Origin of the sequence: Shewanella sp. SM68 (genome assembly GCF_025653925.1) — a bacterium.
In the GTDB taxonomy this organism is placed as follows: Bacteria; Pseudomonadota; Gammaproteobacteria; order Enterobacterales; family Shewanellaceae; genus Shewanella; species Shewanella oncorhynchi.
In genome coordinates this window covers 169,288-226,958 of record NZ_JAKKRU010000009.1, presented here as the reverse complement: position 1 = coordinate 226,958, position 57,671 = coordinate 169,288, and the positions used below count along the sequence as shown (strand labels likewise).

43 protein-coding genes and 1 pseudogene (2 of these 44 only partly in view) are annotated in these 57,671 nt (G+C 46.0%); 21 read left to right on the top strand and 23 right to left on the bottom strand.

Features of this window, described 5'->3' with window-relative positions:
• The 4 genes from L5M40_RS15750 to L5M40_RS15735 all read left to right on the top strand — a co-directional run.
• On the top strand, nt 1-124 hold the 3' portion of the coding sequence (locus tag L5M40_RS15750; RefSeq protein ID WP_028761071.1) for a DUF2007 domain-containing protein. It extends 194 nt beyond the left edge of the window; only the last 124 of its 318 coding nucleotides appear in the window; the start codon falls outside the window, past its left edge; it ends in the stop codon at nt 122-124.
• 128 nt (nt 125-252) lie between these two features.
• Nucleotides 253-612, top strand: coding sequence for a rhodanese-like domain-containing protein (locus L5M40_RS15745; RefSeq protein ID WP_131523169.1), 360 nt, complete (start codon nt 253-255; stop codon nt 610-612).
• A 19-nt stretch (nt 613-631) separates the two neighbouring features.
• On the top strand, nt 632-1,543 hold the full coding sequence (locus tag L5M40_RS15740; RefSeq protein ID WP_168824282.1) for a bifunctional precorrin-2 dehydrogenase/sirohydrochlorin ferrochelatase: 912 nt from the start codon (nt 632-634) through the stop codon (nt 1,541-1,543).
• Nucleotides 1,544-1,719: 176 nt separating this feature from the next.
• A complete protein-coding gene (locus L5M40_RS15735; protein ID WP_028761068.1) occupies nt 1,720-2,265 on the top strand; it encodes a YaeQ family protein in 546 nt (181 codons plus the stop codon).
• An 83-nt stretch (nt 2,266-2,348) separates the two neighbouring features.
• Here the strand turns inward: L5M40_RS15735 and L5M40_RS15730 are convergent, their stop codons facing one another.
• Both L5M40_RS15730 and L5M40_RS22625 read right to left on the bottom strand, forming a co-directional pair.
• The gene (locus L5M40_RS15730) at nt 2,349-4,805 is read right to left on the bottom strand and encodes a S8 family serine peptidase (RefSeq protein ID WP_263177477.1); all 2,457 of its coding nucleotides are present in this window, start codon (nt 4,803-4,805) and stop codon (nt 2,349-2,351) included.
• A gap of 841 nt (nt 4,806-5,646) precedes the next feature.
• On the bottom strand, nt 5,647-5,751 hold the full coding sequence (locus L5M40_RS22625) for a hypothetical protein (protein ID WP_411569018.1): 105 nt from the start codon (nt 5,749-5,751) through the stop codon (nt 5,647-5,649).
• 360 nt (nt 5,752-6,111) lie between these two features.
• Here L5M40_RS22625 and L5M40_RS15725 point away from each other — a divergent pair, with 360 nt between their 5' ends.
• Nucleotides 6,112-8,274, top strand: coding sequence for an alkyl/aryl-sulfatase (locus tag L5M40_RS15725; RefSeq protein WP_263213997.1), 2,163 nt, complete (start codon nt 6,112-6,114; stop codon nt 8,272-8,274).
• Nucleotides 8,275-8,657: 383 nt separating this feature from the next.
• On the opposite strand, the gene L5M40_RS15720 is transcribed toward L5M40_RS15725, so the two are convergent.
• From L5M40_RS15720 to L5M40_RS15645, 16 genes are all read right to left on the bottom strand, one after another.
• Nucleotides 8,658-9,074, bottom strand: coding sequence for a rhodanese-like domain-containing protein (locus tag L5M40_RS15720; RefSeq protein WP_263175628.1), 417 nt, complete (start codon nt 9,072-9,074; stop codon nt 8,658-8,660).
• A 108-nt stretch (nt 9,075-9,182) separates the two neighbouring features.
• Nucleotides 9,183-9,395 (bottom strand): DUF2892 domain-containing protein, encoded by a 213-nt coding sequence (locus tag L5M40_RS15715; RefSeq protein WP_263175627.1) that lies wholly within the window; start codon nt 9,393-9,395, stop codon nt 9,183-9,185.
• Between the two features lie 43 nt (nt 9,396-9,438).
• Complete coding sequence (locus tag L5M40_RS15710; protein ID WP_263175626.1) at nt 9,439-12,693, bottom strand: efflux RND transporter permease subunit; 3,255 nt, start codon at nt 12,691-12,693, stop codon at nt 9,439-9,441.
• Between the two features lie 36 nt (nt 12,694-12,729).
• Nucleotides 12,730-13,743, bottom strand: a complete 1,014-nt coding sequence (locus tag L5M40_RS15705; RefSeq protein ID WP_173244009.1) for an efflux RND transporter periplasmic adaptor subunit — start codon at nt 13,741-13,743, stop codon at nt 12,730-12,732.
• A 176-nt stretch (nt 13,744-13,919) separates the two neighbouring features.
• A complete protein-coding gene (locus tag L5M40_RS15700; protein WP_028761062.1) occupies nt 13,920-14,636 on the bottom strand; it encodes an SIMPL domain-containing protein in 717 nt (238 codons plus the stop codon).
• A gap of 143 nt (nt 14,637-14,779) precedes the next feature.
• Nucleotides 14,780-15,166 carry a VOC family protein gene (locus L5M40_RS15695; RefSeq protein WP_173244012.1) on the bottom strand — a complete coding sequence of 129 codons (387 nt, stop codon included), beginning with the start codon at nt 15,164-15,166 and terminating at the stop codon, nt 14,780-14,782.
• A gap of 102 nt (nt 15,167-15,268) precedes the next feature.
• Nucleotides 15,269-16,564, bottom strand: coding sequence for an OmpP1/FadL family transporter (locus L5M40_RS15690; RefSeq protein ID WP_173244015.1), 1,296 nt, complete (start codon nt 16,562-16,564; stop codon nt 15,269-15,271).
• A 353-nt stretch (nt 16,565-16,917) separates the two neighbouring features.
• The gene (gene putP, locus L5M40_RS15685; protein WP_105253092.1) at nt 16,918-18,369 is read right to left on the bottom strand and encodes a sodium/proline symporter PutP; all 1,452 of its coding nucleotides are present in this window, start codon (nt 18,367-18,369) and stop codon (nt 16,918-16,920) included.
• 157 nt (nt 18,370-18,526) lie between these two features.
• Nucleotides 18,527-19,231 (bottom strand): DUF3379 domain-containing protein, encoded by a 705-nt coding sequence (locus L5M40_RS15680; protein ID WP_105252078.1) that lies wholly within the window; start codon nt 19,229-19,231, stop codon nt 18,527-18,529.
• Nucleotides 19,224-19,787 carry a sigma-70 family RNA polymerase sigma factor gene (locus tag L5M40_RS15675; protein ID WP_173244017.1) on the bottom strand — a complete coding sequence of 188 codons (564 nt, stop codon included), beginning with the start codon at nt 19,785-19,787 and terminating at the stop codon, nt 19,224-19,226. The genes L5M40_RS15680 and L5M40_RS15675 overlap by 8 nt, the downstream gene beginning before the upstream one ends.
• 72 nt (nt 19,788-19,859) lie before the next feature.
• Complete coding sequence (locus L5M40_RS15670) at nt 19,860-21,581, bottom strand: BatD family protein (RefSeq protein ID WP_263256924.1); 1,722 nt, start codon at nt 21,579-21,581, stop codon at nt 19,860-19,862.
• Entirely contained in the window at nt 21,575-23,578 is a 2,004-nt protein-coding gene (locus L5M40_RS15665; RefSeq protein ID WP_173244021.1) for a VWA domain-containing protein, read from the bottom strand. Before L5M40_RS15665 ends, L5M40_RS15670 begins: the two co-directional genes overlap by 7 nt.
• Nucleotides 23,578-24,597 (bottom strand): vWA domain-containing protein, encoded by a 1,020-nt coding sequence (locus tag L5M40_RS15660; protein ID WP_131525283.1) that lies wholly within the window; start codon nt 24,595-24,597, stop codon nt 23,578-23,580. The genes L5M40_RS15665 and L5M40_RS15660 overlap by 1 nt, the downstream gene beginning before the upstream one ends.
• Nucleotides 24,591-25,235: a DUF4381 domain-containing protein gene (locus L5M40_RS15655; protein ID WP_173244023.1), complete on the bottom strand. Its 645-nt coding sequence runs from the start codon at nt 25,233-25,235 to the stop codon at nt 24,591-24,593. The genes L5M40_RS15660 and L5M40_RS15655 overlap by 7 nt, the downstream gene beginning before the upstream one ends.
• 2 nt (nt 25,236-25,237) lie before the next feature.
• Complete coding sequence (locus L5M40_RS15650; RefSeq protein ID WP_173244025.1) at nt 25,238-26,191, bottom strand: DUF58 domain-containing protein; 954 nt, start codon at nt 26,189-26,191, stop codon at nt 25,238-25,240.
• Between the two features lie 24 nt (nt 26,192-26,215).
• Entirely contained in the window at nt 26,216-27,172 is a 957-nt protein-coding gene (locus L5M40_RS15645; RefSeq protein WP_028761051.1) for an AAA family ATPase, read from the bottom strand.
• 262 nt (nt 27,173-27,434) lie between these two features.
• Between L5M40_RS15645 and fadI the strand changes: the two genes are divergently transcribed.
• From fadI to L5M40_RS15630, 3 genes and pseudogenes are all read left to right on the top strand, one after another.
• Nucleotides 27,435-28,745, top strand: a complete 1,311-nt coding sequence (fadI, locus tag L5M40_RS15640; protein ID WP_014610833.1) for an acetyl-CoA C-acyltransferase FadI — start codon at nt 27,435-27,437, stop codon at nt 28,743-28,745.
• Between the two features lie 5 nt (nt 28,746-28,750).
• Nucleotides 28,751-30,877, top strand: a complete 2,127-nt coding sequence (fadJ, locus tag L5M40_RS15635; protein WP_263175623.1) for a fatty acid oxidation complex subunit alpha FadJ — start codon at nt 28,751-28,753, stop codon at nt 30,875-30,877.
• Between the two features lie 379 nt (nt 30,878-31,256).
• Nucleotides 31,257-31,444, top strand: a pseudogene (locus tag L5M40_RS15630) (hypothetical protein).
• Between the two features lie 310 nt (nt 31,445-31,754).
• Here the strand turns inward: L5M40_RS15630 and L5M40_RS15625 are convergent.
• The 3 genes from L5M40_RS15625 to L5M40_RS15615 all read right to left on the bottom strand — a co-directional run bounded on the left by L5M40_RS15625 (nt 31,755) and on the right by L5M40_RS15615 (nt 39,581).
• The gene (locus L5M40_RS15625) at nt 31,755-32,147 is read right to left on the bottom strand and encodes a hypothetical protein (RefSeq protein WP_263146195.1); all 393 of its coding nucleotides are present in this window, start codon (nt 32,145-32,147) and stop codon (nt 31,755-31,757) included.
• Between the two features lie 109 nt (nt 32,148-32,256).
• Nucleotides 32,257-36,507: an EAL domain-containing protein gene (locus L5M40_RS15620; RefSeq protein WP_263175622.1), complete on the bottom strand. Its 4,251-nt coding sequence runs from the start codon at nt 36,505-36,507 to the stop codon at nt 32,257-32,259.
• 284 nt (nt 36,508-36,791) lie between these two features.
• Nucleotides 36,792-39,581: an insulinase family protein gene (locus L5M40_RS15615; RefSeq protein WP_263175621.1), complete on the bottom strand. Its 2,790-nt coding sequence runs from the start codon at nt 39,579-39,581 to the stop codon at nt 36,792-36,794.
• Between the two features lie 169 nt (nt 39,582-39,750).
• On the opposite strand from L5M40_RS15615, the gene sixA reads away from it, so the two are divergent.
• On the top strand, nt 39,751-40,221 hold the full coding sequence (sixA, locus tag L5M40_RS15610) for a phosphohistidine phosphatase SixA (protein WP_028761045.1): 471 nt from the start codon (nt 39,751-39,753) through the stop codon (nt 40,219-40,221).
• Between the two features lie 99 nt (nt 40,222-40,320).
• Here sixA and smrB read toward each other — a convergent pair whose 3' ends face one another.
• On the bottom strand, nt 40,321-40,851 hold the full coding sequence (smrB, locus tag L5M40_RS15605; protein ID WP_173244038.1) for an endonuclease SmrB: 531 nt from the start codon (nt 40,849-40,851) through the stop codon (nt 40,321-40,323).
• 80 nt (nt 40,852-40,931) lie between these two features.
• Between smrB and prmB the strand changes: the two genes are divergently transcribed.
• The 6 genes from prmB (at nt 40,932) to L5M40_RS15575 (ending at nt 46,627) form a co-directional block, all read left to right on the top strand.
• The gene (prmB, locus tag L5M40_RS15600; RefSeq protein WP_011788895.1) at nt 40,932-41,876 is read left to right on the top strand and encodes a 50S ribosomal protein L3 N(5)-glutamine methyltransferase; all 945 of its coding nucleotides are present in this window, start codon (nt 40,932-40,934) and stop codon (nt 41,874-41,876) included.
• Between the two features lie 124 nt (nt 41,877-42,000).
• Nucleotides 42,001-43,095, top strand: a complete 1,095-nt coding sequence (gene aroC, locus L5M40_RS15595; protein WP_028761043.1) for a chorismate synthase — start codon at nt 42,001-42,003, stop codon at nt 43,093-43,095.
• A gap of 65 nt (nt 43,096-43,160) precedes the next feature.
• Complete coding sequence (locus tag L5M40_RS15590) at nt 43,161-44,336, top strand: MFS transporter (RefSeq protein ID WP_263256923.1); 1,176 nt, start codon at nt 43,161-43,163, stop codon at nt 44,334-44,336.
• A gap of 60 nt (nt 44,337-44,396) precedes the next feature.
• Nucleotides 44,397-45,575: an ATP-NAD kinase family protein gene (locus tag L5M40_RS15585; RefSeq protein ID WP_198572775.1), complete on the top strand. Its 1,179-nt coding sequence runs from the start codon at nt 44,397-44,399 to the stop codon at nt 45,573-45,575.
• A gap of 4 nt (nt 45,576-45,579) precedes the next feature.
• On the top strand, nt 45,580-45,864 hold the full coding sequence (locus L5M40_RS15580) for a YfcL family protein (RefSeq protein WP_263175620.1): 285 nt from the start codon (nt 45,580-45,582) through the stop codon (nt 45,862-45,864).
• Nucleotides 45,854-46,627: an RNA methyltransferase gene (locus L5M40_RS15575; protein ID WP_168824242.1), complete on the top strand. Its 774-nt coding sequence runs from the start codon at nt 45,854-45,856 to the stop codon at nt 46,625-46,627. The genes L5M40_RS15580 and L5M40_RS15575 overlap by 11 nt, the downstream gene beginning before the upstream one ends.
• A gap of 96 nt (nt 46,628-46,723) precedes the next feature.
• On the opposite strand, the gene mnmC is transcribed toward L5M40_RS15575, so the two are convergent.
• Complete coding sequence (gene mnmC, locus L5M40_RS15570) at nt 46,724-48,766, bottom strand: FAD-dependent 5-carboxymethylaminomethyl-2-thiouridine(34) oxidoreductase MnmC (RefSeq protein WP_263256921.1); 2,043 nt, start codon at nt 48,764-48,766, stop codon at nt 46,724-46,726.
• Between the two features lie 138 nt (nt 48,767-48,904).
• On the opposite strand from mnmC, the gene fabB reads away from it, so the two are divergent.
• From fabB to folC, 6 genes are all read left to right on the top strand, one after another.
• The gene (gene fabB / locus L5M40_RS15565; RefSeq protein WP_041408164.1) at nt 48,905-50,116 is read left to right on the top strand and encodes a beta-ketoacyl-ACP synthase I; all 1,212 of its coding nucleotides are present in this window, start codon (nt 48,905-48,907) and stop codon (nt 50,114-50,116) included.
• 159 nt (nt 50,117-50,275) lie between these two features.
• Entirely contained in the window at nt 50,276-51,406 is a 1,131-nt protein-coding gene (locus L5M40_RS15560; RefSeq protein WP_263163400.1) for a 4-phosphoerythronate dehydrogenase, read from the top strand.
• 2 nt (nt 51,407-51,408) lie between these two features.
• Nucleotides 51,409-52,425, top strand: coding sequence for an aspartate-semialdehyde dehydrogenase (locus tag L5M40_RS15555; RefSeq protein WP_131523510.1), 1,017 nt, complete (start codon nt 51,409-51,411; stop codon nt 52,423-52,425).
• Nucleotides 52,426-52,602: 177 nt separating this feature from the next.
• Nucleotides 52,603-56,034 (top strand): FimV/HubP family polar landmark protein, encoded by a 3,432-nt coding sequence (locus L5M40_RS15550; protein WP_263175617.1) that lies wholly within the window; start codon nt 52,603-52,605, stop codon nt 56,032-56,034.
• 102 nt (nt 56,035-56,136) lie between these two features.
• Nucleotides 56,137-56,922, top strand: coding sequence for a tRNA pseudouridine(38-40) synthase TruA (gene truA / locus L5M40_RS15545; protein WP_028761033.1), 786 nt, complete (start codon nt 56,137-56,139; stop codon nt 56,920-56,922).
• A 44-nt stretch (nt 56,923-56,966) separates the two neighbouring features.
• Nucleotides 56,967-57,671, top strand: partial view of a bifunctional tetrahydrofolate synthase/dihydrofolate synthase gene (folC, locus tag L5M40_RS15540; RefSeq protein WP_263175616.1) — the 5' portion only. It continues 567 nt past the right edge of the window; the window shows 705 of its 1,272 coding nt (coding positions 1-705); the start codon lies at nt 56,967-56,969; its stop codon lies off the right edge, out of view.

Sequence of the window (57,671 nt, the reverse complement as noted above, 5' to 3'; positions counted from 1 at the left end):
TCAATTGAATGCGTTGGATGTTGAAAGTCCGCAATGGCAGTGTGTGCAATGCCATGAGACTAATGAAGGCAGTTTTGAGCTTTGCTGGCAATGTAGCTCAGAGCGCAGCGAAAGCCACAACTAACCTTTCACTGGCAACCTTCTCAGCTTTGCGGTGAGGCTGAAAGATTGCGTCTGCAGGATGAGAAGATTACACTTTGCTGATAAGCTGACATTCATTATGTCATTCAATATCTTATCTAGGAGTTAGTGATGCAGCATCCCAATGCATTTTCCGCCCTTGTTGACGCTATTCTGCCTAATATCACTGAAGTGACAATCGAAGCTTATCAGGCCGATGACCGCTGGCACCTTGTTGATGTGCGTGAGGATCGTGAGTGGCTGCAAGATCATTTACCCCAAGCGAAACATTTAAGCCGGGGTATTTTAGAGCGTGATATCGAAGCGCGTTTCCCCGATAAAAATACACCCATATTACTCTACTGCGCGGGTGGTGCGCGTTCCGCCTTGGCTGCCCATAATCTGCAACTTATGGGTTACACCCACGTTGCCTCTATGATTGGTGGCTATAAGGGCTGGGTACAGCGTCAACTGCCAGTGGTGCAGGACTAAGCGTTCAGGATCTCATCTAATGCAATATTTTCCCTTGTTTGTCGATACGGTTAATTTGAATGTTCTACTGGTGGGCGCGGGCGATGTGGCTAGCCGTAAGTTAGCACTGCTGACACGTACCGAAGCCAATATCCACGTGGTAGCGCCAGAGGTGAACCCAGAAGTGCAACGTTATGCAGATGCTGGCCGTATTTTGTTATCCCAGCGTGAAGTCGTCCATGCCGACATTCAAAATTATGATTTGGTGTATTTAGCTACGGCAAACGACAGTCTTAATGCCGAGTTAGCGACCTTAGCTACTGCGCGTGGTATCTGGGTTAATGCTGTTGATAATCCCGCCTTTTGCCGCTTTATCACTCCTTCTATTGTGGATCGAGGTCGTTTAGTGGTCGCGATCAGCACTGCGGGCGCAGCACCAGTATTTGCACGCACGATTCGCTCGCGTTTAGAATCTAGTCTACCGCAGTCACTCAAACCGTTATTCGATTTTGTCGCCGATAGACGCGTCGAAGTACAAGATAAACTCGATTCAACCTCGAAACGCCGCTTATTTTGGGAGCGTTTTTTTGATACCAATGGTGACCGTTTCGATAGTCGTACCACTGAGCATTACCATAATGCGTTTAATAACTTAGTCAGCCGCGGCGAAATCCTTTTGTTGGATGATGCAACGTCTGTGGACTTATTGCCGCTCGCCGCCATGCCGCTATTGCAGCGCCTCGATTGGATATACAGCCAAGGCGATTTGAGTGTCGAACTCGCTGAACTTGTTCGCCGCGACGCAGATCGCGGTTTTTTACCCGCTTTCAGTGAATTGAGTCAACAGTATGAGCTGGGTACGCGCATGCTACTGGTAGCGGATACGCAAAAAATCAGCTTGTTGAAAGCCCATTTTCCCATGGCTAAACATCTGCGACCCGGAGCGATTTAATTTCTTACCGATTCAGCCTTGGGTTCGATTTAACCTTCTGTTCAATTGCACTTTATGTTCGATTTCATGGGCGTATTCTATTGTTCGTTTGAGCTAATGCCGAGTCTCAGGTAGACTCGGCAGCCTTATTTTAGGATTTCGCTGTTTCAGGATTTCACTCTGCATTTAGGATGACTATGGCCCTCAAGGCGACCGTGTTTAAAGTCAATTTACAGATAGCCGATATGGATCGGAATTATTACCAAGACCATCAATTGACGCTTGCACAGCATCCTTCCGAAACCGATGGCCGCATGATGGTGCGTTTACTCGCGTTTATTGTGAATGCCAGCGAAACCTTAAGTTTTAGTAAAGGTCTGTGCGTCGATGACGAGCCAGAGCTATGGGACAAAACCCTATCCGGTGAAATTGAGTTGTGGGTTGAGTTTGGTCAGGCCGATGAAAAATGGCTGCGAAAGGCCAGCGGCCGTGCCAAAGTCGTGCAGCTCTTTACCTATGGTGGTCGCAGTGTACCGATTTGGTGGAAACAGAATCAGCAAGCGTTAGAGCGTTATCAGAATTTAAAAGTGTGGAATATTGCCGAAGAGTCCGTCACGGCGATGGAGGCCTTTGTTGGGCGTAATATGGCATTGCAAGTTTCGATTAGTGAAGGCCAAATTTGGTTATCGGATAATGAAACCAGCGTGTTGATTGAGCCTGAAATCCTCAAAGATATTGAATAACATGTTTTGTAAAAAAAGAGCCTGCAATTGCAGGCTCTTTCCGTTTATCACTTTTAAATATCAGTAAGAGTATCGATTTTGATTTATTTGAAGCTCAGTTCCCAGCTATCGATATAACCAACATCACCACGGCCACTGTCTACGGCTTTTAACTTCCATACGCCGTTCGAATTAGCACCTGTCATATCTGCGGTATAGCTCTTATTGATATTGTCTGCACCAAGACCTGTGTTGTTATGCAGGGTAACCGTTTTTCCTGAAGGGCTGATCAGCTGCACTTTTAAGTCACCAATGTAAGGGTGGACTATGTTCACGACTGCAGTCACAGTACTTGAATCACCTGTGCGAGTAACCGTGATTGGGCTAGTGATCCCCGCCGCTTTGTTATCAGGAATATTATAGTTATCAGTATTGCTATAGCTCGTTGGCGTACCGCCGCCATTAGACGCTGTGTAGTTCGCCGTTAACGACACACCAGTGAAAGCCGAATCGCCTTTCACCATGGCATAGTAAGTGCCTGATTGTACGTTGGTGATTGGACAAGACTCACTATTGCCACTTTTATACGGACGGCAATCGTAATTAGTGGTGGTTGGCGCCGCGCCATATTGCACATACAAGTCCGCATCACCTGTGCCACCGTTCATCACAAAGCCTAGGTTAGTTGCACCTGCAGGAACCTCAAATGAAAAATGTAATTCTTCACCTGTTGCGCCTGCTAAACCTGTTTTCGCCACACCGTTCACCAGAACACTATCGCCCGGTTCGGTTGGATCGACAGGACCCGTTGGACCAGTACAAGATGCATCTAGGAAGGCTTTTGCTGCAACTGCATTAACTAAACCATAGCCATAGTAGTTGTCACGACCCGCAGTACCAAGATCTTCGGCGGTCATTTTCAATGCGTTACGGACTTGCGCCGCACTACATTCTGGGTGGTAGCTCCACACTAAGGTCGCAACACCTGACACATGCGGTGTCGCCATTGATGTACCGTTGTAGTACTCGTAATCTTTATTGCCTTGGTTGCTGACAGTGACTGTGGCGCCCAGTTGATTGCGCAATGCTAAACCTGTTGCACGATCAACAGATACAGAAACCATATTGATTTCGTTGTTAGCATCGACAAGGAAGGGGTTTTGTAAGCCGGGTAATGCCGCGTTACTGTAAACAATCGTCGCACTGGCCCCCGCATTCTTACAGGCTTTAGCTGCGTTAATTTCAGGGTAGCTAGTGCCTTGATTACCAACACGTTCCACTAAACAAATCTTATTGGTCATGTTGCCGCAGTTGAAGCTTGTGCCGCTAACGGTACATTCTGCCAAAGTTGCAGTGCTGGTACCGTTAAATGGTGCGGGGACATAGCTGCCACCAGAGGATATCAGGCGATTGTGCGGCACGACACCTGAGTCAAAGTAAGACTGACTGCCGATAGTGATATCGGCTAAACGGCCTTCGCCACGGGTAACAGTCGATAGAACGGCTTCACCAGGGCCTGATATTTCCACTTGGTTAGTGTATTGGGAGAATGCTGAGTGGTCTTTATGGTTATCCACAGAGGCGACGGACATGACGCCATCGTAGGATGCTGGGTAGCTGTGAGTGCTATTCCCATCGTTACCCGCAGCAGCAATCAGGAGAACACCATTATTATAGTGGGCAGCCAGAGCGTTACGCTCAGTGGTGCTAGAACCTGAACCACCTAAACTCATAGTGACAACATTGGCGCCGTTGGTGACACAAGTGTCTACGGCAGCGACTAAGGATGAAGAGTAGCCCCAGCCAGATTCATTAAACACTTTGATCACATGAATATTGGCATTTTGATTTGGCATAACGCCGATCACGCCATCATTGTTGGCAATCGCCGCAATCGTCCCCGCAACGTGCGTACCGTGGGCGTTATTATTGCCCGGCTCAAACCAGTTACCCGTGCCTGAGTTATTGGTCCCTGTGACATTGTTGCCACCTAAGTCGCTGTGACTACGGTCGTAGCCTGAGTCGATAATACAAATAGTGCGGTTGCCCGCTTGGCTGTCGCTTAGCTGGGTTGCTCCTACAAAAGTTTGGCCCCAAGGCGTACTTTCACTTAGAAAGCGGCGTGGCATATCTTCTTCGACATATTCCACATCAGCACGGGTTTTTAAGGCATTGATCCCTTTGGCATCGAGTTTCACCGAGTAGCTGTTACTGCGGCCGATACGCTTCATTTCCTTCGCTTGTACTTTATTTAATGCGGTATGTTGGGCACTGATTTCAGCCATTTGTGGCTGATAATTCATTGTGGTTGGTAGCGTATCTGTTGTCGCGTCATTGAGTGACTGCAGATTACTCGTAGATTGCACACTATTGGTTGACATGATGGCCGCGGCATCAGTGTTTTTAAACTTCACAATGTAACGCTTTGGCAGTGGGGAGGTTTGTGCTTGTAATGCTGCGGCAAAACCTGGGGCTTGTGGTGCTGCTTGTACACCGGCTGAGATCGCAATAGCTAAGCTTGAAAGGCTTAACGCTATTTTAGTGGTTCTGTTGATTGTCATGTTCTTCTTCCATGGTCAATTTAGTGTTAATCATTATTATTTTATGTTTCATAAGAATAACTACGACTCAGATGCTACTCGGTTAGTGAATTTATCTGCGACCACAGTGTTTGTAAATAATTTGTTAACGGTATGGCGGTTGGTAAGTGTTTAGATTTAATAGGCATTTATAGTGCATATAAATTCAACTTGTAACGAGTTGTAACCAAATTTTATTAAAATATTTGTTTTTTTATGTGATAAACGTGAATAAGTGAATACGAATTTACGACTCCATATACGGGTTTTTGATTGATTTTGCTGTTAGCAATTCATTGAAATTTATATATATATTTTTTTGTGATTAAAAATAACAAAAACAAACTTTAAGTTTTCATCATCATGATGATATTTCATCAAGTGATTGATTATGCGAAATTGTTGCAAAAGGCTGTCAATAGGGTGGCAGTTGCCAATTGATTGACGACGGCTAATATCTCGGTCAGTTTGAAATAACTGGATTGCAACGTTGTACTTTAAAGTACGTAGGTAACACGTTTAGCTATTTGGGCTTATGTACCGTGTTACCAAGTATTTTTGAATATCAATATTTTGCATAGGTAATCTTAGGTATTTTGAGATCCACAATCTTCCGTTATAGCACTGCTCCATTATCTGTTTGTCATGGCTAACAAGTTCATTTAACCGTTATAAGACTTCTGAAAGTGATAAAAAGGTGAATAAATATCGCTGCTTAGTGGCATAGCAAAAAAATTAAATTTCCAAGCTTATGATACAGATGATTCCGTAACAAATAGATTAATGTGTTGAGCACAACTTTTTGCGTATTGAGAGCCATATTTTATTTATGGATAAGGAAGGTTAAGTATTGTGTGACCACTTCAGTTTCCATCGTTTCAGGATGATACTCGTGGTGAACGTTAATAATTTTTTTGATCCAATGCAGGTAGTTTTTTCAGTTCTAATCTCTAATCCTGCATACGCATTTATTCTTGAATTAGGTGTAGAAACGGGGTTTTTATATTCATGATATCCGATTTTTATACTGTTTATTTGCACTAAATTAATGACTTTGATCAAGTTTCAAAGGAAAAAATAAAAATATTTGTGCACCTGTGCCATCCTTACATTCGATTAACATTTTTGACATGACTTATGTTTTACAGCTCGACATAATAGGTTTGGAACCCGCACATGCGCGTTTTGTCGAATGTTATATTTTAGGAAGCTGATAACTAATATGTAGTTAAAAATACGCATTTTTACTGGCCTTAAAGACTGTATAGGTCTTATGAGATAAACGCGTATGAGTACTTTACAAGATGTCTGCTTGCTATTTTACTTTTCAAACTTGAAAGGAAATCATATGCGACATAAAAATGTGTTTAGCCTGTTTTTGGTCGGAACGCTCTTGATCTGCGGTGACACTTTAGCAGCAGGTGGCGGTGGCGTGCTGGTAGACCCTGGTGCCATGGAAGGTAAGCATTTCGATCCCAAAGGTAAAATGCCGTCGACGTTTACGGTCGAACTGCAGAATGGCCTGCGCAAGAGCCTGCCTTTTGAAGATAAGCGTGATTTCGAGGAAGCCAAGAAGGGCTTCATTGTCGCGCCATCCTATAAGCAAATTATGGCCGAGGCTGGCAACGTGGCTTGGGATATGGGTAGTTACGAATACCTACTGCAGGGCAAGGATTTTGATAGCATCCACCCTTCGTTGCAACGCCAGGCCATCTTGAACATGGCTTATGGCCTTTATGAGGTGGTTCCGGGCAAGATTTATCAGGTCCGTGGTTTCGATCTTGCCAACATCAGTTTTATCAAGGGCGACACGGGTTGGATCGTGTTTGATCCGCTGACAGCGAAGGAAACTGCCGCAGCAGCGTTGAAGTTAATCAACGAAAAACTCGGTCCTCGGCCAGTAGTCGCGGTGATCTATTCGCACTCACATCTGGACCATTACGGTGGTGTACGCGGTGTAATTGACGAGGCTGATGTCAAGAGTGGCAAGGTGCAAGTCATCGCGCCGAGTGGCTTTATGGAACATGCTGTTTCCGAGAACGTTTACGCAGGCAATGCAATGATCCGCCGTTCATTCTTTCAATACGGCGTGCTACTTCCACGTAGCCCGTTTGGTCATGTTGATCAATCAATTGGGAAAAATACCGCTTCGGGTAATACAGGTCTAATTCAACCGTCACGCTATATAGAAAAAGACTTCGAGACGCTGACCGTCGATGGGGTCATTATGGAGTTCCAAAGTACTCCTGGCACCGAAGCGCCTGCTGAAATGAATACTTGGTTCCCGCAGCTAAAAGCGTTTTGGGCTGCAGAGAACATCACCGGTACCATACACAATATTTACACCCTGCGTGGTGCATTAGTGCGTGATGCACTGGCTTGGTCCAAGCACATCAATGTGGCACTGTATCGTTACGGTATTGAGGCCGAATACATGTTCGCTGCACATAGTTGGCCACGTTGGGGTAACGGACGCATACAGGAAATAATGCGCACCCAGCGTGATGCTTATGGTCACCTTAACAACAACGTACTGCACCATGCGAACAAAGGTGTGACGATAAACGAAATCCACAACGTCTATAAACAACCTAAGAGCCTGCAAGTACAGTGGGCGGCCCATAGCTACCACGGTTCTATCGAGCATAACAGCCGTGCTGTGATGAACAGGTACCTTGGTTACTGGGATGCAAACCCCGCGACTCTGATGCCGCTTTCACCCAGAGAATCAGCACCGCTTTATGTTGAGATGATGGGTGGCGCTAAGAAGATAATGACTAAGGGTAAGCAACTGCAGGATCAGGGCAAGTATTTCGAAGCTGTTGAGATCCTCAATAAATTAGTCTATGCCGAACCTGAGAATGTTTCTGCCAAAGACTTGTTGGCAGATGTCTATGAGCAGATAGGCTATCAGAAGGAAAGCCCGAGCGTGCGTAACAGCTTCCTGGCTGCAGCCTATGAACTGCGCCATGGTCTGCCAAGTGGTGTACCACCCAAATCTAGCGGTCCGGATACCATTCGCGGTATGACCACCGAGCTTTGGTTGAATTTTATGGGTATCAGCATGGATAGCACCAAAGTGGAGGGAGTCAAGGCAGTCATTAATCTGATCACGCCTGATAATGGTGAGATGTTTATCGTTGAGCTAAGCAATTCAACACTGACGAACATCAAGGGACAGTTGGCTAAGAATCCGGATCTGACTATTAGAGTCAACCGTGTAGATCTAGAAACCGTTATGGGGGGGAAAGCAACATTTGACCAGTTGATTAAGGAAGGTAAAGCTAAGCTTGAAGGTGACCGCAAGCCGTTTGATTTGCTGCGGAGTTCTTTGGTTAGATTTACTCCTAGTTTTGAACTATTGCCTGGTACCAAGGCCGTTAAACCTCATCAAGATCTTGTTAAAGACCCGTTTGAAGTTCAAGAGCCCGGTAATACTTCGGGGGGCTAATGCGTCTTTTCTCTCATCCTTTTGCAAGAATGTAGAGCGTTGAGGTTCACTTCCCCTGCTTACAATAGGTTGCAGCGGTGTCAATACGCCAGTGCTGCAACCTTAAGGTGATTTATTTTTGTGCCAACTGCAGGTTAACGACATCTTTTTGTGTTTTTAAATCTGCCACTCATTTTTAGGATGGATTATGTGTCTCTTCAAAAATGATTGTGGGTAGGTGCTTACTTATTTACCTCTGCTTAATTTCGATATTCTATTTAGACAATAAAAAAGCGCCCTAGGGCGCTTTTAGCCGTAAAACCTTGAATGACTAGAGCGAGGTGAGAGCACTAAAGTGATTTATCCTTACTTCCCCACACTAGAGCCAATTCGATGGTAGTAAATTACTTAGCGGGTGTTTTTTGCGCCTCAACTAAGGTGGAGTAACCGCCACCATTATAGGTTTGGGTGTATCCGGCAGCGACTAAGGCTTCGGTCGCAATACTGCTACGACGACCGCTGCGGCAATACAAGACGACGGGAGCATCTTTGGCGATGCCACGCTTAGCAAACTCCTCTGTCACTTGCTCAAAGGGAATATTGACCGCATTCGCTAAATGACCTTCGGCAAATTCTTCAGGCGTTCTAACATCGAGCACCATAGCGCCTGCGGCAATTTTATCCCATGTGATTGCAGGATCTTGGTCGGCGGCGTTGGCTATCATGGGCATTAGCAGCAGTGGCATGAGTACCAGTGATTGCAAGCTTAATAGGGCTAAGCGCATTAGACTTTGGCCACTGGTTACGAGGTTGTGGGTCACTTTATCTCTCCTTGACGGCTTTTCGGCACGCTTGTATTAGCCAAGCGTGTACTTGCTCACCTAACTCTTATCTCTTATCTTAACTCTTAAGTAGTGACTTTATGTGGCTTAGCTTTGTTTAGCAATTTCAGCCTCTGATTTTACACCCAATTTTCGTAAAAGCATGGCGGCAGGGCAAAAACCAGTAAAAGCACTTTGGAATAGGTTAGCGCCAACAAATGCGGTTAACCACAGAAAGTTGTGGTGCACATAGGCGGTTAACACCAGTGACAGTAACACCATAAATCCGGCAAAAGCCATAATACTGCGTTCTAATGACATACCTTACTCCTTGAAGCCATCTTGGTGATGGCCTTTGTTGTGGTTAGTTTTGTGTTTGTGTTTGAGTCTGTATCTGAACAGTATTCATACGGTTTTTCATGGCCGTGTAGTACAGCACTGGGATGACAACTAACGTCAGTATGGTCGAGATAAAAATACCAAAGATCAGACTGATCGCTAAGCCATTGAAAATCGGATCATCAAGAATAAACAATGCCCCTATCATGGCTGCAAATGCAGTCAGCATGATAGGTTTAGCTCGCACGGCGCCAGAGTGGATCACTGCCCGCTCAAAGGGCACGCCGGATGCGGTTTCTTGATTAATAAAATCGACCAATAATATCGAGTTACGCACAATAATCCCCGCCAGCGCTATCATGCCTATCATGGACGTTGCCGTGAATTGCGCTCCGAGCAGGGCATGTCCAGGCATTACGCCAATCACAGTCAGTGGAATTGGCGCCATGATGATAAGCGGCACCAGATACGATCTAAACTGCGCGACCACCAATAAATAAATCGCAATCATACCGACCGCATAGGCGATACCCATGTCTCTAAAGGTTTCGTAGGTGATCTTCCATTCGCCATCCCAGAGCACGGCGACTGAGTCTAACCCTGTGGGTTGGTGAATATAATGCTGATCAAACCCTAAGCCATCGGCGCCATCGATTTTGCCCGCCATATCGAACATGCCGTAGAGCGGGCTGTCCAGTGGTCCCGACATATCGGCGACGACCATGATCATAGGGATCATATTCTTATGGATAATCGGTGCATCGATTTTGCCACGTTTGATGGTTACCAGCTCAGAGACAGGCACAGATTGCCCCGTTTGGCTCAGTAACTTCATATTCAGTACTTGCTCTAAATCGACTTTCGCGCCTTCGTTTAATTGCAGGCGGATCGGTATCGGTTGTTTTTGCTGGGCTTGATGTAAATAGCTCACATCTTTGCCGCCAACTGAGGTGGCAATCAAGTCGACAATATTGCTGTAGGGCACGGCCATCAGGCTGGCTTTACTGCGGTCGATCATTACTTGCCATTTTTGCTGGGCGGCGGGCAAGAAAATATCGATATCGACCACATCTTTGGTTTCATGGAACAGCGCCTGCATCTCATATGCGGCTTGCTCGCGAATAGCGGGACTTGGGCCATACACTTCTGCAACCAGCGGCGACCACACTGGTGGTCCAGGTGGCACTTCAACCACTTTGATATTGGCTTGATATTGCTCGCCAATTTGCTGCAGTTCGTCTCGCACCGATACCGCTATGCTGTGGCTGTCGCGCTTGCGGTGTTTCTTATCCACTAGGTTCACTTGGATGTCGCCAAGCTCTTGGCTGTGACGCAGGAAATAGTGGCGCACTAAGCCGTTAAAGTTCATTGGCGCGTTAGTGCCCGCATACAATTGCAGATGCTCGACCTCAGGGACGGTTGTTAGGTAGCGACTCAAATCCTGCAATACTCTTTGTGTTTGCTCTACGGGAGTGCCTTCTGGCATGTCCACCATTACTTGAAACTCGGACTTATTATCGAAGGGCAGCATTTTAAGCACCACGAGCTGACCCACGGGGAGCGCGACGGCGATGCCGATTAACACAAATACGCCGGCAGCTAGTCCCATTCTTGCCTTACGGGCATTTTTACCCAGCAGGAAAGGACCAATTAAGTGAGTAAAGAGGCGCACCATCTTAGTTTCAGCTTCATCCTCGTGCGAGGCTTGGGCAGTATCGTGTTGGTCATTATGTTTCAGCAGTTTACGACTGAGCCAAGGAGTGACCACAAATGCCACAACGAGGGAAATTAACATGCCCATACTGGCGTTGATGGGGATCGGGCTCATGTAAGGCCCCATTAAGCCCGATACAAAAGCCATCGGCAGCAAGGCTGCGATAACAGTAAATGTCGCCAGAATCGTTGGGCCACCGACTTCATCGACCGCCACAGGGATAAGCTCACTAAAAGACTTTTTGCCGAGTGCCATATGTCGGTGGATGTTTTCTACAACGACTATGGCATCGTCGACCAAGATGCCGATGGAGAAAATCAAGGCGAACAAGGACACGCGGTTTAAGGTAAATCCCCACGCCCAAGAGGCGAAAAGGGTGATCGCTAGCGTGATAATAATGGCCACACCCACGACTAAGGATTCGCGTGCGCCCATGGTTAAAAATACCAGCACGACTACAGCGCTGGTGGCAAAAATCAGTTTTAAAATAAGGGTGTTAGATTTATCCGCCGCGGTTTCGCCATAGTTACGTGACACTGTGACTTCGACATTTGCCGGGATCAACACATTGTCGACCTTAGCTATCCGCTCAATCACACTGTCGGCGATGTCGACGGCATTTTGGCCTGCTTGTTTACCAATTGCGATTGTGACGGCGGGATAAATGTCGGTTTTATCTGCGTGCCAAACGCTCTGTTTCGGGATATCACTTTTTAAGCTGATTTCGGCAATATCCGCTAAATAAATCGGAATAGTTTTGCCTTGTTTATCTTGATAGACACTGACGACTAATTGTTTGAGATCGTCGATGGATTGTAAAAACTGCCCAGCTTGGACCTTTATCTCTTGATTGCCTTGCACTAAGGATGCAGGCATAGAGACCATATTATTGTCATTCAGGCTTTGTCTTAACTTGTCGTAGGTCAGATTAAAGCTGTTCATCTTGGCGGGATCGATACGTATATTGGCCACCATATCGTGCTGGCCAACGGTATCGATTTCGCGAGTGCCGGGAATACGCTTAATTTCAGTTTCTAACCCAAGGGCGACATGGGTTAGCTGCTCAGCAGACACTTGCCTGTCCTTTGACCATAAGGTCAAACTGACAATGGGCACATCATCGATGCCGCGGGGTTTAATTAGCGGTTCACCCACGCCAGCGCCCCTTGGTAATTTATCCATGTTGGAATAAATCTGGTTGTATAGGCTGACGATGGCATCATTGCGCGCAACACCGACCTTAAAGATGACGATGATCAGCGCGCCATCGGGTTGGGAGAACGAGTACAGAGTATCTATGCCTTTGATTTCGGAGATCACTTGTTCCGCTGGCAGGGTGACTAAGTTTTCAACTTCCGTGGGTGTCGCGCCGGGAAAAGGGATAAACACATCGGCAAAGGTGACATCAATTTGTGGCTCTTCTTCTTTTGGTGTCACCAAAATGGCGAATAAGCCAAGTAAGAGCCCGAGAAGTGCTAATAGCGGCGTGATGGCGCTATTTTGAAAGGCAGCGGCAATTCGTCCGGAAATCCCAAGTGTGGTTTGTGGTACTGGAGCATGTTTCATAAAACAACCTCGACAAAGCTTAAGTCGCTAGGGAATTTATTGCTTCTTGCTGAGCAACACTTGGTAGGCATCAACGGCCACCTTGTCACCCGACTTAAGGCCCGCAAGCACTTCTACCTCGCCATCTAAGGGCTCAGTGACACGGACTTGGGTCAGCACAAAGGCTTCGCCTTGTTTAAGGTAAACACTGCTCAGTTCGTTCATTGTGAGCAGTGCAGAGGCGGGCAGTTGGATTTTTTCCCGATCGCCATTTTTAAAGGAAGCTTTTGCCCAAGTACCGGGTTGAAGATTGGCTTCATTTTCTGGCAGATTAATTCGCACTTGATAACTGTGGCTGACAGGATCGGCGAAACTAAAAATCGTGAGGTCGGTTGAGGTGAACTCGCGCCCATCACTTAAACGGACGAGAAATTCGGGGGAATTTTTAAGTTGGTTAATGTAACGCTGTGGCACTTGGGTAATGGCGCGCATTTGACTCGCGGAAAACCCTGAAAGTAGTGCTTGTCCTGGGCTTACGGTTTCGCCAAGTTCGACAAAACGCTCAGTGACTATGCCACTAAAAGGCGCTGAAACGACAGTGTATTTTAAGGATTCGTTGGCTTTGATGACACGGGCTTGTGCTGCACTGACGGCTTGTTCTGTTGCTTTAGCATTGGCGGTGGCTTCATCCATCGCGCCCTTAGAAATCGCGCCTTGGGGAAATAGCTCTTTATAACGTTTGTATTGTGCCTGAGCTTCGACATTTAAAGCCTTCGCTTTGGCTAGATCAGCCTCAAAGCTTGCCAGTTCAGCGCCTTGCTCTTTACTGGTAATTTCCAGTAGGGCGGCTCCTTCGGGGACGATATCGTTAACATCGTAGTTGAGTTTGACAATACGACCAGAGGTTTGCGCCGATACCGTCGCCGCTTTTACTGCTTCAATGGTGGCGTCTAAGGTGACCCAATTCGGATAGGGTTTATTTAAGACTTCGATGGTTTCGACTGAGGCAGCCTGAGCTTGAGTACTGGAAAGTGCCAGCAGTAAGAAAAAAGCACGAGAAATTGATGTCATAACTTATATCACCCCAGATGTAATTTATGAGGAAATTCTAATGGAGTTGTTTTCAATAGGCAATCAATATTTATTAGAAAAATTTAATGTAGTGTTTTTACCTAATTTAGGAATAAGGAATAAGGCCTATAGCGCCTTATTCCTCATGCTTCAGAGCTTCAAATTAAGCCTAAAATTTAGTCATTTAAATAATAGGTTAGTGTGGAAACGATGCGAATTTGTTTAATGTAAGGCGTGCTGCTGTCGCGGTCTGAAATGGTGAACTGGCCTTGACTCGCACTTTTAATTTTTCCGAGGCGAGAATCCGAATCCTTAGCAAATTTTTCAGCCACTTCGCGGGCATTTTGAGTCGCTTCTTGCACCATGATAGGTTTGACTGAGTTGAGATCGGTAAACAGAAACTCAGTGCGATTATCATAATCTTGGCTAGCGATCGCTATACCTTCTTTTACTAAGTTAATCATTTGCTTACGGGTGTTCAGCATGAGATCAATCTGTGGGGTATAAACTGATAGGTTCACTTTTGCCGAGTAACGGTATCTGACGTTGGGATCGACATAACCTTGGGCTTGGCGATCTTCAATTGAAGGCAAAGAGACAGTAATTTCGCTGTCGCTAAAGCCTTGTTCCTTTAAAAACGCCACAACACGATCGGTTTTTTGCTGAACCGTCTCATAGAGTTTAGGCAGATTGTTATCGACCTCAGTGAAATTGATTGGCCAAATTGCCACATTGGCTTTGACTTCTTTTTCCGCTAAGCCCTTTACCGTGACAGTGCGTTCCATGGCTTTCATTTGCAATAGTGCTGAGCTTGCTGTCTGGCCTACATAAACAAGTCCAGCGCAAAGGAAACCACCTAACAGCAGGGCAGGAAGGATGTTACTTTTTTCCATAAAAAGAATCTCTTGATTAGATGAACTCAGTCTACGATACCGAATAAACCTCAGTCATGCACTGGGTTTATTCGGAATAGATGCCGCTTAAGGCAGAGGAGATTATGTTGAGAGATGAGTTTTGAAATATCTGTTTAAAGCATTTATTTTTCAGGAGGAATCGCGCTTGGCTGCCATAATTCGACTTTATTGCCATCAGGGTCAATAAACCAGCCAAAGCGGCCAAATTCTGAATCTTCAATACCACCAATCGGTTGACCGCCACCTTGCTCTACTTGTAGGAGTGCTTGCTCTAAATCGTCAACGACAAAGTTGAACATAAACCCTTTATCTGAGGGGGCGAAATAGTCCGTGCTATGGGCGAAAGGAGTCCAAACATGGTAGCCAAGAGTTGATTTATCTGTGTGATAAAACGCGGCGCCTCCCCAGTTTTCAATAGGGACTTGAAGATGGGTTTTGTACCAAGTTGCCAAGGCAACGGGATCGACACTTTTAAAGAAAATTCCACCGAGTCCAATGACTTTAGCCATAGCCGTAGCTGCATTTACAGGAGTATGAATTAACTTTAGGCAATAAATGCTTAAGATACAAAAAAGCCGCAAAAAATGCGGCTTTGGTGTTAGGAATTTATCTTAGAACTGGTAGCTGTATTGAACTGAGTAGTACATACCACTTGATTCAGTAATCGCATTAACAGGGCCTGCGATTGCGCTGTTTTCGATCAGGTGAACTTCTTCACCTTTAATATAAGCGATACCAAAGTCAACCGTGTTTTGTGGGTTGATGTGGTAGCTCATACCCGCTGTATACCAGTTACGGTCAGAGTCTGGGAATGAAATAGAGCTGATTTCGTCCACAACGCCTTGGTCATGCATATAACCTGCACGTACAGTGAATTGTTCGTTGATTGTGTAAGTACCACCTAGGCTGAATAACCATGAATCTTTCCATTGGTATTCTTTCAGCGCAACATCACCTACGGCTTGAGTCACTCCAACAGCTGGAATGGTTGCAACACCATCTTTAGCTGTGATTTGTTCAAAATTACCCCATTGGGTGTGCTGCGCTGTATAGTGCAGAGCAAACTTAGGGGTGATTTGATGAAAACCTGCAACTTGGAAGATATCCGCTAGCGGTACATCTAAACTATCAAAACTGGTGGCAACAGCCACTTGTCCAACATTTGGTATATTGGTTGATGTAATGGTATTAACATCACCTTTAACATTCACTGTTGGGCTGAAGCGGTAACTGATACCGAAACGATTGTCTTTATCTAACTCAATTGTGGCACCCACAATACCACCAAATGCCCAACCGTCAGCGTCGACGTCAACTAGAGGTGTCGCGCCCATGTTACGGGTTAAACGGCCTTCACCGTAAATGGCATCAATACCAGCACCGATACTGAACATGTCATTAATACGGTATGAAAGGCTGGTGTTAAAGTTAACCGTTGTTACTTCTGTTTCGCCAAGCAGATCATAAGGTGCTGGTGAGCCTGCTGGTAAACTCTTTGAAAGTGAGCTGGCATCGGTACCGGTACCAAAGTTAGAGAAAGCGGCAAAACCTACGGCGAACTTATCGTCGATGGGGTGGATGTAGAAAATATTAGGGATAATTTTAGAGCTACCCGCGTCATCGATGCTGCCTAAGTCAACGGCACCACCGGCAAAGTTAACGTCTTTAACATCAACAGTAATATCGGCATAAGTTAAGCCGAAGGAGATCGCATCTTTATCGAATAATGCCATAGCAGCAGGGTTACGTGATAACACAGAAGCGTTATCGGCAATAACCGCATCACCCGCAAATGCACGGCCCATACCCGTTGCTGATTGGCTGTTTAGTTGAAAACCTGAAGCTAAGGTTTGTGTGCTTGCTAATGCGACAGAAACGGCAATGAGTGTCTTGTTGAATGTTTTCATTATTATTCTCTCTATTTTTTATAAGTATTGGATTTTTATTCGGTCCTAGTCCGCCGAAAGTATTTAAATCCATTTATTAGTCTCCGGCATCTTATGGATTCAATGTACCCTCAACAAGTCCGACCAGAAGTGAAATATGTTAATTTTCAGTTAATTAAAAGTCTTTAAAACAAGAGTGATACTTTAGTATGCTTGAATGGTCTGGCCAGATGCTTGATATGAAGGGCTTTGGGTGCTGCTATGGGTTTCAATTGAAGTTAACGGTTTGTAATGGTGTGTAGGGTATTTAAAAGGATACAAAATGTAAAAAGCGCACACTTGTGCGCTTTTAAACATATGGAAGCATATCTAGATTAGAGTGCAGACTTAAATTGTTCGAACTCTGTCGTTACTTTTTCACTTGGAGCAGAGAATTTACTGACTAAAATACCCGCAATAGTCGCGAATATAAACCCAGGAAGGATTTCGTATACTTCAAAAATGCCACCAGTGAGTTGCTTCCAAATCACCACGGTTAATGCACCGACAATAATAGTGGCGATAGCGCCATTACGGCTGTATTGCTTCCAAAACAAGGATAACAAGACTACGGGACCAAAGGCCGCACCAAAGCCTGCCCAAGCATAACTCACTAGGCTGAGTACGCTACTTTCAGGATTGAGTGCTATCACACCTGCAATCACAGCGATAGCGAGTACGCCTAAACGACCTACCATCATTAGCTCGCGATCATCGGCCTTTGGGCGTAACCATTTACGGTAGAAATCTTCGGTGATGACACTTGAGCAGACTAAGAGTTGTGAGTCGATAGTACTCATGATTGCCGATAAAATAGCGGCGATTAATAGCCCACCAATCCATGGGTTAAACGCCGCTTGAGCTAAATGGATAAACACAGTTTCAGAATTGGCTAATGGCTCTTTGGCGAAATAGAGCGAGCCTGCAATACCTGTGGCTAACGCGCCAATGAGAGATAACACCATCCAGCTCATGGCAATACGGCGTGACAAGGGCAGGGCATCGGCACTGCCTATCGCCATAAAACGCGACAAAATATGTGGCTGACCAAAATAACCTAGGCCCCATGCGAGCAAAGATAACATGCCGATGGCAGTGGTTTTGTCATTGACTAATGCCAACATCGCGGGATCGATCGTTTCAATACCCGCATGGCTTTCGGGGTGAGCGAAAACGGCGAAAGGGACAATCAATAGGGCGATGAGCATTAAACTGCCTTGGAAAAAGTCAGTCCAACACACGGCAAAGAAACCGCCAATAAAGGTGTAACCGACTATGATGGCCGAGCCAATCACGAGGGCTGCTGTGTAATCAAGCCCAAAGACTTTTTCAAACAAAATCGCGCCACCGACCATGCCTGAGGAAGCATAGAAAGTAAAAAACACCAGAATAGTGATTGCGGAAACGAGCTTGAGATAGCCTTGGGTATCGTGGAAACGTTTCTCGAAAAAATCCGGTAAAGTGAGGGCGTTATCGGCGAGTTGGGTATAAATGCGCAGTCGCTTGGCAACAAATAACCAGTTTAGCCAAGCACCAATAATTAATCCTACGCCAATCCAGGCTGCACCTAAGCCGCTTAAGTAAACTGCGCCGGGTAACCCCAGTAACAGCCAACCTGACATGTCAGATGCACCCACGCTGAGTGCGGTCACTGCGGGGCCCATTTTGCGGCCACCTAAAATATAATCATCAACAGTATCGGTAGCACGGTAAGCCCAAAAACCTATGCCCATCATCAATACTAAGTAACCAACAAATGTGATTAAAATCGGGGTTTCAATCGTCATCTTGCCTTTTCCCATCTTTTTATTATTAAAAGTGGCAAGCATGCTACCAGATGTTTGAACGTGCGCCCATTAGCAGATGTAAGTGTGATTGAAATCTAACCTCCGATAACATGAAAATATCGGAGATTGATTTTTAAATGCAATTTATAACAATGAGTTAAATAAATATATTCTTGATTTCGTCTTTTATATAGCTAAGGTCAGCTTGATCCTCACCTATGAGCAAAATAAATGCATCGGGCGTTTCAAAGCCCATTCCTTGATATTTACCGTCAGCGAAGGTTTTATCCAACACCATACGTTTCTCGAGTGGCACGATAAAGAGTGTCACCTTACTTTGTTCGCCCTGAAGTACTAAGTGCAGGCTTTTTACCCCTTGAAAATCGCAATAAGAGGTGTAATACACTTTGCCCGGTTGTTGGGTAAATTTGGCATTGCCAAAGTCTTTTATCGACGCAAGCTGGGCATTGACTTGACTAAAATTGACATTTTGATCGACATGCAAGGCAATATCTTCATGGTAGACATGGGCCAGTGCATGTTCAGCCAAATCAATAGGCCCTAAGCGTAATAGGCTGAAGCTGATCCCTACCACAAACGCGACCGAGGCTGCCATGGCCACTAAAAAAAACGTTTGCCGGCGCTGTTTATGGTGCTGTTGTAACTGCTGACGCAAAATGAGTTTGTCGGCGAGATCCTCAGCCACATCTACTTTCAATGCGTTGCTCAGTTTGGCATCAAGGTTTTTAAGCTCATTGATTAGGGCTTGGTTTTCTGACTTGGCATTGATTTGTGCCAGAAAGTCAGCATCTTGATTATGAGGATCTTCATAAGCTTGACGTCTAAATTTAAGCTCATCCATTGGATTGACCTCTCACATCATTCTTCTCAAGTAATTCTTTCAATTGGCTCCTCGCCCGAAATAAACGCGTCATTACGGTGTTGCGATTGAGCTCCATCAGCTCGGCGATTTCATCGCCGCTAAAGCCACCAATGAGCTGGAGTAAGAGTGGTTCGCGGTATTCGATATCCAGCTTGCCAATTTGTCGACGGATCAGATATTGCTCGGTCTGCTCTTCACTGCTATTGGAGATATTGTCCTCTAAGGTATCTTGCTCAACGTCGGAATAATCGAACTGTTTACGCTCGAAACGCCGCGCATTTTCACGCCTAAGAATCGTGATCAGCCAAGCTTTCGCCGCTTTATCATCCTTGAGGGAATCCAAAGCGCGCCACGCCCGCAAGAAGGTTTCTTGGGTAATGTCTTCAGCCACGTGCTTATCGCCGCATAACCAATAGGCGTAGCGGAAAATGTCTGCATGTAGCGCCTTGACTAGGCTGTTGTATCGTCGTTGTTTGCTTAGCATGTCAGAAGAGACCGCGGGCTCGACGGATTTCTTGCGCCAGTTAGCAAACATTTTTTATCTTTGGGCTTTTTGGCGGAATATTTAGCATAGTAGCACTCGCTTCTTTGTCATTAACCCCATCATTTATTTAGGATTCAGTGGGCTTAATGGCGCTGATTTTGGGTTTGAATGTTTATGCTCACAGGCCTTAACCGCGTTAAGTAAGGCGGTACATTCGGCGCTTAAGTGGCTATTTGTATTGTTAGAATTCGCACTGCTCGTATTAGCACTGTCAGTATGGTGGCTCTTATCGGCCTTCGCACTGTAGGCTTTGATTTGCAGTTGCTGTATCGCTGCTGCCAGTTGTGGTGACTGCTCAGCAATCTTATCTAATGTCATAGGCGTTTGCTGTAACTCACTGAAATATCGCTGCAATTGCAACATAATTCGACTCACATCGCCACTGGCGCAGGCTTGCTCTAATCCTTCCAAGCCGGAGGCAGTCACTGATTGTGCTGAACTGATTGAAGAGTTTACTGCAATTGGGGCGGCCGTTTGATTTTTTAAGGCGCGGCGCCAAGCGACTAAGGTGATAATCCAAGCGACTAGAGTGACCAGCCATAGCGCAGCAAAAACCGTGGTTAGCCAAGACCAGCCCTTATCTGCCGCGGAGTTGGTTTCCCATGTTGGTTGAGCTGGCGTATCACTGACAGCACCACCTTCAACGATTATGGTACGTGCGGGCAGCGTTGCAGTTTCTTGACGTTTAAGGCGCGGATTCCACCAAGGCACTTTGATTTCGGGCAAGGTAAAGGTGCCCGCTTTGCTGGGAACGATTGCCGAAGTAATACTGTACTGCGAAACAATTTGTGCATCGCGCACAAAGGTCTGCCGCTGGGGTTTTTCTGGGTATGACTTAAGCTCATCGGGCAGAGTTTGCACTATATCAGGCAGACTATTTTCATCGGCATTGGAAGCCAACAGCGTAATAGTGCGGGTGATAGGGCTACCGACGGTAAACTTTTTAATATCCTCAGGGAAGTTTTCTTTTAGCGCTACTAAATCGGCAACCAGCCATTGGCCTTGGAAGCTTGTTGGTGCGGGATTCACTTGAACTGTCAGTGAGGGCGCGCCTGCTTGCATTGGGCGGCTTTCATTAAAGCCAAACATGCCGCCGCGGCGTTGGGATTCTACCAGCACATCGCCAGCAAAGGTTGCACCTTTGATATTCACTTGGCCGAGCAAATCGGGAATGATGCCATAGGTGCGTTCAATCACGCGGTAACGTCGGCCATCGACTATCTCTGAACCATCCCTATCTTCACCGATTTGTTTGATCTGTGCGCCTTCGATTACAGGTGCACTCAATACGCCCCTTTGTAATTCTACCGCCAGATAGAGTTTCACCTTGTAGGTAATGAGCTGCCCAACATAGGCTTCGTCGGTCGAGACTTTGGCGTCAATGAACAGATTGTTCATTTGCGCGGGCTGGCTACCGGTTTCGACCACTTTGAGAGGAATAGGCGATGAGCTGACGCCGTCAATACTAAAGGCAGGAATGGTTAACTGGCCTTGTTGTTTTGGCGCGAGCAGTACTTGCCAGCGGGTTTCTTTGACCGCATCGAAGTTCATGATTTGCGTGCTGCGACTCACGCTAGTACGGCCGACAATAAAATCTTTCAGTAGTGCGGATGTGTCAAGCTTTCCGGTATCGACTTCGTCATCGACACTGATGTTGAGCACAAAGTATTCGCCCTCCATCACAGGGTTGCGATCGACCGAGGCCTCAATTTTGCTAAGTGCAAAGGCGGGATGGGCCACTCCGATGGCAAGGAGTAGCAGGATAAAAAATTGTCTCGTCACCACTGTTCGTTATCCTTTGATATTTGGCCATTTTGACGGCGTTTTTGATATTCCAACTGCATCTTGTTGCGCAGTAACACTTGCGGGTCTTCACTCACGCCCCTCAGTGCTCGCTGCATTTCTGCGGGCAGTGGCTCGCTATTGGTTGGCGGTGCCTCGACCGATTCACTCATAGCAGCCTCTTGTTTATCTTGCGCATTTTGCTCAGGAGCTTCTTTGGCGGCAACGCTTTGCTTTTCTTGCTCAGTTGACTTTTGCTCTTCAGCATCGGCTTTAGCCTGCGCTTGCATCTTAGCTTCATTGTCTGCAGGCTCATTTTCCTGCGCATCCTGCTCGCCATTTTGCTGCTTGGCTTCATCCTGCTGATCCTGAGCATTGCCATTTTGCTTATCTTGCTCAGACTGTTGCTCATCCGTTTTTTGCTGCTCAGGGCTTGGATCCGCGTCGGCATCGTCCTGTTGATCCTGAGGCTCTTGTCCCGCTTGATCTTGCTTATCTTTCTGAGCGCTATCTTGGTCAGATTGCTGTTTATCCTGCGATTTTTGGTCACCGGATTGTTGGTCGCCAGACTGCTGATCACCTTGTTGATCTTGGTTCTTATCCTGTTGCTCGTTTTTACCTTGCTGTTGTTGCTGTTCCTGCAATAACTTTTCAGCAAGTTCAAGGTTGGCCTTGGCCGCAGGGAAATCAGCTTGTTTCTCAAGCGCGGCTTGATAGCGCTCCTTGGCCTTATCGGGTTTACCGAGTTGCATCAACGCATTGCCTTGATTGTAGAGGCCTTGGGCTGAACTATCTTGCTCGAAGGTTTTCAGTGCTTGCGCAAAATCACCGGCTTTGTATTGGGCGCTGCCACGCCATTGGGGCGACTCAAACTGCTTAGCGGCGTTTGCGTAATCTTGGGATTGATAGGCCTGCATCGCTTGTTGATCTGTGGTTTTCCACACATTGTCCCACACACTGGCATGGGCTGGCTGAGGCACAGCCGCGAGCAGTAAGCTGCCAGCAAGAGTGACAAATCCAACACTGGCCACGATTCCTTGTCTAAAGCTGAAAAGGGCGGGTAGCAGTAATAATAAGGCGAGGTAGGGACCGAGATCCTGCCAAGTTTCACCATCAAGATCTGTGGCTTTCGCATCGCCAGCATCGCTTAACCATTGCTGTAATTGGGCGAGATCATTACCGTCGGTGCGATTCTGGATCAGAACGCCTTTGTTATTCACGGCCAGTTTTTGCAGCAGAGCGAAATCAGTGCTGGCCACAACGACTTCGTTGCTGCTGTCGCGTTGTAATTGTCCATCGGGTAGACGGATTGGCGCACCTTGGCTGGTACCAAAAGCGACGACGGCAAGACGATATTGCGTGCCATTTAATGCCGAGTTAGCCTCATCAAACTGGGCTGTTGTGATGCCATCTGTCATCAGGATAATATCACCGCGAATATGGCCACCCTGAGCCAGTAGCGTTTTGGCTTGGGTCAATCCTGCCGCTAAGTTTGAGCCACGAACGGGCATGATCTCAGGACTTAAGGTCGGCAGTAAATTGAGTAATGTGCCGGTATCACGGGTTAATGGGCTGATAGTAAAGGCATCGCCGGCAAAGGCGACTAAACCTGTTTCACCTTCTTTAAGATTACGCAGGAGATCCGTTGCCCTAAATTTGGCTTGGGTTAACCGATTCGGCGCAAGATCGGTGGCGAACATAGATACGGACATGTCCATCACCAGTACGCGGCCTTGCTCGGCGGCAAACACAGGTAAGGATTGTTTATTAACTGCAGGTCCGGCGAGTGCTAAGGTCGCAATCAACCAAGTGAAGGCTAATAAATGCAACGGACGGCGGGATTTCTTATTGCCTTGGGTGACCAATATCTTGGCTAAGTGCGGCGCAATATAACGATTCCAAGCGCTGTGGCTCTCGTGTTGCCGCCATAAACTCAACAAGGCTAAGGCTAGCGGCACTAGGGCGAGTAGCCATTCGGGACGAATAAAATGTAGGCTCATTATTTGATGTTCCCCTGTGAAGTGGTTGCGACAGAGGGTTTAACGCGGCGCGCTGCAAAGAGTGGCAATTGACCTAAGGCAATCCACAGACTCGTCAGTAATGCCAGTGCCAGCGGCCAATAGAACAGATCTGCCTGCGGACGATAGCTTAACTGGTCGCGACTCACAGGTTCGAGTTTATCGATTTCTTGGTAAATCTGGTCTAGCTCTTGGCTGTTACGGGCGCGAAAATAACGGCCGTGGGTGACGTCGGCGATATGCTTAAGTTGGTTTTCATCCAGATCCATCGAAGGATTAACCCGCTCGCGGCCAAAGAGTGTGCGGCGCTCCATTACATCTGCGCCCACACCAACCGTATAAATGGTAACTTTACGATTCGCGGCAATTTGCGCTGCTTGCTCTGGTTCGATATTGCCCGCGTTGTTAGAACCGTCGGTCAATAAAATCAACACTCTATTACTCTCGTCCATTTTATCGAAGCGTTTTACCGCCAGCGCGATGGCTTCACCTATGGCGGTTTGCTTACCGACTAAGCCAATTTGTGCTTCTTTTAAAAATTGCGCGACTGAACGTCTGTCTTGGGTGAGCGGCGCCTGTAAATAGGCGTGATCGGCAAAGAGGATCAAGCCGATACGATCACCCTTGCGGCGCTCGATAAAGTCACTGACGACGTGCTGAATTAAAGTGAAACGGTCGACGGTTTTGCCATTCACCACCATGTCTTCAATCTGCATACTGCCGGATAAATCCACCGCCATCATCAAATCACGGCCTTGGCTTGGCAGTTCGATAGGTTCACCAAGCCATTGCGGACGAGCAATAGCGAGCACTAACAGGCACCACATCAGCCAGTAGCGTTTGCGACTCTGGCGCGTGTTGGCCGCTAAGCTTTGTTTGCCCGTTTGACTTATTCCGGGTAATTGCAGCCGGCCACCATCCACTTGTACTGTGTGTTGGCGCCAAAAAATCAAAGGTAAAGGCAATAATATCAATAGCCAAGGCCATGCAATTGTTAACATTGTGCCTCCGCTTTTTCAGTGTCAGTTTGCTGGGTTGGCGCTTGGCTTTTAGCTCGAGCGTCGCCACTAGCTTGAACGTAGCCCTTAGCTTGAACAAGATTCGGCTCAGGCGCACTCAGTTTTGCTTTCGATGCCAACCAAGCCTGTGCGAGTTGATGTAATTCATTGGCTTCAGCTAAGGTCAATGGCGTTGCCTGATGACGTTTGGCTAATAAGGGGCCGATACGTTGGCGTTTATGCTCGGGTAAATAGCTGTCTAACCAAGTCGCCCAAGCTTCGCCATTTAAGGAGGCTATCGCTTCTCTGCTGAGGTAACTCATGGCGGTGCGCTTTAATAGGGTGTTGACGTCAGAGGCATAGGAAGTCGCTTGTTTATCGAGCTGATTGAGTAACTGTTTAGCGGCTTTTTTCGGCGCTAAGTCACGGGCGCGTTTTCTTAGCCAGATAACTAAGAGTGTTATGAGGGCAATCACAAGTGCTAAAACCAGCCAATAACCGATTGCCCAAGGCCAAGCGCCGATCGGATCGGGATGAATAATATCCTGCAGTTGTGCAAGGGCTGGGTTTGACGCCGTAGAAGGCATAGGTACTGTTGCCTGTGGATTTGCTATTTCTGAATTCACTGTTGCTGGATCCATAGTTAACGCAATAATTCCAATTGATGGGCTAGGGGAGCACCCGCATCGATGAGCTGGGTACGTACGCGCAGTTGCTGCATCATGGCGATAAAGTTGTTTTGTTGACGCAGCTGAATGTCGAGCCAAGCCTGATAACTGTGGCGGGTAAGCACTAAGTCCTCATCCCCATCCCGTACCGGCAAATTAAAGTTGTGCGGTAACGGCAGTGTGCCTTGACGCAGAGGATCGGTAATAAGATAGGCGCCCACATCGCAATGACGCTTAAGCTCGGTGAGAGGCGCGATACATTGGGGGCTAAAATGGCTGCCATCTGTCACTATCCAAACTAAGGAGCCGGGTTTGGCGATACGTTGTAATCGCTGACAGGCACGCAGGATATGGTCAGGATCGCGCTGGCCACTGCCAACATGATTGAGCTGATTTTCGTGCACACGGCGCAGGCCTGAGATCAATTGCAATATGCCCTGACGACGGCTGCGGGGTTTGAGCTCTAGATGCTCAGACTCGCAGGCGATCAAGGCGCCGAGTCGATCGCCATGGTTAATCGCATTCCAACCTAAGGTGGTGGCAAGGTGTCCTGCTTGCACCGATTGCAGCAATAAACTCGAACCAAAATAGAGGCTTTGGCTCAAGTCGATTAACAATAAAATAGGGCGTTCACGTTCTTCGACAAATAACTTAGTGTGAGTTGTGCCCGTACGAGCGGTAACGCGCCAATCAATGGTGCGCACATCGTCGCCCTGTTGATAGTGGCGCACCTCGGCAAACTCCATACCGCGGCCTTTGATTAAGCTGCTGCGATGGCCCGCTAAGTTAGCGCGGGCACGGCTATAACGCTCTGGCATAGCACGGGCGATATTTTGGCACGCCAGCAGCTCTTGCTCGGTTAAATGCAAGCCATCGGCAAAAAGCGGCAAGCCATCGACTGAGGCTGAGAGTCGCGCTGTGTCACTCATCTTATTTCACCTTTATCTTCACCGTTAAGGTACTGCAACTTGACTTAAGATGTGGTTGATCACGTGATCGCGGCTGACACCTTCGGCCTGTGCTTGGTAGCTGAGTAGGAGTCTATGGCGTAATACATTTGGCGCAACAGCTTGAATGTCTTCCGGTGAAACAAAGTCCCGCTCGTGCAGCCAAGCGCGGGCGCGGGCACAGCGTTCTAATGAAATAGTTGCGCGCGGGCTGACGCCGTACTCAAGCCACTTAGCTAAGTCTTCGCTGTAACGTAAAGGCTCACGGGTCGCCATCACGATTTCGACTATGTACTTTTCGAGCGGCTCGGCAAGATAGATTTCCATGGCTTCGTCACGGGCGGCAAACACATCTGCTTGTGCAATCGGCTCAGTGGTTGGCAATTCGTGGGTAAGCGCTTCTTTGCGGGATTGACGCAGAATTTCGATTTCAGTCTCGCCGCTCGGGTAATCAAGGTTTAAGTGCATCAGAAAACGGTCAAGCTGTGCTTCGGGCAGCGGATAAGTGCCTTCGTTCTCTAATGGGTTTTGGGTGGCCATTACTAAAAACAGCGGTGGAAGTTTATAGCTGTGCTTGCCAACTGTAACTTGACCTTCGGCCATGGCTTCTAATAAGGCTGACTGAACTTTGGCTGGGGCACGGTTAATTTCGTCCGCCAAGATTAAATTGTGGAAAATCGGTCCGGCTTCAAATTCGAAGGTGCCAGTTTGCGAGCGATATATATCTGTACCGGTTAAGTCGGCGGGCAGTAGATCTGGGGTAAATTGAATGCGGTGAAAATCGCCCTCAACCCCGTCACATAAGGCTTTCACTGCACGGGTCTTTGCCAGTCCCGGAGGTCCTTCAACTAATAAGTGGCCATTGGCAATTAAGGCAATGAGCAGATTTTCGGTCAATACTGGCTGCCCTAAAACAACCTTATTTAGGTAAGTGCGTAATGCGTGGAAGCGACTCAAAGGCATGATGCTACTCGTTTTATTATATTGAAAATACGTGTGTGGGCTATAGACAACAGCTATGGTAAAGAATTCCCTTAGGGTTTGGCTAGTGTTAAAAAAACAAACAGGTGTTTAAAACTTGCTGACAAGAAGTTAGAATCAGATCACACTTTAATGGTCAGACCTGTTATTGGGCGTTTTTCGCCGTAAAACAATGGGTCAAACACGGAAATAGCTAGCGCCGCCTGAAATCTCTCAGCGATTGCGCACATAAAGAGGGTGACAAATGAGTGATAGACAACAGGTTACGAACGCCAAGGGTGAACGTATCGCCATTGTAGCGGGTTTAAGAACCCCCTTTGCAAAGCAAGCCACGGCATTCCACGGTGTATCGGCGCTCGATATGGGCAAAATGGTGGTCAATGAATTATTGGCGCGCTCTGAACTCGATCCTAAGCTGATTGAGCAATTAGTGTATGGACAAGTCGTGCAAATGCCGGCTGCACCTAACATTGCCCGTGAAATCGTACTCGGTACTGGCATGAATGTGTCGACCGATGCCTATAGTGTCACTCGCGCCTGTGCAACTAGCTTTCAATCTGCCGTAAACGTGGCTGAATCTATCATGACGGGTAATATCGAAATCGGTATTGCGGGCGGCGCCGACTCTTCCTCTGTATTGCCTATCGGTGTATCGAAAAAATTAGCCCATGCGTTAGTCGATCTGAATAAAGCCCGTAGCTTTGGGCAAAAGTTACAAATTTTCCGCCGTTTAGGTTTAAAGGATTTATTACCTGTGCCGCCTGCGGTGGCAGAGTACTCAACGGGCTTGTCTATGGGACAAACCGCCGAGCAGATGGCAAAAACCTACAATATTAGTCGTGCCGATCAAGATGCCTTAGCGCACCGCTCACATACCTTAGCGAGTGAAACTTGGGCTTCGGGCCATTTGCGTGACGAAGTTATGGTCGCGCATATACCGCCGTATAAGCAGTTTATCGATCGTGATAACAATATCCGCGAAAACTCGGTACTGGAGTCATATGCTAAGTTGCGCCCTGCATTCGACAAACAACACGGTACTGTGACGGCGGCCAATAGTACGCCACTGACGGACGGTGCCTCAGCGATTATCCTGATGAGTGAAGGTCGAGCCAAAGCCTTAGGTTATCAACCTATTGGTTACATTAAGAGTTACGCCTTTAGCGCCATTGATGTGTGGCAAGATATGCTGATGGGGCCATCCTACGCGACGCCACTGGCGCTGAAGCGTGCTGGAATGGAACTAGAAGATCTTACCCTGATTGAAATGCACGAAGCCTTTGCGGCGCAGACATTAGCGAATATGCAGATGTTTGCTTCGAAAAAATTTGCCGAAGAAAAACTCGGCCGTAACCGCGCGATTGGCGAAATCGACATGAGCAAGTTTAACGTGCTCGGTGGCTCGCTTGCCTACGGCCATCCTTTTGCTGCAACGGGAACCCGTTTGATCACTCAAGTGTGTCGTGAGCTTAAGCGCCGCGGTGGTGGCACTGGCCTAACAACGGCCTGTGCGGCCGGTGGTTTGGGCGTGGCTATGATAGTGGAAGTGGAGTAATCGGCATGGAAAAGACCTTTAATTTAACCCGCCGCGACGACGGCATTGCCATCTTGACTATGGATGTTCCTGGTGAAACCATGAACACCCTAAAAGCGCAGTTTGGCCCTGAAATCAGTGAGATTCTGGCTGAGATTAAAAGCGATCCTCATATTCGTGGACTTGTGCTGATCTCTGGCAAAAAAGACTCTTTCGTCGCGGGGGCGGATATTTCCATGCTCGATGCCTGTAAAACAGCGGGCGATGCCAAAGCCTTATCCCAGCAAGGGCATGTGGTTTTTAATGAGTTAGAAGCGTTAAAAATTCCTGTGGTTGCGGCAATCCATGGTGCCTGTTTAGGTGGTGGCTTAGAGTTAGCCTTAGCTTGTCATCAAAGGGTATGTAGTGACGATGGTAAAACCATGCTCGGCGTACCGGAAGTTCAACTTGGCTTATTACCTGGCGGCGGTGGGACTCAACGTTTGCCTCGTTTAGTCGGCATTACCACCGCCTTAGACATGATGTTGACCGGTAAACAAATCCGTCCTAAACAAGCCTTGAAAATGGGTTTAGTGAATGATGTTGTACCGCAGACCATTTTGCTGCAAACCGCAGTTGAGATGGCGCTTGCGGGTAAACGTGCACCGAAACCTGTTAAAAAGTCACTAGTTAATCAAGTACTTGAAGGCACGAGCTTTGGCCGTAACATTATTTTCGATCAAGCGACTAAACAAGTCGAAAAGAAAACCCAAGGTAATTATCCAGCACCAGCCAAGATTATTGACTGCGTGCGTCAAGGGATTGCGAAGGGGATGCAAAAAGGGCTAGAAGTCGAAGCGAGTCACTTTGCCGAATTAGTGGTATCAAAAGAATCTGAAGCGCTGCGCAGTATTTTCTTCGCTACCACAGAAATGAAGAAAGAAACCGGCGCTGAGGGTGCTACGCCGCGTAAAGTGAAGAAAGCGGTGATCTTAGGGGGGGGGTTAATGGGCGGCGGTATCGCCTCTGTGACGACCACTAAGGCTAAAATCCCCGTTCGCGTCAAAGACATCAGTGAAAAAGGTTTAAGCAATGCATTAGCCTACGCTTATAAGTTGTTGGATAAAGGGGTAAAGCGCCGCCATATGACGCCTGCTGCCCGTGACAACTTAATGGCGTTGATGACGACAACCACTGAGTATAAAGGCGTTAAAGATGCCGACATCGTTGTGGAAGCGGTATTTGAAGACTTAGCGCTTAAGCATCAAATGGTGAAAGACATTGAGCGTGAGTGTGGTGAGCACACGATTTTTGCGTCAAACACCTCATCTTTGCCTATTAGCCAAATCGCCGAGGCGGCGACGCGTCCTGAAAATGTGATTGGTCTGCATTATTTCTCGCCAGTAGAGAAAATGCCGCTGGTGGAAGTGATTGCCCACGCTAAAACGTCGCCAGAAACCATTGCGACTACTGTCGCATTTGCCCGTAAGCAAGGTAAAACACCGATAGTGGTACAGGATGGCGCGGGTTTCTACGTGAACCGTATTCTTGCGCTCTACATGAACGAGGCCGCGCAATTACTACTCGAAGGCCAAAGTGTTGAGCATTTGGATAAAGCCTTAGTGAAATTTGGCTTCCCTGTGGGACCTATTACTTTACTCGACGAAGTGGGTATCGACGTGGGCGCAAAAATTTCACCGATCCTTGAGAAAGAATTGGGTGAACGTTTTAAAGCGCCAGCCGCATTTGACAAGCTTTTAGGTGACGATCGTAAAGGCCGCAAAAATGGCAAAGGCTTTTATCAATACGGCCAAAAAGACTCTAGCAAGAAAGCGAAAGTCGTCGATGAGAGTGTTTATGGCGTGTTAGGTATTAAGCCTGGCACCAATAAAGATGTAAAAGCGGTTGCTGAGCGTTGTGTCGTACAAATGCTCAATGAAGCGGTGCGTTGTTTAGACGATGGTATTATTGCATCGCCAAGAGACGGTGATATTGGCGCTATTTTCGGTATTGGCTTTCCGCCATTCCTCGGTGGCCCATTCCATTATATTGACTCTTTAGGCGCCGCGAACTTAGTGAAGATCCTTGAAGGTTATCAAAGTCAATTCGGTAACAGATTCGAACCTTGTGAGCGCTTAAAAACCATGGCTCAAGAAAACGCGCGTTTCTTCTAAGTTTCAGTGAATCTAAGTCATAGTTAATCTAGGTCTTAGTTAATCAAAATTGAACAAAAAAGCGGCAGATCATTGCCGCTTTTTTTATTGCCATAAGGCATGTTTTTGCCTAAAAAATGTTCATGTTGGGGATGTGGATCTTGTATAATCCGAGCCCTTTATCGAGAGTTCGGTGTTACGTGTTCTGTACTGAGAGCGCAGCGAGGAATGAGTATTGCTCGTTTATGCATAATACGGAGAACTTTTTATCCTGCCGTTAAAACGACGTATTTAACATGCGCATCAATCACCAAGACTACGCGAGTAGCATCCGCATTTTAATGAGGAATTAATTTCTCTACATTTATGATTTATTTAGTTGTTTTTAAAGAGGTGGTTTGTGGCTTTGCTGGTTATCTTTATCGCATTAATCTCGGCTTGGTACTTCGGCTTGGCTGCATTTACCGCAGACCTTGGGCATTACTGGGTTTTGTGCTCGGGCCTCTGGCTTATCCACTCTTTACGACACACCGCCATTTAGCCTTGAGGAAAATCCGTTGTAGTGAGGAAGGGATATTAAATGGCTGATTTATCAATTTGTTATGTATTTTTCCATGACTACATGACTATTAGTTAGTACTTTTATATTCACTTAAAACTAAAGGGAGCCAATGCTCCCTTTATTGTTTCTAAGCTGCGCTAACTTAATTAACTATCACTGTACATGAGTTAGACTCATGGCTACAGAACTTAAATTAGTTCCACCAACCTTTTGCAGAAATCACTTCAAGGTGATTCAAGCCTTCAGGCAACTTAACTTTTTTACGCGCTGGCTTGGATAAACCGAGTGCTTTTTTGATTGAATTTAACATAGTCACTCTCCTTAACCTGATTAATGTTATGCAACTTCAGAGTTAATAAATTTAACGTAAGGATGTCCTGCGACTTCGAGCGGTTTGAACTTCACGTAAGGATGCCCAGCGATTTCAAAAGGTTTGAACTTCACGTAAGGATGCCCAGCGATTTCAAAAGGTTTGAACTTCACGTAAGGATGCCCAGCGATTTCAAAAGGTTTGAACTTCACRTAAGGATGCCCAGCGATTTCAAAAGGTTTAAACTTCACATATGGATGCCCAGTTACTTCTACTGGAGCAAGTTTAACTGCAGGTTCTTCTGAAGTAATTGACTTAGCTGCTGGTTCTAATTTAGTGCTATCTTCAAGTGCATAAGTATTTACTGCAAAACTAATTGAAGATAATAAAGTAACGGCGGCAAGGATTCCTTTCATCATTCTAATTCTCTCTCAGGGTAGTTGATATTGATTTATTATTGACACTGATAGTGCTACTGCACTTGTTGTGCCAATGTTGTAAGTCGCAATCAAGTTGAGAGTAAATTGATTATATAATGTTGCTTTTTGTGTTTAGCTTTATCATGTCTTCTTGGAGTAGCAAGGTAAATTCGGTCTCCTTTATGGCCTTACTAAAAATATAGCCTTGAATTTCTTCACAGTTGAGTGCCCGTAAAATGTTCAATTGTGCAGCTTGTTCTACCCCTTCTCCTACAACAGAAAGCCCCATGTTATGGGCGATAGTGATAATAGAATCGACCATTTTGAGATCGCGATCAGACTTATCAATATCGTCAACAAAAGCTTTATCAATTTTTAAAGTATGAATCGGGAAACGTTTTAAGTATGAAAGGGACGAGTATCCAGTGCCGAAATCATCGAGTGCTAAACTAACGCCCATTTTAGCCAGTTGCTGCATGACGATAATCGCCGTTTCCGGCTGTTTAATGACGGTACCTTCAGTTATTTCTAATTCAAGATGACATGCAGGTAGTTTAGTGAGTCTTAATATTGACTCTATTCGCTGTTGAATATCGGGCAGTGCAAATTGACGTGACGATAAATTGACGGCGACTCTGCCGCTGAATATGCCTTGTTCACGCCATTTCTGTGCTGCGAAACAGGCTTTGCGTAAGACTATTTCACCAATTTCAACAATTAAGCCGTTTTCTTCAGCAAGCGGAATAAAATCATTTGGGGGTATCAAGCCATGTACTGGATGATTTAATCTGACTAAAGCCTCCATACCTGCAATTTTACCGCTTTTAAGATCAACCTTAGGTTGATAATAAACTTCAAATAGATCATCTTTTAAGCCTTCACGGATAAGATTTTCTATTTCTAATTGCCTAATTGCATGTTGGTTTAAAGACTCAGAATAAAACTGGTAGCAATTACCTCCTGCTGACTTAGCATGGTACATAGCAATGTCAGCCTTTCTCAGTAATGCTTGCTCGCTTTGCTCATCTTCTGGGAATAGCACTATGCCAATACTTAATCCTAGGACTAGCTGTTCATTGCTAACGTCAAATGCAGGTTTTAATCCCTCAATAATACGGTTAGCAATCGCAGCGCTGGCGCTTATATCTGAACCCTTGTCTAATACAATGGCGAATTCATCTCCGCCTAGACGATAAATACTGGTATTTTTAGGAAGTAAGGACTTAATGCGGGTAGCAACGAGCTTTAATAATGCATCCCCAATTTGATGGCCTAAGGAGTCATTAATACGTTTAAAATTATCAAGATCAAGCACCATAAGCGCATGAGCTATTTCTCGATTCACTAGGTTACTTAAGGTCACTTGTAAGTTGGAGCGATTTGGCAGTCCAGTTAAGAGATCGTTATTAGTTAATTTTCTAAGCTCTTCTTCTTGCTGCTTACGTCTTGATATATCAGAAAAAACACCAACGTAGTGTGATAATTCGCCTAACTCATCATAGATAGCATCGATAGTGAGCTCCATATGGAAGTGACTGTTATCTCCTCTGGCGGCTTCGACTTCATTTGCCCAGCGACCTTGCTGTTTTAACATGGTTCTGATTTGGGTGGAGAAGGTTTCTGGATATAAATCAAATGTGAGTAAGTTGCCAATAAAGTCATTTCGGTTACGTAATGAAATTTTACAGCAAGCTTCGTTGACTTCGACAAAACGGTATTCATTGTCGAGGATAAACATGCCTTCTGAAATATTTTCAATCGCTTTTTCAAAGAGTTTCAGCTGCTCTTCTTTTTGTTTAAATTGACTAATATTTTTAATCGTTCCAGTCATTCGCAGGGCATTATCTTTGTCATCCCGCTCTACAATCTTGGCGCGGTCTAAAATCCATACCCAATTGTCGTCTTTGCCTTTTACCCTATATGCGGCTTCAAAATGATCTGTTTCACCATAAAAATGCTTATTGAGTGCTTCACGAACACGTTCTTGATCCATAGGATGTATATTACTCTCTTCATCCGATTTACCTGAACGATGTCCATCACGGGGAAATTCAAGTGCTCCCCAAATATTGGAGCGAAAAATGTTGCCAGTTTCTATATCCCAGTCCCACATTTCATCACCACTTCCCCAAAGGGAAAGTTTTAATCTTTCTTCGCTGAGTACAATCTGTCTTTGTGTTTCTCTACGACGTAGCACCGTTTTTATTACTAGATATGAGATACATAATACAATTGCAGCATAAATAGATTTTGCTTGAAATGATGACCACCAAGGAGGTGTTATAATGACAGCAAGCTCTTTTGTTGCTGCTTTTTCACCGGAAAGTGAGTTAACCGCATAAACTTGAAAAGTATAATTTCCTGGAGATAAGTTTGTATATGTTGCTGAGTTTGTTCCATTTGCAGGTATCCATATATCAGAAAGGCCAAACATCCTATAGTAGTAGTTAGTTGATGAGTCGTCTGACATGGGAGATATAAAGTTGAACGAAAATGGATAGTCAGAGTATTTCAATGATATTTTATTAGATGCTGCGATTGATTGTATTAGATAGTTACTTTCTTGATTTTGAACTATATTAAATACTAAGAAATCTGATATTTCTGTTTTATTTACCTTGCTTTTCTTTACATAGCTTACAACATCTTTAGGTGATACTAGACTAATTCCACTGATCCCCGCAAGTAGAGTGTTACCGTTTATATTAATACCATTTGGAGCATTGTACTCATATTGACTCCCATTTGATGTTTTTAAGGTATAAGATACTTTACTGTTTTTTTCAAAAATAATGACTTCACTTAGTGATGAGGCTGTTATAAAACCATCATTATCTACAATAGCGTAGATCTCTTTATTGTTAGAAAGTATTCTCGAAATTTTTTTACTGGTATCATTATAAAGCATCAGTGATGTTGATGTTCCGAAGTAAATGCCATTATCACTTTTTTCGATGCTGTAAGTTATTTCATTGCTTAAGTTTTCTAACAACCCATTTTCATATTTTTTCAGTCCATCTTGTCCGGCTATATATATTAGGTTGTCAGATGTTAACTCTACGTCAAAAATTGGCTCATTCTTTTTTGTATCAATGCTGTTAGTAATTTCACCATTTTTGATGATTAAAACTTTCCCATCAGGTGTACCAGCAGCAATTGTTAAAATATTTTCATTAATAGAGAGTGATGATATTATATTTTTGCTAATCAACCTGGATGAATCATCTTTCTGTAAAAATAACCCTGCATTAGTACCAAAATAAAGTCCATCATCACTTAGAACTGCGTATTTGTATCCTTGAGTATGAGTGCTGAAACTTTTGATTAGGTTTAAATTTTCATCAAAAAGATTTATTTTTTCAGAGTCAGATGAAACCAGAAAGCCTTTAGTGTTTTTTGTAAGATGCCATGTGCTATCGGTGGTTAAGTTGGTTTTCTGCACTAAATTATTTACTTTTTTTACAATAGTGATGCCTTGATCAATACTTCCTAGTATAAACATATCTTCGGTTGCAAAAAATGAAGATGTTTTATCTGTGGCTAGAAGTCCTACAATGCTATTTTTAGAAATATTAACTATATTTTTATTAGTGATACCATAAATAGTGTTTTTGTGTTTCGTGAGTTGAGAAAATACTCGTGGATCAATTTTTAATATTTTATTGTCCTTATACTTATATAGTCCATCACTTAATGATATGAGTAGTGTTGAGTGATCTTCTTGCTCGAAATCAATTGTTTTTTTAGCTATCTCTTTTAATTCATTCTGGGTGAGCTTAAATAACGTACCTGCATAATCTCTTATGTAATAATCGTCGCCTACTTTTATCGTTTTTTTGATTTCACTTAGGCCTTTATTTGAAAGTTCGTATGTTTTTTCTTTGCTATTTATATCTATAATTGCTTTGTTAGTTCCAACAATTAAACTCTTATCACTTGAGTTGAGGCTCCAAGCAGGAGAGTTTTTTACCGATAGGCCATAATGAGAAAAGGATTCTTGAAGTTTATCATATACGACTAAGCCACTATCTGTTCCAACATATAAAATGCCTTTATCATCAATAAGTAAACTTCTAATAAAAGAGCTGGGAAGGCCTGTTCTGGTATCATTAGCATAAAAATGCTTAAAGTTTTTCCCATCAAATCGATTTAATCCATTAAATGTTCCTATCCATATATAACCATCATTGTCTTGAACGATAGACGTAACAGTGCTTTGGGAAAGTCCTTCTGGGACACCAAAAGATTGTGATTGGAGAATAATTGGAGATTTATCAGAAAAGGGAGATGCGTTTACGTCTTCGAATGCATGCAAGCTAAAAAAAGCGAGCAAGACGATTTTAAAGAGTGCTTTAGGCATAGTGTTTGTTCTTATTATCCGAGGATGCCATGAAACAATTGTGTTACATCACTTTTCCAGAAAGTGAGCGGTTTGTCAAAGTGGAGTCTGCAGAAAATCCTTTTAACAGCATGTAGATGCAGTAAAATTGTTCAGTGATGAAGTGGTAGAACATGGGCTAGCCATGTTTTACATCAGGATTACGTCCAACACTGAAAGATACGACTATAGTTGGACTGATTTGTAGCGGTTCTGTTTGTTTACCTAACTTTGCTCACAAATGTGTGAGCAAAAGTGTTTTTTGTTTAGAAATTAAACTTTTCTGCCGTTTGCTTAAAAACTTTAAGATCCGTGATCATTTTGTCTGACATCAGCGCGGCTTGGGTTCTGTGTTGTTCACCTGTGCTAAATAACACTAAGCGATCGCTGTGCTTAGTACGCATTTTACGCATCATGAATTTGAGTAAATCAGTGCGGGTGAGCTTAGTGATTTCGTCTACGACGAGTTCTCTTTGGTTAAATTTATAATCTCTATTGCCGACACTGACCCAATAACGTTGACTGCGAGTTTTGAGGTTCGCGTCGTGCTCCATGATTTGATTAATCAGACCTACCTTTGTGCTTTCCCATTCTTCGTTGGTGATTTGCATCACTGCATAATTAAAGTCGGCAATAAACTCGTCGATGGCTTCTAATAAATGCAGGGGCCCAGTTGTGGGTGACTGAATATAGAAAATAAGTCCAGGATGACGATTGAGCGGCAGGTAACCTGTGCCTACCATATAGCCCAACTGTTTTTCAGTACGCAGCTCATGGAAGAAGGTGGACGACATAGTGTGATTCAGTAAGCTAAATAGCGCCATTTTTTCGGGTGTTGCCACGGCAGATTGGTAATACACAATAATTGCGCTATCTTGATGATCTATTGCGAGTTCTCTCAGTAACGTGCCTTGGCCTGTTAAATTCACTAATTCTCTGGTGGACTCGGCGCTCGGCGTCGAAACTAAGGATAAAATGTGCTCTAAACGTTTGCCGAGAGCTTGTGCTTCAGAGACTAACCAATCCCCGTAGACTAACCCTTCAAGATAGATCTTTTCGTAGAAGGCGCGTACATGGTTATGTAAATCTTCTAGGCTAATATCTTCCAACATTTGAGCCATACGTGCTGGTTCATAACTGCTTTTTTGCAGCGTAACAGTCAGGCTAGTAAATAATTGTGAAATCGGTTTAGCCTGTGTTTGATTCTGCCAACTGCGCAGAAGCTGAGATTTTATGAGGGCAAAGCGCTCTTCGGTAAAATTGCGCTCTCTGGCTTTATGGATTAATAGCGCTAATAACGTTTCTTGATTGCCGGTAAAGCCCGATAAATGCAGTGTAATTCCGCCTTGATGCGGATAAATGTTATAGCTTAATCCAGCAACTTCGGCCTGATAGGTTGGCTCGGTGAGATAATCGAGTAGCATTTCAACATATAAGCGGGTGAGGGCGGCATGCCTTGGCGTTTTACTTGCCTGCTCTGAATCCAGCGATAAATACATGTGACCTTTTGGCACATTAAACTCATCATCCTTCTTATGCCAAATGCGGTATCCAGTTGATTCAGCAACGATCACTGGCACGTCAACATCGCTCTTATCCGGACGGGCAATCGAGTCGGCGACAATAAAAGGATTTGCAGCCGGTAGCTGTAATTCAGGGCGAATATTGTTCACTTGCCAACGAGCTAGGGACTGTGGCGCAATTGGGCGGATTTTGTACGGCGTGTGATACCAGTTAGCTTTACGATCCGTTTTAACCGATTGGGCGATAAGCTGCAGGCGCATATTCTGTGGCACCATGAGCTCAAGTAGCTCAATGGTTTCAGGGATATCCAGCCCATCCATCCGATAATCGCCAAAGACCAAGTCTTCGACTTCATAGTGATGCATATTGATACTGAGATGGCTGGCTAAATCGAGTGATTTAACTTGCTCTTGATAACGAAACGCCATTTTGAGCAGGTTTGCACGCTCTAAATAACGCCATTCATCTAAACCTTGGGTTTTGATGAGCTCAATATACTCAAAACAGCAGCTGATAATTTCATCGAGATTGCCTAGCCCTTTATCGGTTAACTGTAAACCGATACTGTAATCCTTGAAGTTATAGCCATTTACACCGCCGCCCGCAGACAAGTTGTTCACTAATCCTTGTTCTTTTAGATACGACAACAGACTGCCATGACTCTCATTGCCTAAAATATGGCTGATATAAGTCAAAGGCTTACGTTTGTAGTAGTGATCAATTCCTGGGAAATTAAAACTGATGCTTAAGCGTTTTTGCTCCTTAAGCGGCACAATATCGATTTGCCTCAACAGTTCTTTTTCTGAAAATAGTGGTACTTGAGGATAGTTTTTCACTAAGTTCAAGTTTCGGATCCCACTAAAATAGTGACAGGCTAAATCTTGTAATTTATCAAGGGAAAGCGGAGCGACTAAGCACAAGGTCATTAAGTTGGCGCTGTAATGGCTTTGATAGAAATCGAGTAATTCACTACGTACCTGTGCCTGTTCTCCGCCTAAGGTGACTAAGTTACCCACGGAAAATTTCGAAAATGGATGCCGTGGGTTGACTGTCTCTTTGAGTACTTGATAGGTTCGACGGATATCATCTTTTAGTTTTAAACTAAATTCAGATTCAATTGCTTGGCGTTCTCTATCGACTAAATCTAAATCAAATTTGGGGGCGATAAAAAATTGGCTGAATCTGTCTAAGGAGTCGGCAAACACTTCTTCATTGATGGTGAAAAAGAAGTTAGTGTGCTCTGTGCCCGTCCAAGCGTTATTGCTGCCGCCATGTTGGTTGATAAAGGCGTGATACTCGCCTGAGTCTGGGAATTTCTCAGTACCTAGAAAGAGCATATGCTCTAAAAAGTGCGCCATGCCGGGTCTATCTGCGGGATCATCAAAATGACCCACGCCTACAGCCATAGATGCGGCAGCTTGGCTAGCATCTTGATCTTCAACCAATAACACCCTGAGCGCATTATCTAATACAAGATAACGATACTGGCGGTGATCATTTGGACTTTTATATATGGACTGAGAGGCTTGCAAAGAGACACTCCGGTAACGATAGCTTGTTATATATTGATAGTCTTAATGGTTTTTAGCAAATATCTCTTGTGTTTATCGACTAAAGATTAAGTCTTGTGAGGTTTGTTGAAACGGATTTTAGGGCTACAATTGGGATAAAACAAAAACAAGTTTGAGTCGCGAGAGAAGTATGCAGCTATTTTTGATGAGACATGGTGACGCCGGATTTAATGCTCAGTCTGATAGAGACAGAACACTGACCGATGTTGGAAGGCACCATACTGTGTTGATGAGCAACTGGCTAGCTCGCAGTGTGGCTGATTTCGATCTTGTTTTAGTTAGTCCTTACTTACGAGCACAGCAAACGTGGCAGGAACTGAGTCAGCATTTTCCTGAGCCGCGTAAGTGGTTAGTCGCCGATGATCTTGTGCCTTCTGGCGATCCCGCCAATGTAGCCGCCTTGGTTGTGGCTTATGCTGAGTTATACAAGGCGGATAAAGTACTCGTGATTGCTCACATGCCGTTACTGGGTTACTTAGTCAGTGAGTTAGTGGCTGGCGTTGAGCCGCCATTATTCGCGACGTCAGGCATTACGCTTATTGATAAACATGCCGAGCAAGCGTCGATTGTGTGGCAGCACGCCCCGCATAGTATTAGCTAATCTAGGTTTATATCTCTTTTACAAAACAAACGGCCCACATTAAATGGGCCGTTCGTTTTCCGCTAAATAGTAAATGTTAAAGCCTAAGCCGATAGCGAGCTAACGTCTATGCGGCTGCTCACCAATATCAATCAGCACTAATAACGCCGCATCGCCGCCCCATTCTTTAGGGGCCTGATGGAAAGCTTTCACCATAGGATGCTGCACTAACCACATGGGAACTTGTTGTTTCAATATGCCACTGCCATAACCATGCATAATGCAGCAGCACAGGCTTTGCTGTTTAACGCAGGCTTGGATCAGTGCCGCTAACTCAAGTTTGGCTTCTGATTGGCGATAGCCGTGTAAATCCAGCAGTAAATCTGGCTGGTAATCGCCACGTCTGAGGCGTTTGAGTTCTAAACTGTCAACACCTTCTTCCAACCAACGCATCGGCCCTTGTACAGGCAGTAGTGGCTGATAAGTATCTGAGAAATAACTGTTAGCATGCAGTTGCTGCTCTTTTAGTTCTATTTCTTGTTTGGTTTTTAAGGGCATGGGAAAGTGTCGCTTATTTTGCGTGATGGGTTTAATTCCATCAATAAGCTTTGAGAACATCGCCAAGCCTTCTTTGTCGTCGTCTTTATTCATGGCGGGTATTCTATTGAATCCTATGGTTTCTGAATAGAGTTCAGTTACAATGTTTGCGAACAAACTAGCGGGAGCACGTTTTGGATAAGATCTTTGTAGATGAAGCTGTGACAGAATTACGTACTATTGGCGATATGTTACGTTGGGCCGTGAGCCGTTTTAACGATGCCAATGTGTATTATGGTCATGGTACTGATAATGCGTGGGATGAAGCCATCGCCTTAGTTTTCCATGCCTTACACTTACCCGAAGAAATCGGTCAGCAAGTGATTTTAAGTAACTTGACCAGCAGTGAAAAGCATAAAATTGTCGAGTTGATCATTCGTCGGGTGAGAGAGCGCTTACCTGTGCCTTACTTGACCAACAAAGCGCGTTTTGCTGGGCTTGAGTTTTACGTCGATGAGCGCGTGTTAGTGCCTCGTTCACCGATTGCCGAAATGATCGCTAACCGTTTTAGCCCTTGGTTATATAACAAGCCAGTCACACGTATTTTAGATTTATGTACTGGCAGCGCTTGTATCGCGATTGCCTGTGCCTATGAATTTGAAGACGCCGAAGTCGATGCGCTGGATATCAGCGAAGATGCCTTAGATGTGGCGCAAATCAATATCGAAACATTAGGTGTGATGGACAGAGTATTCCCGATGCAATCGGATCTGTTTTCGGCCATCCCAGAAGGGCCTCAGTATGATTTGATTGTTTCAAACCCACCTTATGTGGATGCCGAAGACATTGGCGACATGCCAGATGAATATCACCATGAGCCTGCCATCGGTTTAGCCTCAGGTCGCGACGGCTTAGATTTAACCAAACGCATACTGGCCAATGCCGCGCAATACCTAACACCAACGGGTTTGCTCGTAGTCGAAGTCGGTAATTCTATGGTGCATTTGATTGAGCAGTTTCCAGAAGTGCCATTCACTTGGATTAACTTTGAAAATGGTGGCGATGGCGTATTTGTATTGACTCGCGATCAACTGGTCGAAAATCAGTCAGTGTTCGGCATTTATCGCGACGCACAATAGCCTAAGATAGCAAATTAGGTTGAGACTTTTCCCGCTGCCAGTTAGGCTTGCAGCGGGAAAATAAATTGTCCAGTGGTCGCTGGACACGGAGCGATGAACAAATAACCTAAGGTGTACAAAGCGGATGTCTGGAAACAGTATTGGTCAAAATTTTGTAGTGACGACGTTTGGTGAGAGTCACGGTGTTGCACTGGGTTGCATTATTGATGGTTGCCCTCCTGGGCTTGAATTAACCGAAGCCGATATGCAGCACGATCTTGACCGCCGTCGTCCTGGGACATCCCGATATACCACGGCACGCCGTGAGCCCGATGAAGTGCGGATTTTATCCGGCGTCTTCGAAGGTAAAACCACGGGCACCTCGATTGGACTCTTGATTGAAAATACCGATCAACGCAGTCAAGATTACTCTAATATCAAAGATTTATTTCGCCCTGGGCACGCCGATTATACCTACCAGCAAAAGTACGGTATGCGTGACTACCGCGGTGGTGGCCGCTCTTCAGCCCGTGAAACTGCGATGCGGGTTGCGGCGGGTGCGGTGGCTAAAAAGTATTTAAAGCAAGTTCACGGTATCGAAATCTACGGCTATATGTCGCAGTTGGGACCTATTTGTGCGCAGACCATTGATCTTGACCAAATCGAGCAAAATGCCTTTTTCTTCCCCGATGCTAGCAAGCTGGAAGCGCTCGATGAATACATGCGTGAGCTGAAAAAATCCGGTGACTCGATTGGCGCGAAAATCTCCGTTATCGCGACAGGTGTGCCAGTGGGTTTAGGTGAGCCAGTATTTGATAGACTCGATGCCGATATCGCCCACGCGCTGATGGGTATTAATGCCGTCAAAGGTGTTGAGATTGGTGATGGTTTTGGTGTCGTGACGCAAAAGGGCTCCGAAGGGCGTGACTTAATGTCGCCGCAAGGCTTTGAATCTAACCATGCGGGCGGTGTGCTCGGTGGAATTTCGTCGGGTCAGCCGATTATTGCCCATATTGCCTTAAAACCCACATCAAGCATCAGTGTGCCGGGCCAAAGTATGACGGCGCAGGGTGAAATGGCCGAAGTTGTCACTAAAGGTCGTCACGATCCCTGTGTTGGGATCCGCGCGGTACCGATTGCCGAAGCTATGCTTGCCATTGTGTTGATGGATCACTTATTAAGACACAGAGCGCAAAATCAGGATGTGCGTAGTCACACGCCCGTTCTCGGAATGAGATAGGCGCATGAAATAGCTGGTATGCGATAACGATACAATGAGTGGCATGAGATAAATGGAATGCGTTAATGTCAACTTCTTCTAGCACAAGCCGGCAATTGCGCTGGCTTTGTGCCTGCTATTTTTTCTTCTTTTCTATTCTCGGCACTATGGTCCCTTATCTTGGGGTCTTCTTCGAAAATCGCGGTTTTAATCCTCAAGAAATTGGCTTTTTACTCGCCATCCTGATGGCGACGCGCATTGTTGCGCCGAATGTGTGGGCTAAAGTGGCTGACCGAACGGGGATGCGTGCCGAGCTGATCAAAATGGGCGCGGGAGCCGCCGCGCTGGCGTATTTGAGTTTCTTCTACCATGGTGGTTTTGTGTATATGGCGCTGAGTTTGGCCCTCTATACTTTCTTTTGGAATGCGATCCTCGCCCAGCTTGAAGTGATCACCTTAGAAACCTTAGGCGAGAATGCCAGCCGCTACGGTCAAATTCGCAGTTGGGGCAGTGTCGGTTATATCTGTCTTGTTGTCGGTGCGGGCTTTGCCATTGGTCAGTGGGGTACTGAGGTGTTGCCTTATATCGGTTTGTCATTATTTATCGGCATGTTAGCCTGTGCGTTGCCACTACCAGCAAATCGTTTAGTGCGCGACACCAGCCAAGTGCGGCCGCCATTGCAATGGAATCGGGCGATTATTTGGTTCTTAGTCTCGGCCATGTTGCTGCAAATGAGCGCGGGACCTTTCTACGGCTTCTTCGTCTTATATTTAAAGCAAGCGGGTTACTCCGAATCCTCGGCGGGCATATTTGTCGCCCTTGGCGCTATGGCCGAGATCGTGATGTTTATGTTCGCGCCGCGTTTACTCGGCCGCTATGGCGTGAATACCTTATTGATTGTCAGCATCGGCATGACTTGTCTACGTTGGTTATTGGTTGCCTTCGGGGTAGATAGCGTGTTGTGGCTTGGTTTTAGCCAATTATTACATGCCTTTACCTTTGGTTTAACCCATGCGGCATCGATTCAATTTGTGCATAAACATTTTGATGCGAGTCACAGAAGCCAAGGTCAAGCCCTATACGCCAGTTTAAGTTTTGGGGTTGGCGGCGCGCTCGGTACTTGGATTTGTGGCTTTATTTGGGGCGATGGTAGCGGGGCGGTTTGGTCTTGGGTATTTGCCGCAGTATGCGCCTTTGCCGCTATGCTGGCGGTATTCTTTATCCCTAAGGATAAACCGAGTGTTGCAGCCCATACGGCCTAGTCATATCCATTAAAATAAAAGTATAAAAAAATCAAAAGATTGCGTTAAGTGAGGTAAAGGGTGATTCGGTTTCGTTTAGGGTTAGTTATCAATCCATTAGCTGGCTTAGGTGGCAGTGTTGGCCTTAAGGGCAGCGATGGCGTTGCCGAAGAGGCGATCGCCTTAGGCGCTGAACCCAAAGCCGCCTTGCGTATGATGCAGGCCCTCGAGGTTATCCGTGATTATAGTGATGACATTGAAGTCATTACCGCTTCAGGCATCATGGGTGAAGACGCCGCTAAAACACTCGGTTTTACCACGCGAGTGGTGTATCAAACTCCGGATAAAACTCAGGCACTGGATACGCAGGCCGTTGTGCGTGCGCTGCTGGATGAACCGCTGGATTTACTCCTTTTTGCCGGTGGCGATGGTACGGCCCGCGATGTTTACTCCGTATTTGAACAAGCCACTATCGACGACAAACTCCCTGTGCTCGGTGTGCCTGCTGGGGTGAAAATTCATTCCGGCGTTTACGGTATTACGCCCCATGCATCTGGCATGGTGGTCAAGATGTTACTCGATGGCGAACTTGTCAGTTTGATGTCCGCCGATGTGATGGATATTGACGAAGTGGCTTTTCGCCAAGGTACAGTGCGCGCTAAACGATTTGGTGAGCTCTTAGTGCCCGCCGAGCCGCGCTATGTGCAAGCGGTGAAGATGGGCGGCAAGGAAGTCGATGAACTCGTGCTGGCCGATATCGCCGCCGATGTGATCAATCAAATGGAAGATGAACTGTACATCATGGGCTCTGGCAGTACGGTTGCCTTTGTGATGGAAGAGTTAGGCCTCGATAATACCCTGCTCGGTGTTGATCTCATTCAAAATAAAAGTTTAGTCGGCAGTGACTTAACCGCGAACAAATTACTCGAACTGACCCAAGATAAGCCGACTAAGTTGGTGATCACTCTGATTGGCGGTCAAGGCCATATCTTAGGGCGCGGTAATCAACAATTGTCGCCCGAGCTCATTCGGCGCATCGGAAAAGACAATATTATTATCCTTGCCACAAAAACTAAGCTAAAAGCACTTGATGGACGACCACTAATTGTGGATAGTGGCGACCCTAAATTAGATAGCGAGCTTGGCGGCTATTATAAAGTGACGACGGGCTACCATGATTACGTCATGTATCAGGTGGCCAATCCAGATTTATTGGTCGCAGCAGATGTGTCGGCCAATCCAGTATTAATGGAGAGTTAGACCCATGTTAGAGCATTACGAAGACGCATTAGAACAGTGGATCGCCAGCATTGTTAGTCATGGTGATGACGATGCTTTGTTTGCCTGTGGCTACTTACAGGGCCATGTGGCCGTAGTGTTATCCCAATTGGAAGCACAGGGTGAAACGGATCTTGATGCGTTAATGCTAAAAATGACCGACTGTCTAGCACTCGCGCGCCAAGAATTAAACGATGCCGATTATGCCTTGGTTGAACAGGCATGGGCACAGCTGCAGGCAAAGATTCAAGGCGAATTGGATGTTACCTAGCTCCCAGCCGATGACTGACAACGAGCACGTGACTAATACCGAAGTAACGAGTGTAGAAATGCCGAGTGCTGAATTAGCCTGTGAGCAAACGCTCGATGCTAGCGCGGTATTTATCGGTTTAGTGAATCCTAAAACACCCGTTAACGTCGGTGGCATTATGCGCGCATCGGGTTGTTATGGCGTCGATGGCGTATTTTACACTGGCAGGCGCTACGAGTTAGCCGCGCGTTCAGGCGCAGTGCAATACCATGTTGATACTAAAGATGCTGGAGAGCGTATTCCGCTCACGGGCGTCACTTCATTGTTAGCCGCGATTCCGGCGGACACTCAGCTTATCTGTGTCGATTTGGTGGTGGGCGCAACGCCGCTGCCGGATTTTGTCCATCCCGCGAAAGCCTTTTATGTGTTTGGTCCTGAAGATGGCACCATTGGCCAAGAGATTATCGATAAAGCAGATGCCGTAGTGTATGTGCCTACGGTCGGGTGCATGAATCTTGCGGCTTCGGTCAATGTGCTGTTATACGACAGATTAGCTAAATCCCACCGTGAGGCTGCAAGCCTGACATCGAGCCTAGCATCTGGTCTACCTTCGAACTTAAGCGGCGATGCGCTCATCCGTCAGAGTCGTGATAACAACAATCGTACTCGGGTGAAAGTGCCCAGAGCGCCGCGAAAACCTCGACATGTTGAATCCAGTAGTGTCGGGTCTAGCAGCCTTGAACCTAGCAGCATTGACAACGCAATAGTCATCACAGCCGCTTAAGTGGTTTAAAAATAACATTTTAAAAAAGGGATTAAGCCAAGGCTTAATCCCTTTTTTATAGCGCTCAAAAACGTTATTTTTCTAGCGATTGATTGCCTAGAGCGCTTTGCCCTTGAGCAATTTTCGCAGCCACATACGATTAGGGTTGAGTTTACACAGAGTTGCTTTATCGAGTGGTATTGGCTCGCCGCAAAGCTGCGCCGCGAGACATTCGGCGGCAAGTGGTCCAGAACTTAACCCTCGTGAGCCTAACCCGCCGAGAATATACAGCCCTTGATGCACCGGCGCTGGCGTGGTTTGCCAGTAGTGGCGACTTTCTTTAGTTAGTTGATGTTGCGCATAATCTTTAATAATTTTTGGCACATCGGGCGCGCAGCCCATCATAGGGAAATGATCCCGCGTGACCATACGCACGCCAACACGGGCATTGTTGCCACTCATGTCGATATCTTCAAGCCAAGGCTGATTGGGATAACTCTCGTGCATTTTGGCGAGGTTTTCTTGTTGCTCCTGCGGGCAAAAATCTAAATGCTTAGGTTCTTTAACGTAACTCGCGCCAAGGCAGTGGAGTCCTTCGTGACTCGGGGTTAAATAACCGTTGGCGCACAGCACAGTCGCGAGCTGACTTAATTGAAATAGAGCGGGCACATGGCTGACTTGGCCGCGAAAAGGGCTAATTTGTAATTTGTTGCTGGCATCAAATTGCGTTAGTTCTGCGCCATTGGCGAGCACTAGTTGTGCAAAGGGGCCAAAGCTATGCTTAGCGGTGGTTAAATACCAACCTTCACTTTGATGCTCAATTTCAAGGATCTCAGTCTCCAAATGGAGTTTGACCTCAGTAAGCTGTTGCGCTTTTTGTAGTGCGGCTTCGGCATATTCGTACGGACAAACCCAGCCAGCCAGCGGATAGAAAAAGCCTGATTTGTCAATATTAATGTTCGCAAGAGAATTGGCCTGCTGCGCATCGACTCGATAGGCAATTTCACTTGGCCAGTTCTGGCTTTGAATAATTTTATCGAGTCGTAATTGGCTGCGTTTATCGTGGGCAGTTTGCAATACCCCGCAAAAATCATGGGAAATCGGCGTTTGATTTGGGGCAGGGACAGAAGTCAGCGCCTGTACTCTACGTCGACTAAATAAAAATGCCTGCTGGAAGAAGCGGCTTAATTCATCATTTTCCGGTGTCAGCAGCGGATAAATCGCCCCTTGGCGATTGCCCGAGGCGCCTTGGCCGAGCTTGGCATCTTTACAAAAGAGCTGCGTACTTTGGCCGCGTTCCGCCAAAGACAGTGCCAAATGCGCCGAGGCTAACCCGCCGCCTATGATGGCAATCGAGCTGGGCGCATTCGAGGGTAAGATTGCAGCCATAGGATTAAAGGCATAGGCTTTAGCATCTTGCTGGCGTAAGACGTGGCGCTCGTGTAACAAAATGGCATCAGGCTGATGGTTTGTCTGTATTGCAGCGCAGGTAAAATCCCTCTCCTCAAAGCCGCAGGCTTGGAAACGGCTCACAGGAGTTTCGCTTAATCCGCTTGATTCGTTTAATCCAATAGTTGCCACAGTGGCGCCATCGTCACTGAGTTTTGCCATCTGCCAATGGATCTGCTGATTTAACCCATTTTGTAGATGGGGCAATACCAGCCAGTGCTGAACGGGGTGAAGCGGAGAATGGATGAGTGAACAGAGCTGGGATTGAATATCACCAAAGTGCAGGTCGATTGTGGTACGACCGTCATCAAAAATTAATCTCTGACAACCTATAATAGCCGTCGGCTCTGTATGAAGTAAGCGTTGGGCAAGTGGCTCAAGTTCAGGCACTTTGGTTAAACAGGCGGATTGATCCCAAAGTAATTTAAGTTCGTACGCATTAATCGGATTGGGTTCGAATACGTTAAGGAGTAATCGTTGGTTAGGATTTGTCTGAGTGCGCCACCAAGATAAGAGTTCAAGCCCGTTGCCTAAACCTATTTGCCCTAATACTAAGAGTTTTTGCTGTGAATGAGCCTCAAATACCCGCTGCTGATAAATGCTCAACTTGCTGAGATAGTGTGCATCAGTGTGAGCTGTTGCGGGATAAAGGTTGATTAATTGCGGGTAATCGCGCTTAATTTGGCAAGGTTTATTGGGCTCTGCAGTCAAAGAAATTTACTCTCGGTCTCATAATTGGCATTATTTTACTCGCCTTTATGGAAAGCTGACCACTTAATTGAGTCAAAACAGATACTATTGGCTCAGCGAAAAGTAGGTACTGACATGTACACAATGGATAGCAATAAAATGAAAAGAGTCGTGATCACCGGAATGGGTGTTGTTTCAAGTATCGGTAATAACAAGCAAGAAGTGACCGAGTCACTGAAAGCGGGCCGCAGTGGTATTACGCATTCAGCTCAGTTTGAAGAGATGCAATTACGTAGCCATGTATGGGGTGACATCAAGTTAAACCCTGCTGAGCATATCGATCGTAAGGCATTGCGTTTTATGGGTGATGCGGCAGCTTATGCCTACATTGCTATGCAAGAAGCGGTTGCCGATGCAAATTTAACTGAAGAACAGTATTCAGATCCGCGCGTAGGTTTGATTGTGGGTACAGGCGGCGCATCATCGTCTAACCAAGTACAATCTGCCGATACATTGCGTGAAAAAGGCGTTAAACGCGTAGGTCCGTATATTGTGCCTCGCATCATGTCGAGCACGGCCAGCGCTTGTTTAGCCACGCCATTTAAAATTAAAGGCATGAATTATTCTATCAGTTCAGCCTGTGCAACTAGCGCCCACTGTATTGGTCATGCCGTTGAACTTATCCAAATGGGTAAGCAAGACATGGTGTTTGCCGGTGGTGCTGAAGAAGTGGATTGGACACTGACCATGGGCTTCGACGCTATGGGTGCACTGTCAACTAAGTACAATGCCACACCCGAAAAAGCCTCTCGTACCTATGATGCAGACCGTGATGGTTTTGTTATCTCTGGCGGCGGGGGTATTTTAGTGGTTGAAGAGTTAGAGCATGCTCTGGCTCGCGGCGCAAAAATTTACGCTGAAGTGATTGGTTATGGCGCGTCTTCAGACGGTTATGACATGGTGGCGCCATCGGGTGAAGGCGCTGTGCGTTGTATGCAAATGGCGATGATGGATGTCGATACCCCAATCGATTACATCAATACTCACGGCACTTCAACGCCAGTGGGCGACGTGCGTGAATTAGAAGCGCTACGTGAAGTTTTCAAAGACAAGTGCCCACCGATTGCATCGACTAAGTCTATGACAGGTCATGCATTAGGCGCCGCAGGCGTACATGAAGCGATTTACAGCTTAATCATGATGGAAAACAGCTTTATTGCTCCAAGCATCAATATCGAAAATCTGGACGAAGCGGCGAAAGATATGCCTATCGTGCGTGAATATCGCGATGCTGAGCTGAATACAGTCATGAGTAACAGCTTTGGTTTTGGCGGTACAAACGCCACGCTAGTGATGCGTAAATTCAAATAAGTTTGTTTATCAAACGTGATAGAAGGGAAGCTTAGGCTTCCCTTTTTTATGGGCGTTTTTTGTAAACCTGTTGCATCGACAAGGATTTATCCCATTAGTCTTGTTAGAATACCGAGCATCTTGATGCCTTCCATTCCCACTTTTTTAGATCAGGTGCCCATGAAGATTTTAGTCGATGAAAATATGCCCTATGTTGAACCGCTATTTGGCGATCTCGGGGAAATTATTCCTGTTAATGGCCGCACGTTAACCGCAGCGCAAGTGCGCGATGCCGATGTGTTATTAGTGCGCTCAGTCACCAAAGTGAATGCCGAGTTGCTCTCGGACAATCATCAACTGAAGTTTGTCGGCAGTGCCACTATAGGCACAGATCATGTGGATTTAGCCTACCTTGCCGAGCGTAATATCCCCTTCTCTAATGCGCCAGGTTGCAATGCGACTGCGGTTGGGGAATTTGCTTTTATCGCTATGCTGGAGCTAGCACAGCGGTTTGATTCGCCGCTTAAGGGCAAGGTCGTCGGCATAGTGGGCGCGGGCAATACCGGTACTGCAACAGCAAAATGTTTGCAAGCCTACGGTATTAGCGTGTTGCTTAATGATCCCATCAAAGAGAAACAGGGCGATCCGCGCAGTTTTGTGAGCTTAGAAACCATCATGGCGCAGGCCGATATCATCAGTTTGCATGTGCCCATCACGCGCACGGGCGAGCATAAAACCAAACATTTGTTCGATGAGGTGCGCTTAAAGGCGCTCAAACCCAATACATGGTTAGTTAATTGCTGTCGTGGTGATGTGATAGATAACAAAGCACTTGTCAGAGTTAAACGCCAGCGTGATGATCTTAAATTAGTGCTCGATGTGTGGGAAGGCGAGCCAACACCGATGCCTGAACTCGTACCACTGGCTGAATTTGCCACGCCGCATATTGCAGGTTACAGCTTAGAAGGTAAGGCGCGCGGCACTTTTATGCTCTATCAAAAGCTGTGTCAGTTACTTAATATTGCTGCCGATAAAAGTCTGCTGGATCTCTTGCCAAGCTTTAATATTAAGGCGGTCGAACTTGCGACTGCGCCGAATGAAAAAGCGTTATTACAGCTCGCGCGTTTTGTCTATGATTTGCGCGATGATGACAAGATGTTCAGAAATACATTCTTAAATGAGAATGGCTTCGACACTATGAGAAAAAATCACCAACATAGACGCGAATTTAGTGCATTGGCGCTGGCTTATGACGGTCAATCTGAGGTAGATTGGTTGTCCAATTTAGGTTTTTCAGGAGTCGGTCAGTAGCTATGTCACAGGAATTTAATGTTGTCGTTTTAGGTGCATCGGGCGCAGTGGGTCAAACTATGATAGAGATCCTCGAAGAGCGTAATTTCCCGGTTGCCAATTTGTACCCTTTAGCCAGTAGCCGCAGCGCCGGTGAAACGGTCAGCTTTCATGGCAAACAAATTACCATTCTCGACGTAGAAACCTTCGATTGGACCCAAGCTCAAATTGGTTTCTTCTCTGCAGGTGGTGATGTTTCCGCCAAATGGGCACCGATTGCCGCTGAAGCAGGCTGTGTTGTGATTGATAACACCTCTCACTTTAGATACGACATCGATATTCCTTTGGTTGTACCTGAAGTGAATCCGCATGCTATCGCTGATTTCCGCAATCGCAATATCATTGCTAACCCAAATTGCTCAACCATTCAAATGCTGGTGGCACTTAAGCCAATTTATGATGCCTATGGTATCAGCCGCATTAATGTGGCAACGTACCAGTCAGTATCGGGCACAGGTAAAAAAGCCATTGAAGAATTAGCGCATCAGTGCACTAAATTACTGCAAGGTTTACCTGCTGACGCTGAAGTCTATCCAAAACAAATTGCTTTTAACGTATTGCCACAAATCGATAAATTTATGGATAACGGCTATACCAAAGAAGAAATGAAAATGGTCTGGGAAACCCAGAAGATTTTCGGTGACGATGAGATTTTAGTGAATGCGACCGCCGTACGTGTGCCTGTGTTTTATGGTCACTCAGAAGCCATTAATATCGAAACTCGTCAGCCTGTTGATGCCGAAGACGTTAAAGCTTTACTGCGTAATGCCGAAGGAGTGGTATTGTTTGAATCCGATGATGATTATCCAACAGCAGTGACAGATGCCGCAGGAACCGATCCGGTTTATGTGGGTCGCATTCGTAAGGATATTTCTCATTCTCACGGGATTAATTTGTGGGTCGTGTCAGACAATATTCGTAAAGGCGCAGCCTTGAACAGTGTGCAAATTGCCGAGATCTTAGTGAGAGATTATTACTAAGCATTAGATTGCATTTGATGCCCATTGAAAAGCCTGCTGTCAGCAGGCTTTTTTTGTTTTACAATTGTGAACAGTAGCAGGGCGGGGATTTCTGGTTTATAGTAATCTCAATAAATACAATTGCCTAAAGCCTGTTATCAGTGAGATAACTTTATAGCGCTTCAAAGGGAAGGATTGATGAAATTTCGCACTTCGTATCTTGTGGGTCTAATGGCCACTGTTTTAGCTGTTTCTTCTACCGCTTATTTTATTGATCCCGCCGTTGCTGCAGATACACCAAGATTAAAACCCTTAAAAATCATGGGGCCAGACGGACAGATCCGTCAAGTTAACCATCAATATGGTCCAACGACATCGAAAGACACTTTTTGGAGCATAGCGCAAAAAGTCCGTCCTGATGCCAGTGTTAGCGTCTATCAGGTGATGGCCGCCTTATACGATGCTAACCCTCATGCGTTTAACTCTGCCAGTTATAACAGTTTAGAACGCGGTATGATCCTGCTCATTCCGTCTAAAGAAGTCATGCTGTCGATCCCCAATCGTATGGCGATAGCCAGAGCAGAGCAAAGTGATAGACAATCTCGGGCTCCGGCGAAAGCAGCATCTAAACCGCCAGCTAAGGTGACGACAGCAAAAGCGCCAGTCACGGCTCCTGCGGTGATTGTTGAAACGAAAGTGACACCACCTAAAGCGGTTGTTGAAACACCTGTTCCAGAAAAGCCCAAGATGCTGAGTTCAGATGTGACGGCGCGGTTAGAAGCGGCAGAAAGCAAAAATCTGTCATTAACCGATGAATTAGCCCGCACGCAAGATCAACTGTCAGTGCGCACTTCAGATGTTGAAGCGCTAAAAGTTAAAGTTGAAGAATTAAATCAACGGATTGCTGTGCTGGAAGAAACACTTCAAGCCAGTAAACTACAAAACCAAGCCTTGAAAGCTGAGGTTGAAGCTGCGCAAGTGCCAGAGACGACAGCTGTTGAAGCTGAAGTAGAGGCAGAGGTACCTATTGAGCCCGATGACTTGTGGCGCAATATCCTTAATAGTCCTGTGTTATTGATTGCCGCGGCAGTGATCCCTGCCTTGTTCTTACTGCTTGCTGTGTTCTGGTTCCTGCGCCGTAAACGCAATAAAGAACGTCGTGAAATGCAGACACAAGAAGCGGTTATGGCCGCCGGTGCCGCTGGGATTGCAGGTACCGCCATCATGGATATGGATGATGACGATTTAGACGATATGGCGGTACATTTAGATTCTGACCATGCGGACTCCATCGATAGTCTTCTTGATATGGGCAGTGTCGATTTACAACCTGAGCAAGATTTGACTGACTCCCACGATCAGATGGATATGGCTTCTGAAATGTTTGTCGATCCGGGGATCTCTGCCGAACCTGAAGCCGAGGATGAAGGACAGTCCCTCGATGATCTGTGGGCCGAAGCCATGGGCGATCAGGAAGAGGATATTGTTGAGGAGAAACCTAAATCTGGCAATATTCTTGAGGAAGCCGATCTTGATGCACTATTAGCGGGCCTAGGTTCTGACGACAGCACTTCTGAAGACAGCACCGAAGCCGAAGAGGATTTAAGTGAATTAGAGCGTAACTTTGCGAGCGATTTAGCTCAAGAAGATGACAGTAATGATATTACTTCTAAGCTGAATGAAGTCGCAGACACTACACCTGCCGATGAAGCCATCGCGGATGACGATGATCTTGATGCATTACTTGCCGAGTTTAGTGTTCCTGCTGAAGATACTGAGATTGCACAAGCGCCTGCACCAGACGTTGTTGCGTCTGATGATGAAGATCTCAGTGCTGCCATCGCGGCAGAACTCGGTGATGAGCTAGATGATGAACTTGGCGGAGAAGACATTGATGATATCGATGCCTTATTAGCTGATTTCGATAAACCAACGCCAGTCGCTGAACCTGAAGTCGAGCCTGATCTTGGCGTTGAAATTGCTGCTGAACTAGATGCGGAGCTTAATGAACTGGGCGTAGAAGACACCGATGACATCGATGCCCTGTTAGCCGATTTCGATAAACCAGCAGAACCTGAAGTTGAACCTGATCTCGGCGCTGAAATTGCCGCAGAGCTAGACGCTGAGCTTAATGAACTGGGTGTAGAAGACACTGATGACATCGATGCCCTGTTAGCCGATTTCGATAAACCAGCAGAACCTGAAGTTGAACCCGACCTCGGCGCTGAAATTGCCGCAGAGTTAGACGCTGAGCTTGATGAGCTGGGTGTGGAAGATACCGACGATATTGATGCTCTGTTAGCGGATTTTGATAAACCGACGCCAGCGGCTGAACCTGAAGTCGAGCCCGATATTCGTGCTGAAATTGCCGCTGAGTTAGACGATGAGCTTAATGAATTAGGCGTAGAAGAATCCGATGATATTGATTCGCTACTGGCGAGTTTTGATGCTGAGCCTGAACTCAAAGTCGATGCCGAAGATGATGATATCAGTGCAGAAATCGCCGCAGAATTAGAAGCTTCGTTACCGGAAGACATAAAAGGTGAAGCGTCAGGTGATGATGATTTAGATGCACTCTTAGCTGAGTTTGATGTGCCGGAGCAATTGGATGCCGATGAAGATGAATTCGACTTCGATATGGAAACGGCGCAACTCGATTCAGAAGACAATTCAGTTGACGAAGATAATTTACTTAAAGGCATTGGTGCGGCTCACTCTATCGACGGCACCGATGATACTTTTGCATTAGTCGAGGAACTGAGTGACGATAACGACGCTGATGTATTAGCAACGGCCGCAGTCACTTTGGCCGCTGCTGCAGCCGCGGCCAGTGTTAAAGAAAAAGAATCTTCTTTCTTTAATGATTTAAAAGCCAATAAGAGCAAAGATCCCCATGTGCTCGATTGGGACTCAGAGCTAGATTTTGCGCCTAAGGCTAAGCCTGCGGCAACGCAAGCAGATGTAACGGCTAATGATGTTGAGCCTAACAAAGATGCCACAGCGCTCGATTATGCTTCTCAAGAGAAGCCCATTAATGCTACGCGTAACGATATTGATTTTAGTGAAGATTTTAAACTTGATATCAAAGAAGACGCGGATGATTTGGACCTTGAGCAAGGGCTAGACTTAAGTGACGATAACGTGCTCGCCGCTTTTACAGCCAATACAGATTATGACGATGAAGATGTGTTGACGTCGGAAGACAGTTTCTCACTCGTCGATGATCATAATCTTACCGTCGATGAAGCCTTGGCTGCACTCGATGCCCAGGAGTCGCGAAAAGCGCAGAAAAAGTTTGTTCCTGACCATGATTTAACCAGTTTTCAAAATGAAAACGGTTTTATCGACATCGACAAGTTGCTGAATGATGCCGATGAAGAGGGCGCAGATACCGATTTGTATTCGGAAGTTGACGTTGAGATGAGTGATGTCGGTGCCTTAATCGGTGATGCCGCGATGATCGATGTTGATGATGAAGAAAACTCAGTCAACGCTAAGCTGGATTTAGCGCGTGCTTATATCGAAATTGACGACAGCGACAGCGCGAAAGCCCTGCTCAAAGAAGTGCAAATTGACGGTAACGAGCGCCAGCAGGATGAAGCTGGACGTTTGCTCAAAGAGATTAGTTAATCCCGGTTGAGAGTGTTTCAATCTAACGGCGCCTTCAGCGCCGTTTTTTTTATGGGCTGCTGTGATAAAATGCGCCGCTAAATCAATTGTGAGGATAAGTGGATGCGGATTGCATTAGGTATTGAATATGACGGTAATGGTTATTTTGGCTGGCAACGTCAGGCGGAAGTCGATTCAGTACAAGGGCAATTAGAACGGGCGTTATCGATAGTGGCTAATGAGCCTATCGGCGTCTTCTGCGCTGGCCGTACCGATGCGGGCGTGCATGCCACTGGCCAAGTGGTTCATTTTGAAACCAATGCCATTCGTAATGAAGGCGCATGGACCTTAGGGGTGAATGCTAATTTGCCCGACAATATTGCCGTACGTTGGGTCAAAGAAGTCGACGACAGCTTCCATGCGCGCTTTTCGGCGACCGCCAGACGCTACCGCTATGTGATTTATAATCACACTTTTCGCCCTGGGATTTTACGCCATGGTGTAAGCCATTATCACGGCAATATCGATGCTGACAAAATGCACCAAGCGGCACAGGCACTCTTGGGGGAGCAGGATTTTACTAGCTTTCGCGCTGTTCAGTGTCAGTCGAAAACACCGTTTCGTAATGTGCATTGCGTTAATGTCACGCGCCAAGGTATGTATGTGATTGTTGATATCGCCGCGAATGCTTTCTTGCATCACATGGTGCGCAATATTGTCGGTTCATTGTTAGAAATCGGTCTAGGTAATCAGCCACTGACTTGGATGGGCGATTTGCTCGCGTTAAAAGACAGAAACCAAGCCGCAGCAACGGCTAAACCCCATGGACTCTATTTAGTTGATGTGACTTATCCAGAACAATATCAATTACCTAAGCTCGCCCTTGGGCCATTATTCATGTTGGATTGAAAAGATCTTATTTGAGAGATAATCGAATACGAGGATATACGGACATGCTTACAGTACCAGCGTCAAATGCAGCATTGGAACAGTGGTTGGATTATTTGTTATCCATACATCCAACCGAAATCGATATGGGGTTAACCCGTGTCTCTAAGGTCGCGCAAACCCTGGGTCTTTTGGATTTAGGTCCAACCAAGATAGTGACCGTGGCGGGGACGAACGGCAAAGGTACCACCTGCGCCATGCTCGAAAATATTCTGCGCTTATCGGGTTTGACGGTTGGCGTATACAGTTCGCCACACATGCTGAAGTACAACGAGCGAGTGCGTATCAATGGTAGCGATGTCAGTGATAGCGGTTTTGTTACGGCATTTGAGCAAATTGAAGCCGCGCGCGGCGATATTTCTCTGACCTTTTTTGAGTACGCTACGCTCGCAGGCTTGATACTCTTTAAAACCGCTCAGCTTGACGTGGTTATCTTAGAAGTCGGTTTAGGTGGACGGTTAGATGCCACCAATATTATCGATGCCGACATTAGCGTACTGACGTCGGTCGATTTAGACCATGAAAGTTATCTCGGTAATACCCGTGAGCTTGTGGGCCGTGAAAAGGCGGGCATTTTCCGCAGTGGCAAACCTGCCATTGTGGGTGAACCCAACTTGCCACACACTGTCAATGATGTCGCCAATGAGGTTGGCGCCATCTTGTATCGCGTCGGTAACGAATTCAGTTATCAAGCCCATGGCAATCTGTGG

Excerpts from the sequence above, each read along its gene's own strand:
- L5M40_RS15745 (WP_131523169.1), top strand. The coding sequence starts at position 253 with ATGCAGCATCCCAATGCATTTTCCGCCCTTGTTGACGCTATTCTGCCT.
- L5M40_RS15740 (WP_168824282.1), top strand. The coding sequence starts at position 632 with ATGCAATATTTTCCCTTGTTTGTCGATACGGTTAATTTGAATGTTCTA.
- L5M40_RS15735 (WP_028761068.1), top strand. The coding sequence starts at position 1,720 with ATGGCCCTCAAGGCGACCGTGTTTAAAGTCAATTTACAGATAGCCGAT.
- L5M40_RS15730 (WP_263177477.1), bottom strand. The coding sequence starts at position 4,805 with ATGACAATCAACAGAACCACTAAAATAGCGTTAAGCCTTTCAAGCTTA.
- L5M40_RS15725 (WP_263213997.1), top strand. The coding sequence starts at position 6,112 with ATGAGTACTTTACAAGATGTCTGCTTGCTATTTTACTTTTCAAACTTG.
- L5M40_RS15715 (WP_263175627.1), bottom strand. The coding sequence starts at position 9,395 with ATGTCATTAGAACGCAGTATTATGGCTTTTGCCGGATTTATGGTGTTA.
- L5M40_RS15710 (WP_263175626.1), bottom strand. The coding sequence starts at position 12,693 with ATGAAACATGCTCCAGTACCACAAACCACACTTGGGATTTCCGGACGA.
- L5M40_RS15705 (WP_173244009.1), bottom strand. The coding sequence starts at position 13,743 with ATGACATCAATTTCTCGTGCTTTTTTCTTACTGCTGGCACTTTCCAGT.
- L5M40_RS15700 (WP_028761062.1), bottom strand. The coding sequence starts at position 14,636 with ATGGAAAAAAGTAACATCCTTCCTGCCCTGCTGTTAGGTGGTTTCCTT.
- L5M40_RS15695 (WP_173244012.1), bottom strand. The coding sequence starts at position 15,166 with ATGGCTAAAGTCATTGGACTCGGTGGAATTTTCTTTAAAAGTGTCGAT.
- L5M40_RS15690 (WP_173244015.1), bottom strand. The coding sequence starts at position 16,564 with ATGAAAACATTCAACAAGACACTCATTGCCGTTTCTGTCGCATTAGCA.
- putP (WP_105253092.1), bottom strand. The coding sequence starts at position 18,369 with ATGACGATTGAAACCCCGATTTTAATCACATTTGTTGGTTACTTAGTA.
- L5M40_RS15680 (WP_105252078.1), bottom strand. The coding sequence starts at position 19,231 with ATGGATGAGCTTAAATTTAGACGTCAAGCTTATGAAGATCCTCATAAT.
- L5M40_RS15675 (WP_173244017.1), bottom strand. The coding sequence starts at position 19,787 with ATGTTTGCTAACTGGCGCAAGAAATCCGTCGAGCCCGCGGTCTCTTCT.
- L5M40_RS15665 (WP_173244021.1), bottom strand. The coding sequence starts at position 23,578 with ATGAGCCTACATTTTATTCGTCCCGAATGGCTACTCGCCCTAGTGCCG.
- L5M40_RS15660 (WP_131525283.1), bottom strand. The coding sequence starts at position 24,597 with ATGTTAACAATTGCATGGCCTTGGCTATTGATATTATTGCCTTTACCT.
- L5M40_RS15655 (WP_173244023.1), bottom strand. The coding sequence starts at position 25,235 with ATGGATCCAGCAACAGTGAATTCAGAAATAGCAAATCCACAGGCAACA.
- L5M40_RS15650 (WP_173244025.1), bottom strand. The coding sequence starts at position 26,191 with ATGAGTGACACAGCGCGACTCTCAGCCTCAGTCGATGGCTTGCCGCTT.
- L5M40_RS15645 (WP_028761051.1), bottom strand. The coding sequence starts at position 27,172 with ATGCCTTTGAGTCGCTTCCACGCATTACGCACTTACCTAAATAAGGTT.
- fadI (WP_014610833.1), top strand. The coding sequence starts at position 27,435 with ATGAGTGATAGACAACAGGTTACGAACGCCAAGGGTGAACGTATCGCC.
- fadJ (WP_263175623.1), top strand. The coding sequence starts at position 28,751 with ATGGAAAAGACCTTTAATTTAACCCGCCGCGACGACGGCATTGCCATC.
- L5M40_RS15620 (WP_263175622.1), bottom strand. The coding sequence starts at position 36,507 with ATGCCTAAAGCACTCTTTAAAATCGTCTTGCTCGCTTTTTTTAGCTTG.
- sixA (WP_028761045.1), top strand. The coding sequence starts at position 39,751 with ATGCAGCTATTTTTGATGAGACATGGTGACGCCGGATTTAATGCTCAG.
- smrB (WP_173244038.1), bottom strand. The coding sequence starts at position 40,851 with ATGAATAAAGACGACGACAAAGAAGGCTTGGCGATGTTCTCAAAGCTT.
- aroC (WP_028761043.1), top strand. The coding sequence starts at position 42,001 with ATGTCTGGAAACAGTATTGGTCAAAATTTTGTAGTGACGACGTTTGGT.
- L5M40_RS15590 (WP_263256923.1), top strand. The coding sequence starts at position 43,161 with ATGTCAACTTCTTCTAGCACAAGCCGGCAATTGCGCTGGCTTTGTGCC.
- L5M40_RS15580 (WP_263175620.1), top strand. The coding sequence starts at position 45,580 with ATGTTAGAGCATTACGAAGACGCATTAGAACAGTGGATCGCCAGCATT.
- L5M40_RS15575 (WP_168824242.1), top strand. The coding sequence starts at position 45,854 with ATGTTACCTAGCTCCCAGCCGATGACTGACAACGAGCACGTGACTAAT.
- fabB (WP_041408164.1), top strand. The coding sequence starts at position 48,905 with ATGAAAAGAGTCGTGATCACCGGAATGGGTGTTGTTTCAAGTATCGGT.
- L5M40_RS15560 (WP_263163400.1), top strand. The coding sequence starts at position 50,276 with ATGAAGATTTTAGTCGATGAAAATATGCCCTATGTTGAACCGCTATTT.
- L5M40_RS15555 (WP_131523510.1), top strand. The coding sequence starts at position 51,409 with ATGTCACAGGAATTTAATGTTGTCGTTTTAGGTGCATCGGGCGCAGTG.
- L5M40_RS15550 (WP_263175617.1), top strand. The coding sequence starts at position 52,603 with ATGAAATTTCGCACTTCGTATCTTGTGGGTCTAATGGCCACTGTTTTA.
- truA (WP_028761033.1), top strand. The coding sequence starts at position 56,137 with ATGCGGATTGCATTAGGTATTGAATATGACGGTAATGGTTATTTTGGC.